The sequence below is a fragment of the Apilactobacillus kunkeei genome, assembly GCF_005930975.1.
Lineage (GTDB): Bacteria > Bacillota > Bacilli > Lactobacillales > Lactobacillaceae > Apilactobacillus > Apilactobacillus kunkeei_E.
The window spans coordinates 1-57,671 of record NZ_VBSE01000035.1; the positions used below are offsets into that span (position 1 = coordinate 1).

The window sequence follows — 57,671 nt, forward strand, 5'->3', positions numbered from 1 at the left end:
GCAGCTAATTTTAATTCTTTAGAAAACATAAAAGAACCCCTTAGGTTAGATTTCTCCAACTCAAGGGGTTCAGTTCAGACCTCTAAGGGTCTCTTTTTTATTTATAAAACGTATTATTTAAAAACTGTGTAGTTCTTAGTGATGTAACTTTCTGCATTTTTAATTGAATTTTTCAAATTCTTAACGCGCTTAACCAACTTATCGTAATTAGAACGATTCTTTCTTGTATTATGCTTCTTAACGGCCTTTTTAGCTTTAGAAACATTTGACTCAGTAGTCTTTAATGACTTTTGATTACGATTAATTGTAGAAATAGCTTTTGAATACTTAACAATCAATCCTTCTTTATACAATAATTTTGAATATGATTTTTTATTCGCTTTTGACTGCTTTAGTAACTTATTGTATTGCGCAAATAGTTTCTTAGCTTCCTTCTTGCTATGATGTTTCTTCATAGCTTTTCTCAACTTAGTCAATTGAGAATTATCAGAGCGAACCTTTTGTTTGGCTTTTTTAGCCTTACTTCTCGTATCTTTAAGAGCAGATGATGAATTCTTGCCTACCATCTTAATAAATAATTCATACTTACTTTGTGAGTTCTTATAATTATTTAAAGCTTTATTGTAAGCATTAACGTTAGCACGTGAATGCTTTTTGTTCATTTTACGTTTTGCTTTATCTAATTCGTTTGTTGCTTTAGAGTATGATAATTTTGCCTGATTTAACCTTGATGCATTACGATTTGCAACTGAATTTGCATCAGTCTTCAATGAACTAGTTTCATTATTCCAGTACGCCGCATTGGATAAGTAGTAATTAGCCATTGCTAAGTAGATATTGGCAGTGGCATCATTATTCATCCCTGCAGCTTTATTAATGTAGTTCAGAGCATTCTTTAGGTTTCTGTTAGCATAGTAAATGGATGAAAGTTGAGATGCTTCAGAGCCAAAACGAGTCTTTAGATTGTTTAATGTGTTTTGAACACTTGAGTATAAGCCACTTACGTAATTACTATCTACAGATCCGGTAAATGAATAAACATTAACACTTCCAGGTTTGTCAGTCATTAATGAATATGCCTGATTAGACTTTTCATTAGCAATATCTTCTAAAGTAAACATTTTTTTGATTTGTGGAAGATAAATTTCTACTGAAGAATTATCAACATATAAAATTACTCGTTTAATCTTAACGTTATTTAATGATGTTGAAAGTGTTACATTCATTCCTTTAACAACATTTTTATCTTCTTTTCTAGTAACAGTCATCTTATTATTAGAAAATGAAATTGTTATTTTATTATGAGAGTTCCTAACTAGATATACATTTTTCTTATTCCCATCTGCATAATCAATTTCAACTTTTTTGGAAGATTGCACCTTAATAACATCTTTTGTAGATTTAACTTTGTTTTTTGAATCTAACTTACTTTGCCCTGGTTCAACGGGAATTGATGTAATTTCCTTGCCATTGTATTGAAGAGCTCTTGACATTGTAAACGATCCTGCATGCAAAACACCTGGGAAAGTACTTTCATTCCAAATGCTTGGGGTATAAATCCAATCTCCTAACCACCCAATATTTGCCACGGTATCGTTATCAACTTTTACGTAGTTACCAGCGTAGAAATCAGAACCATCATCTAGATTTTTAATAGCACCCGTTCGTTTAAAAATACCATTATTATCAATATATCCAGTGACATATTTTGTAAATCCTAACTTATTAGAAATACTTGGTTGGGCACTATAAATCATCACAGTTTGACCACTAATTGTTTGAATATTAGGGGTCTCAACTAATCCATCAAGTTGAACGTCATCTTTTATATTATGTTTCCAATTAACACCATCAGAACTAGTTAAAGTAAACATTTTATGGTTAAGACCACCTGCAACGTACATGATTAATTGTTTTCCATTATTTGTAACATATGGGTCTCTAAAATCAGTACTGGGTTGTTTACCTACAATACTTGAAGAAACTACGTATTCACTACTGTAAGGGTGAAATTGGGAATCTTTATTTTTATATGCTAAGAATATTCCATTTTGGGTACCATTGTTTCCAAAAGTTGAAAAATAAGCTAATTCTGCATCACTGTCAATTAAATTACCCCATTCATCTTTTGTAAATAATGGTTTATTGTTAATTGCATTGTTACTAATAACTGTTCCTGTAGCAACATATTCCCATGGAATACCATTCTTGTTATTATCAGCAACTTCTACAGAGTTACCTTTTTCATCCTTATAGGCTGCATCAGGAATAGCAACATTATCTTTTGAAGTAGGATTATCTGGATTTGAGATTGGAGTGAAGTTAACAAAATCAGTAGTCTTCAAACCATACCAGTGACTTGAGTAATTAAAGTTATTTGGATATTGAGTTCCTAAATAATATACTTCCCAGTACTTCACCTTACCATTCTCATCCAATTTTGGAACGATACTTTGGATATCATTGGAGAAACCTTGTGGATTGTTATAATGGAAGTTTTGATTGAACTTCGGATTAAAAGTAGGGGCATAGTTAAAATCATATTTAGGATCACTAGAATTATTTACAACGCTACTTGCAGAGTTGGAACTATTAGCTGGTTGAGCAACGTTTACGGAATTTGAAGTAACATTTGATTGATTAGATGTATTCACAGAAACGTTAACTTGTTGATTTGAAGTTGAAGTACTATGTGCACTACTACTTTGTTGACTAGCTGGTGAAACAGTATTTGCGGCATTGCTTTGTTGTTCGTGCTTATCATTATTGTCAGCCTTCATAATCGTAACGCTTGGTGAGTCAGTACTGGCTGCTTTAACATTTAAGTTACTACTCCATGCAGCTAAACCTAGTGAAATAGTACTAATTGCAACAGTTACCCAAAGCTTACCTGATTTATACATCTTGTAATGTACCTTTTTATTTTCCATTATTAAAACTACTCCTATTCGATTTTTTAATAAAACATTAATTATAATATTCTTCTAACATAGTTAATTTACATATCTTGTATATAAATATTAATAAAAATTATAAACATCTTTTATCCCTATAAATCCCTCTTATAGAACAAAAAAACATTTGCTAATTACATTTTCATAATAGATACATTATATAATATCATCAAAACGTAATCAACGTGGCTATTATTTTTATAAAGATTTAATATTTTCAAAACGATATCTGTAAAAAAAAGACCTCTAAGGGTCTTTTTTTAATGTTTTTATTATTAAATTATCCGTTGGAATGTCTTAGTTCTGGAACTTTAATTTCAACAAGGATAAATGTAAGTAATACTATGAATGCACTGACATAAAATACTACATTGTAATCCCAAATAGATGAAATAATACTTCCCATTAATGATCCAATACAAATACCAATAGCTTGAGCTCCTTGATTTAAGCTGAAGGCCATTCCAGTTGATTCAGAGGGTGTCCCCTTCGCCAACAAAGTTTGAACAGACGGAAAAATGGCTGCATTGGAAACACCTGTCAAAAATCTAAACACTCCAAAGAATAATACAGTTGGTGCAAATCCTTGTGGGAAAATGAATAAAATAGCAAGAATAAATCCAACAGTTAATACTTTGTTGGTACCATACTTGTCACCTATTCTTCCAAACCAAGGTGAAACTAACACCATTCCAATACCTGGCATTGCCGCAACAATACCAGATACCACAGAAACACCACCAGCATTATGCATCAATTCTTTAACATACAAAGTGATTAAAGGATTGATAGAGTTATTCATAATTTGAAGTGCAATTGAGATAATTAATATCCATACAACGAAATGTGTATTAGGAAAACGTTTGATGATTTTTATAAACGATTCTTTCTTCTCTTTCAATCTGGCTGGATCTGGCTTAAAATGTTCTTCTACAAAAAAATAGGTCAATAAGAAAAACGAGAAAAGCAAAAGACCTGTTACCATAAAAGAAACCCGAATGCTTAGTACTCTAACTAACAATCCCCCAAAAATAGGTCCCACTAGGAACCCGCTTGTATATCCAGTAGATAGCCAACTTAATGCATATCCGGTCTTATTTCTTGGTGTACTAGTAGCAACAAGAGCAATTGAGTTAGGAATAACTCCATCAAAAAATCCTTGTAAACATTTTAGAATTAGTAACTCCCATACGTTTGTACAAAAGGACATTAGGAAAAGTGTTACTGCAGATCCAAAAGATGTTTGTAACACCATTCTCTTTCTACCATGCCTATCAGCAAATCTTCCCCACATTGCTGAAGTGAATATCACAACTACAAAAGATGAAGCATACACAATTCCGCTCCATAATGATAATTCGCTCTTGCTGAAAGTACCTAATTCAGAAATATATAATGGTTGAAATGGAATAACTTCACTGAAAGCAATTCCAGTTAGAAATGTTCCAAATAATAGAATCCAAAGATTCTTTTTCCAATAGGAATTATTCAAATTACTCTCTCCCTCAACTAATTAGTGAAAATAATATTTTATAGATTAATATATATGAATTAAATTAATAAACGATTTCAGCAACTTTAATACTATTTTATGATAAAAAAGCATCGTAATGATTATATAAAGTAAAATATATATATACATTCCAATATAATAATTAAATAAATGGTTTATGAATATGAATAAAAATGACATTAAAGTAACATATATTAGATTATTTATAATTTTTACTTTTATCAATATCTTAGTATATAATTCAAGAGATAAATACCAAGTTAATAACAGAGGTATAGATAGCAAAGCTATAATAAAAATATTTTTAAATAAAAGGTAAAAAATATAATATATAAGATAGTCAAACCCTAAATTAATCAGTGATATTGTACAAAAAGATTTCATTTTTTTTAAAAGTATATAATTATTAAAGAAATAAGATTGTATAATACAAGTAATGCCAACTCCTGGAAATACAATACTTAAATATTTAGCAGATTCAGTATAACTAGCCAAATAATTATTTACGATAAATCTTATAGGGTAATATGAAATTATAATACAAAAAATCAATAAACAAATAACTGATAAATTTACATCATATTTATCAATAATATTTTTTTCCCCAGCTTTTTTCATATATGGTAAGAATATAGAAGTTAAGGCACCAAATACCGTTACTAATATAAATGCTAATGAATATGAAAAAGCATATGTTGAATAATCTGATACACTAAAAAAAGTTGATATAAATTGATTATCAGCATTAATAATAAACATTATAACCTGATATGAAAACATCACGGCAAATCCCGTTTTGAAAAGATCCATTATTTCATATTTTTCATCTTTTATTGATTTTCTATTTCCAAAAACGATGGTTTTATAGGTAAACACATACCAAATTAAAACAATTAATACCGTTAAACACATAAACACTAAATAATATATGACATTTACTTTATATATATCAAACTTATAGGTTACATATGCAAATGCCAAATATGCAAAAGTTATATAGGATTGCAATCTAGTTGTAGCGGCAAGCTCACTAAATTTCATTATGCATTTAGAAAAAAATTGAAAGTAGGTAAGCATATTCAACAATAAAGAGTATATAGAAACTGCGATAAAAATTTTCTTATAAGGTAACCCAACTGGTATTATTAAGGAGATCATTATCATCATTAAAGATAATATAGATTCAAAGAGAAAAAAGAATTTTGTATAGCTCCTAAATTTTTCAACTGAAATATCTTCAAGATTTTTACCGGCATATTTAATTAAAATTCCATCAACAAATCCCATATGTAAGAGTGGAACATAGGTTATATACAAGGTAAATATTTTATAATATCCATATTGATCATGTCCTAATATAACTGGTGTTACAAAGGCAGATAAAAAACTTATTAATAAAGTTAGCATATTGCTTAATATCATGTTAATAGCATTTTTTAAAAAAATATTATTATTCATAATTTACCCTCTTTACCACTTAATCATCTAATTCTTGCAATGATAGTTTTATCAAATTCATTATCATTAATTTCAGATGCCGAGTGACCATCTTTTACCTCATTTACATATCTATCAGGTAAATTAATTCTTTCTTTTGCTCCTAATAAATACCACTCATATTCAACATCAATATGTCCAATATCTATAGCTCTATATCCCGACTTAAATATATCATACGATAAAACCGTTGCAGTAGGTCCTAGTGCAATTAACGATATATAGTCCTCATTTTCACTTAAGAAGGTTAACGCTTTGTTTAAGATAATATCATAATAATTAAAAGCGTTTTTTGGGGGACACTCTATTCTTTTTACATTCTTAGCATTATTAAAAAGATCATTCTTATACCCTAGCCTTGTTTCTTCTCCCTCTATAATAAGTATATTTTTATTTTCCCATATTTTTTTAATTATGTTGAATGTTTTATCAGCTTCTTTACTTGTTAAAAAATCTATATATGGTCTAGTAACACTTGCATTGAAATATATATTTTTTTCGTCAAGTATATTGTCTATTCTAACCATATTTTTAAGGATATACATAGTCCAAAATTTTTTAGGAACAGAAGTCAACCCATCCAAGCTTTTAAATTGATTTGGAACTCCAATCAAGAAATCATCATCATTAGAATTTAAAACCCTTATTAATTCTTGGGATAATCGATCTGATACATCTTGAAAGTCAGATAGATTATTATGTTTTTTATAAATCCACGCTATTTCTCCATCTCCAAATCTACCAATAGACTTTTCGGTGGAAGCTAATGTTTCTGCTGTTTCCTCAATACTTTTAATATCATATTTCCCTAAAAAATTTTTTAATTTATCGATACGAAACTTGATTAGAATGTGACTATAATACATAACCCTAATATATCTTAGTAACTTTATTAATTTTAAAAATCTTTTTTCCATAAATATCTCCTATTTGTATAAATATATCTATAAATAAAAATATTATAAAATATAATTTCACTTGCAATAGTTAATTGTAAAGATTGCAGTTGTCTAAAATACAAATTCTGTAAACCAATTAAAATATTCAAATGCTAAATATACACTCATAATAAACAAAATAATTTATCTATTTTAATTTCCAATAAATCTAAGATTTTCTTCAAGTTTCTAAATATATTTCCTATGTTATTCCGAAACATGCTAAACCAACATGTGATGAATAAAATACAAAAAATTGCCAATAGAAAAATAAAGCATACCAATAAATTCGGAAAGAATTAATGAGATTATTACATAAAAAAACAAAAAAAAAAATTGAGAAACGAATGTAAATAAAATGTTTTTCTTAATTTTTACTGTTCATAGTTAAATTAAGCATTAATATCTATTCAATTTTTTAAAGTTAATTTTATTATCACAGGAAATCAAAAAATCATAGAAAGTTCCGTTCCCCTTTTTAAATTTTTTCTTGTAAGTCAACTTAAAAAAATCTGTATCTTTTATTAACTTGTTATAATTTTCCTTATCGAAAATAGAATTAAGTAAATTACTCAATTCAAATAATTTTGGATTATTATTAATAGCCTCATTATCAACATATGTTGATAATCCACCTATATTCCTTTCATAAGCATACATAAGAGCATAATCTATTAAAAAGTAATTTATTAAATGCAAATTTTCACTCCAATATACCTTAAAGAACTCGTCCATAAACTGGAATGTAGGATCATTTTTACGACCTCCTATAAGGAACCCCGTCCATTTTCCTTTCATAAAATATGGATAAGAATCTTCCTTTCCCTTGGATGTATAAAAAGTAGAAAACATTGAATGTTCAAATTTTTTAGTACATAGAATAGTTGAATCAATCCATAACCCACCATAATTTTTTAAAATATTAAATCTTACTATATCAGAAAAATGAGTTTTAGTAATGTAACCACTTTCTAATTTGTCATAAATATCATCTGATATGTCAGTGTATTTTTTTACGTTATATTTGTTAACTAAAACAACCTTCCCGTCATAGTTATTAATAACAGAATTTACGCAAGCTTTAACTATTTCCGGGGCGTTATCAAATCCCTGCCACCATAAAACCCAAACTATCTTTCCACTAATCTCATCCGCTTCATGTAAATTATGCTCAGCTATTTTAAAATATGAAATAAGTCTTTTTCGAATCTTTTTATACATAAAAGACTCTACTTTTCTTGACAGTAACGTATTTAATTTTGACAAAGCCTTCTCTAAAAAAAATAGAAAATGGTAAAACCTGTATTTATTCAAATCTTTCTCCTCTTTTTTAATTTCCAATTCACATAACAATCTGAAAATGGGATTTTAATACCTATTATTTCGTAAATAAACCCTGAAAACCAAGAGCTTTGAAGGTCATCATTGAATACTCTGGGGTGAATTAAATAATACCAAAAATTTCTATAATGCAAAAATTCATTACGAATGTCATTTTTTTTGTGAATACTTGAAAACATATTAATATCTTTTTTCCTAGGTCGTAACCCAAAATGAATTAACCTAGATGATCCCTCTTCTGAACTAATGTCTATATAATCAAAAAGAGATGATGTCTTATAATCTTTTACAAAAGCTAATGCACCCTCATGAATTTTACTTAAGCATGAAAAAGAAAGCGTTTCTGATTCATATTCTTTATTTTTATATAAAGGTAAAATAACGCCATTACTATCTATAAATTTTATTAATGATCCTTTGTCATATCTACTAAATAACATTTCAAGTATCCCAATAAACGTTCTAATCTCATATTGTCTTTTTAAATTAATATTTTGATCAAAAAGGAACCCTTTCATTTTTTGTGCTCCACTGTATGGTGTCTCATCATTCACACCCAGATAGTAACCGTTTATTTTCTTTTCTACAATGGATTGCAATGCATTCTGCATATTTCCAAACCATCCTATATCAACAATCGCACTGTTTTCATCCACTTTGTTTCTATATAAATAATCTTTCATTAATGCATTTTCTTTTTTAGAATTTTTTTTAGCAAAGTTAAATAAATCAATTATATAATTTCTTTCCAAATCTTTAGATAAAATTTCATCTATGTCTTTGTATTTTTTATTCATATCCAAATCTTCCGGTATTGGAATACTATCATTAATAGATATACCCATTTTATGTGCAACATATGGGATCGTTATATAATTACTAGTAAAAGTATGGTCAAAAAAACTTTTAACATTTTTATATTTAAACAAACTTGGAATTGTATAAGCCCTTCTAGATGCAAGCAAATATTGAATTTTTCTATCCGAATATAATATCTCGTAAGCATCTTTCATTATTTTTCCATCTCTAGCAAGAAAAAATAGTTTACCAACACCATTCTTTTCTATTTCACCATTTAACCATTTTGAAAATGATAAAAGTAATGGTCCTAAACATTCATACCCAAAATCATGATAATAATCCCCATTCAAGCCATTATTTATAAAATTGGAGATAATGTCATTATCTTTCCTACTAGAGAATGATAATTTATAATTATCTTTTTTTATGTAAAATGGATTGATTTTATTTTTTTTTGCATTTAAAATATCCGATTTGAAATTATCACCAATGTGAAGTTTCTTTTCATTAGGGAATTCCTTGTTAATTAACTCAAAAAGTTGTCCACTTGATTTAGTTAATTGCATATCACTAGATAAAAATAATTTGTCATAATTTTTAAATCCGTTACTTTTAAGAATGTTTTCTATAGTTTTTTTGGGAAGATACATATCAGACGTTATTATGACTTTTTTATTTAAATAAATTGATAAATCATAATATTTTTTTAAATCAACATTCCTCTTACAAAATTTTTCTTCAAATTCACATTCTAATTTTATTAATCTTTCTTTTTCTTCACTATTAAAACCTTCAATATTTTCATAAATATCTTCTATTGTAATTTCATTTCTACTAGATTTTTGTCTAGCTACATTTTCAGCATTTACTCTAACTTTTCTGAAGTTACTATTTCTTTCGAAAGGTTTATTTAAAAACTTGCTTATTACAAAATCAAAAGTATCATGTGGATTTGGTACATCTCTTTTTATAAGAGTGTCGAAGATATCAAAAGAAATAACATTGTTCTTATTTATATAGTCATTTAGTTTTGAAATTTTTTTCATTTATTCCCCTCTATTTTGTACTTTATAATCCAAAAACCTAGCTATTAAAAATATTAATAAAAGATTCTCATATAGACCAACAGATAAAAGATTCCATACAATGTTTTCTGAGTAGGGAGAAAAAACAAGGGTATATGTAATATAAAAATAACATATTACAGAAACTTTTATTCCACTAAGTTTAATTGATTTAACTTTTTCAAACATATACCCAAATATGGCTCCAAATATTGAAGACATTATCATAACTCCTTCGTATCCAAAATCATAAAAATATGATAATAAACATGAATATACATTTCCTATTCCTATTCCATTAACGTAACCATATGGATAAGATCTGTTATATGAAAAATCAAGTACTCCTATTTTTTTTAAAAGATTGTATACATTAGCAAAAGTTTGATAGCCTGGTGCATTACTATTCAATATAAATGGATTTCTTATATAATTATCAAATAGGGAAATACCTCCCCCATAATAGTAAACAAACGATAATTGATTATATTGACCACGTCCTATTATAGTTCCCAAATATTGAAACACGTAAAAAACTAATACTAATATAAAAGAAGTTATAAAAAAAGATTTACCTAATTTACCATTATGATAATATTCAAAATGTATATATAACACCAACGAAAATAGTATGATACTTACATCTGTGAATCTTGATGAACTCATTATAGGTAATGGCAAACTGGCAACAGAAGATAAAAAAAGTATAAAGTTTCTTTTTTTATCTTTCTTTTTTGAAAAAATATTATTTATAAATACATAAATAGACACATAAGATATCATTACCGACACATTAGACAGCATACTAACCCATGATGGAAATGGGCTTTTTTCTGACAAACTATATCCTCTATAAACTGATAGATTATCAGATGTAAAGCTACCGATATATTTGTGAAATTCATAAGCAAATATTATTAGTGCTAACAACTGTATACATAAAAGAAAAATGATTTTCCAATATTTTAAATCCAAATGATAAATTTTTTTATTCTTTGAATAACTTTTATTTGGAATGTAATTATTAAAAAGATCACTCTTCACAATAATTGATGAAACCCATGAGAATATTAAAAATAATGAAACGAATATAACAATAATCCACATTGTTTCATTTGTTATATCACTATTTAAAACATTCATAATAATAGTGTTACAAATAGCTGCAACTAAGAAACTCAATATAAGTATATTTGATGGAAAAATTATATTCCTATTAACTATTAGTGAAACTAAGAATATACAAAAGAGTAAAAAGGTTAATTCTAAAGATATCAATATTAGTGCTCCTCACTATTAGTATTAAGATTTTGAATTATTTTTTATATTTTATATAGTTAATTAATGTCCTCATTCTTGTTGGAATTAAAAACTTAATTAATGGATATACAATAAATAGATAATAACCATAAGATAATTTAAAGTCGTGAAAATACTCATTTAATAAATTAAATGCATGTATTCTATCAACCCATCTTATATTTTTTATGGAATTTATATCTTTTGTATAAACTAATAAAGGTTCCTGAATATTTTGTCCAACGCAACCATTTTTATATAGTCTTAACCACAATTCATAATCTTCGACCCTAAGATGTTTTTTAGATTCAGAATACCCTCCGTATTTTTTAATAATAGAGGACTTAATTAATATACTAGGATGACAAAAGACACATGATTTTATTAAATCTATCTTTGTCGGCTTCTCTGGATAAACTTTTTGTCCATATACTCCCAATTCATTTGAAAAAAAGTCAATGTTAGAACCAACAAAATCTGCCCCGGACAATTTCATATATTCTAATTCTTTTTCAAGTCTATTGCTACATGAGTAGTCATCATCGTCCATTCTCGCTATATATTCTCCAGACGATTCTTTTATGCACTTATTAAGTGATTTTTGTAATCCAATATTTTTTTTATTAATTATAATCTTTATTCTACTATCTATCTCAGAGTATCTCTTAATAATATTTAAAGTATCATCATCAGAATGATCATCACAAATGATAAATTCAAAATCTTTTAAAGATTGATTTAAAATAGATTCAATTGCTCTTTTTATTTTTTTTCCCCTATTATGGGTTGACATTATGACTGATATCATCAAACTACCCCTATTTTTTTAGTAAGTTTTCATACAAATTATTATGCAGACTAATATTCTTTTCTATTTTGAAATCTCTTTCATATAATTTCCTTGAAAGTTCACCCATCTGTCTTCTGATTTCAGGATTACTGAAAAGATAATTTAATGCTATATCAATATCAGAAACCGTATTATTAATACAGCATCCATTAGAGAAATCTTCGTAAAAGTTTTCAGGAACACCACAAGTATTAGTTGCTATTAAAGGTTTTGACATCGATAATCCTTCAATAAGGCTTATTGCAATAGCATCATAATTTGTAATCAATGCCACAACATCTGATTTAAAATAATATTCGTCTACGTTATTCACCATTCCAGTGAATTCTATGAATTTCTCCATATTATGATTTTTTACGTACTCTTTGCACTCATTTAACTTTGGCCCATCACCAAGAAGGTATAATTTAAACTGATTTTTTTCACGGTATCTATTTATAAACTTTTCAAATCCCTTTATTAAGAGTAATTGATTTTTTTGTTCCCAAAACCTTGCTGACATTGTGACTGTAAAGGATCCATCTTTGGGGCGGATTTTGTTATGTGATAACCCAAAATCTCTAGATGCATTTTTAATTACAATAGCCTGATTATCTTTTTTAAATATACTATATTTATCCGCTATTTTTTTTTCATAATTTGAAACACAAATTATTGCATCGGTACAATATGATAAAATCTTTTCAATAATTATTGCCGGCCATTTATACTTTTTACTAGTACCAGGCTCAAATGCCCAACCATGTGCGTTATAAACAATTTTACTTTTCAAAAACAAAGATCCAATTCTACCTATTAATCCAGCCATTATACAATTCAAATGAATTATATTAGGTTTAAGATCTTTAACTAATTTTCTAAATTTAAAAATAGATTTTAGGATACTTAATGGTTTGATTTCTCTCTGCATCGTATCTAAAAAAATTATTTTCACTTCAGGTATATTTTTCTGTACATTGTTTGTAAGTTCACCTTGATTGCCTACTACTAAATAAACTTCGTTACCTAAGTTCACCTGTTCTTTAATAATAGGCATTAAATATGTGGCTACTCCACCCCAAACTCCAAGAGTGTTGACATACATTATTCTCATTTTTTCTATCCTAACTTGTAAGTTTTATTCAACTTATCATAATCCACAATATCTTAATGTCTTTAGAAGATATTTCTCAAAAAATCTGAAAATCTTTTTTTATTTTTAATTCTATCTATATCACCAATACTTACATTATCTCCATTCCAAATTAACTCAGAATTTCTTTTATATTCATTAACAACAGAACTACCATATTTATTTTCTAATCTTGAAAAAGCTTCATCCATCATAAAACGTCGTCCCTTTAAGTTATGAGCATCAGAAGAAAAAACAAATCCTAAATTTGCTTCAACAATTTCATCCGTAAATTTTTGAATTCTTTTTCCAAATCCACCTGTAAAGCTTGTAGCTGTTATTTGAGTTAAACACCCCTGCGATACCAAATCATATAGCATAGAAGGTTTTTTTTGAAAACCCATGTTTCTTTCAGGATGCACAATTATTGGTGTTATTCCTCTAAGTTTCAGCTCAAAAATTATATCATTAGAATATTTTGGAATACCGCCATGTGGAAATTCAAACATAATATATCTTTTTGTATTTTTATCTGGATATAGGATGTCATCATTCTCTATTTGATTTATTAATTCACCGTTAATATGAATTTCTTGTCCAGCTCTAAGCTCAATATCAATTCCATTATCAATGAATATTCTCTGCAAATTTTTGACAGCTGGGACAATGTCTTTTTTATGATTAACATATTCCCCATCCATATAATGAGGCGTCAAAAGAATTTTATTAATACCTTCCCTTTTTGCTTCTATGCCCATTTCTAATGCTTCAATAATTGTATTTGCGCCATCATCAACAAATGGAAGCATGTGGCAATGTAAGTCAATCATTTTATTTCCCACCTATTTTGAATAGTAATAATAATAATTATCAGTTAAATCATCCTCAGACATATTCATAACAGCACCAATAATGTTAGCGTTTATTTTCTTAAGCTGCTCAACTGCTAATTTTGTCCTCTTTTTTTCAGCAACTCCTTGTGGAACTACAAAAATTGTTCCATCAACTATTGTAGAAACAATGGAAGCATCAGTCATGGTATTGACTGGAGGAACATCAATAATGACTAAGTCATTTGGTTGATTATACTTATGAACAATATCTTCCAGTCTTCTATTGCCCAATAGTGTAGAAGCATTAGGAGGAATTGGTCCACTTGTTATCACATTTAAGTTATCAATAGTTGTGTACTTTATTGCATCCTCTATTTTAGAATGACCTGAGAGAATTGTAGATAAACCCTCTCTGTTACTCAAATTGAAAGTTTTATGTGCAGTTGGCTTTCTCATATCAGCATCCACTAAAATAACATTACGCCCTTGCTTAGCATATGTGACAGCCAAATTAGAACCAAACGTCGATTTTCCTTCGGAAGGATCACCAGAAGTAATCATTAGACTTTTTATATTATCGTTAACATTCGTAAAGGATATATTAGTCATTACAGTTCTAAATTGTTCAGCAATATCTGAAGTTGGATATAAATCTGACACTAAGTTCACGCCGTACTTAGTACTGTCATTATTTAATTTTTTTGCTTTATTCTTAGAAGTCTTCATAAATAGCTCCCCCTTTTCACTTTCTTTTTATTTGTTTTTTTATATTTTTCATATCAATATCACTTATTACACCAAGATCAACTAACCCCAACTCGTTTTCTATAAAACTTCTATCTTGGATTGTTTTATCATTGTGCTCCTTAAATAAAGATAAGAACATTCCGACAATTATCCCAACAATAAATCCAATTATCACACTCAAGCCTTTTTTTGGCGAGATTGCTTGATTAGATTCATGGGCTTTTGAAATAATAGAAACATTGTTAACATTCATAATATTCTTTATTTTATCTTTAAAAACCTTCGCCGTTTCATTTGCAATTCTAGCTGCATTTTTAGCATTGTGAGATATAACATTAATATTTATAACTTGAGAACTAGTATCAGTTGTAACGCTTAAAGAACTGTCTTTATAGTTACCATTTCCTACTTTTTTCCTTACTGAATCACCAACAGTTTGGCTATTTAGAACACTTTTATATGTATTCACTAACTGCAAATCAGTTGTTTGAACTTGTTGCTGTTCAGTAACCTGAGCATCTTTATCAAGTTTTTGATTAACAATAATCTCTGAACTAGCTTGGTATTTAGGTTTAACAACATAAAGAACGGCCACTGTAAAAATTCCTGTAAATATGATTGTTGTTGTTATAATTAATTTTAAATGTTTTATAAATATACGAATAGTCTTGCTGATTTCTTCTAAAGAACTCATGCTTCCCTTATTCTCCATAGCGTTGAACACCTTTCAATTTTATTATTTTTAATCTTAGTAATTATATCATCTATCCAATTCTAAAAAGGTTAATTATTAAAATATAAGTATAACTTAATTAATAATTCATTGTGTTGTTACTAGTGTAAAATTAGTCAAAACATACATATAAAAGTGAGACGTTATTGTCGTGCTTTTATATTACTTTATACAATTATTTAACATAAAAAACATTTTTTCTATGAACTGCATTTGGAACACCATTGTCAATATCTGCTCTTTTCTTATCATTTACAATAGTTTTCCTTCCTTCATGATGAATAAACATACTATATTGAACATCATAGTTCAACATAGAATGATTTATGTCATACGGCTTAATATAGTTCTTTACGTAACTGATATTAACATCTTTACCTTTTTGTTCAGATAGCATTCTGTCATTCTTATAAATCATTGCAGATATTGGAACAACTCTAACAACTTCATGTACAAAAGAAACTATTGAAAATGCAGGAATCCCAAAAACAAGAACAAAACAAATTATCTTGTTTGCTACCTTGTTGTTAATAATGATATCTTTTTTTGAAATTTTATTAAAACAGTAGGAATATGAAATTAACTCAATGATTATTAATGATGGATAAATATATCTAAATAAAAATATTGGATCTTTAATTAAAGAGTACAATGATGTTGTACCTAGAACAATTAAATTAGTGTATATAATGATTAACAAATCAACCTTCTTTGTATCACTTAATTCCCTATACAATTTAACACAAGGCCAGCAAAATAATATAATTAGACCCGCAGCAAATAAAGCTTCAAGAGCGAATTTATAAAATGGTTGACTATATGGTAGATCTCTAAATTGTTTTGTCATTCCATATAATACCCAAGGAACATATGATAGCATTACAAAGAATCCACATATAAGTATGTATATTGATTTCTTATATTCTTTACTTCTAAAGAAGACAATAAGATAAGATATCAATAATATTCCAACCATAAATGCTGAATAATAATGCGTATATGATGCACAAACAGCTGATATATAAGTCAAAATCAAGTTATTAATCCTATGAAATGTCTTAAATCTTAACAAATAATAAAACGTCATAGCTACAAACATAGACGCCATTGAATACATACGGATATTCATCAAAGTAGATAAATTCATATTATCTATTCCAATGACATTTGGAATAATTAGAAATAAAGCAAGAGAAAAGCCCCATTTTATTTTAATTTCAAAATAATTAATAATTTTCTTTATATATACAAAAGCTATCAATGAAGTTATTAGCGAAAATACTCTGGACAATATCATTTTTTGTATAAAGTCACCATGAAATGGTGATAAAAATACCTTTAAAAAAATATAGTATAGTGGTGGATGCACATCAATTGAATCCCAATATAATAAGTCTTTAAAATTATAATTAACTAAATTCAACGAAAAATTTTCATCTACTGAAAACCATAATTTCATGTAGGCAACAGATATTAAAATCAAAAAGCATATCGACAAACAATTAATATGCTTTTTTACAAATACCTTCACAGAAATCACTCCTAAAAATATAATTTTTAAAATATAATACACAAAATATTAGTCAAAGATGTAACAGGAAAACTAGAACAATATATGTATATATAAAGTCTTAAATAATTTCAATTTAATGATTGATCATCAATCAACAAATAAATGATGCATCATTTGTAATTACATATAGAAAAACTATTATAACTTTCTTGTTAACATTAACCTAAAAATTAAATTGTCTATTTCAATATGCGTTATTAGGGCATATCATAATCCATACAGTTTTTAGACATATTTTAATATCCAAAAACAATCCTGCATGTTGAATGTAATCTAAATCTAAATCCACCATTTCAGAAAAACTCAATGCATTTCTACCACTAACTTGCCATAATCCAGTGCAACCGGGCTTAATAATTAGTCTTTGTAAATCATGTTCACTATATCTTGCAACTTCTTCCGGTAAGGGAGGACGCGGTCCTACTAAAGACATGTCACCTAATAATACATTTAAAAGTTGTGGTAACTCATCTATACTGTGTTTCCTTATAAACTTTCCAACTTTAGTAACTCTTGGATCCTCTTTTATTTTAAACATGGCACCAGAAATTTCATTCAGTTCGTTCAATTCTTTACTTTTTTCGTCTGCATTAATAATCATGGATCTAAATTTAAAAATGTAAAAACATTTCCCATTAAGTCCAACACGCGTTTGTGTATAAAAGATAGGTCCCCTATCATCTATCTTTATAGCTAATATAGTCGGTATAGTTATAGGTAGTGTGATTATTAAACCAATTAGACTGATTAATATATCAAATAATCTTTTAACAAAGAAATAAAGTTTTCTATTACGAACAAAAACATAATTTATTTTTTGCAAGTCTACCTTCCTCTCACTTTCCAATAAAAAAATAATGAAAATATTTTTCAAGACAACATTAACGAATTATATCATCATATTTATGACTCCAAAAGAAGCGTATCCAAATATAATCTATATATAATCAAACGTTAAAAAAATTCTCAAAATTGTATTTAACCCAAAATAAAACGGGTGTGATAAATGTTCACACTCATTTATTTTAGACTGTCATTAATCATTGAGGAAATTCTACTTTGTTCCTTTCCAGAAACATCTTGGAAGGATACACCATATTCCATATCACCAGTACCATGAGCATAATCGCTATGAATATTTTGATTAGCTTTTCTATAGTTCAATGCTAATTGAATCATGTCATTCATTGTAAGATTGGTTTTTAAGTTTTGAGAAATCGAATCTAAGAACTTTGAATTAATAACTGTCTTATAAGAAATTGATTTTTTCATTAATGCTTGTAATACAAGTCTTTGACGATATTGACGACCATAATCGTTATTTGGATCATCATATCTCATTTGAGTGAACCACATTGCTGTAGTTCCATCCATGTGTTCTTTTTTACCCTTAGTATATTTATATCCACGACTAGAAAATGTTAGTGGCGATACGACATCAACTCCACCTACTTGATCGATTGCCTTCCTCAATCCACCTAAACTTAATGTTACATAGTAATCTATAGGAATGTTAAAATGACTTTCTATTGAGTTAATAGCTTCTTTTGGTCCACCATATGTGTATGCCGCATTAATCTTAGATGGGGAATATTGAGGGAAATCTGGGAGGTTAACTTTCATATCTCTAGGAATACTTATGATAGTAGTAGTTTCCTTTTTGGGATTTAAAGTCATAATCATCATACTATCACTTCTACCCCTATAGTTTCTGCCATCGAAATCAGTATCTGTCCCCATAAATAAAATGGACACTGGTTTCTTATTTTTTAAAATGCTATCTGCATTTCGAACAGTTTTAGCCCCTGAGGGCTTGTATACTTCATTAGCTACTTTTGACACTCTATGGTAAGCAGCAAAAGCTCCTACTCCAAGTAATACAATTATTATCCCAATTGTCCATAAAGTTACTTTTTTCCAAGTTTTCATGTGTTTTTTGGGTGTTTTATTATTGTTTTTTCTACTCACTTGTTCATCATTATTCAAAACACTCACTCTTTTCTAAATTATTTATATACATAACTATCAAGTATTATACATCAAATTCACGTTAATAATATCCATTAGTCATTTTACTACCTTATATTACAAATTCAATACCGGAATAACCATATATATACCAAAGACCATAACGATTAATGACAAAATGATTACAATTTTTTTGTACATACCCTTCATTCTGTAACTATTTGGTAAAGCTTTTCTTTCTAATTCAAGCAAAAACCCTAATACAATCGGCACCATTAAGGCATTAATCACCTCAACCATTATTGCAATTGATACCAACTTTTCATTAAATAACACTAATCCCCCACTAACAACCAACACTAAAAAATACATACCATAAAATCCTAAATTTGAAGAATTAATTCTTTCATTTAAACTATGCTTCCAATCTAATACTTCAGTCATTCCCCACGTACCAGCAAGGACAACAACAATCGCAGCAACCAACGCCCCACCTAAAATGCTGGAGCCCATAATAGCTTTAGCAGCATCCATTCCGATATATCTACCAGTAGAGTTTACTAAATCTCCTACAGTATTCTCATTAACTTGAATATGTTGATTAAATACAGTGGCTGCAAATAAAACGATGAAACCAATCATAATTCCTTGCGTAATGAAAGTTCCTACCATTGTGTCTGTCTGTTCTTTTCTAATCATGTGTTTCTTTAATCCTTTATCGACTACAGCACTTTGTTGGTAAAAAATCATCCAAGGCATGATTACTGCACCCACATTAGCCGCTATTAAATATACGTAAGAACTATCATAAATTGGTATATTTTTCATTCCATCGATAATAGAATCAACGTCAGGATGAACCATCGCAATTCCAATGATGAAAGTTAATTCAAACAACCCCAATATAATGCCAACTTTTTCAACACGTCGGTAGCTTCCTAAAGAAGCAATCAAAGTTAAGATCAGAATACTAAAGGGAACGGTTATCCATTTAGAGATTCCAAACAATTCGCCAACTCCAGCAATCCCAATAAACTCAGTCAAAAGAGCTCCAATCGTTGAAATCATCAAAGTAATCGCTGAGACATAAGCCCAAAATTTACCAAAATATTCGCGGATTAATTCACCATGCCCTTTTTCGTGACGATACCTAAGCGAACCGTCATTTCTTGTACCATAAATAGAATTGGAATTAACAATAACTGAGGTAAAATCATGGAATAACCATAACTAGCACCGGACTGTGCCGCCGTGATTAAGCAACCTGCATCTGTATCAGCGAGCATAACAATCAACCCCGGGCCAATCACAATTAACCATTTTTTCAACTCCAACCATAACCGTCTCAAACGGTTGATTGAAAAGTTATTAATTTCTGAATCTATTCTTTTTTTCATCAATAAGTATCCTTTCTATTTCTCATCTCTCAACAGTCAGGGCATTCAATTGTACAAAAAAATTTTTCAATAAAAAAGGGTTGTTATTTTCATAACAACCCCTTTATCTATTGACCTGATCTTTGATCAACGTTATCAAACAACCCGTAGAAAAGCTTTTGGTTATCTTTTCCTAAGATTCTTGCAACATTGAAATTTTTAATATAAACTCGTTTATTAATTGACTTAATATAGACCGTTTTTTCAACAATCAAATTTGGACTTTGGTTTGGATTTAGATGAATAACATTATTTGGATTTTCCTTATATTGTTCAACAGAATCCGATAAATTATAGCTTGGCATGATGTAATTATTAAATTGATTACTACCTAAAAATCCAACATTTACACCAATAATAATCGTTAATCCAACTGCCAATATAGATGTTACAAAGTAATTAGACAAACGACTTAGTGGTTTTTTCATCATTTGAGACACAATGGTCATCATGAAGAAAATTACTAAAGCATATGCTGGATAAGCATATCTAGCAATGTAAATAGGTCTTACCGCAACAGAAATCACAATTCCTGTCAAAGTGGTTAAAATGAATACTAACAATACAATCATTAGTGTCGATTTGAACTTCTTTGACATATTTAGATATGCCCAAAGTGTGGGATAGATTAATAATATCATCAAAGCAATCGCATAGTACTGCCCCCCATTATCGGTAAAGACATCCGCAAATAAATTAACAAAATTATTAATAATATTTTCGACATTAACTGGTGGAATCCAATAAGAAGATGACACCTGTTGGGCTTGTGCAAATGCGACAACTCCCCATGGAACAAACATTATTAAAAATACGACAATCCCACGTAGAATGGCGTTTCCGTCGTATCTATTAAATTGGAATTTAACGAAGTATAAGAACAGCATCCATCCCGCTGCGACGGCCGCAAAATAATGGGTATACGACGCAAGAGAAGCAAAGATAACTGCTAAGAAAATGTGGCCTATTTTTTGTGAGTTATCGTAGTGCTGCAATTGGTTCAATACCAATGCCAATAGTAATGCTGCCAAAGCGTACATTCTAATTTGCGTAGAATACCTCATAATGCTTGGCGCTAGAAAAAATCCCGCCCATTGGATGGCGTTGGCACCCGAAACACCCAAATTTTTCACCGTCTTTGACAGTGTTAAAAACGTTAAGATAGCTAACATGTATGAAAATAACCGCGCAATAATGACCTTAGTGAATAGCGAATTCGTCCAAAAAGCAGTGATACTCAAGAAGAATCTTAATGCTATATAGTAAAACGGTGGATGAACATCCATCGAATCCAGTCTGATTATATCCCCGTAATTATGTCCTACCATTGCCATCGTAAAACTTTCATCACGCCAAATTGTTGGGTGCATGAAAAACAACATGTATGCAATGGATATTAAAAATAGACCCAATGTAAGTTTGGCCTTCTTGTTCATCAGACGATCACACCTCTTTATTTATTAATACTAATTATATCAGAGCTTAGAAGGTGTGTCTTTTTTTGCTATAGAATTATTGAACAATCAAAATCTGTTGAATGGATAATACTATTTCACCATCTTCAACCATAATTGTTACCTGGCTAGTCTGTAAGTTCATTACAATCCCATTTATTACACTCTTATTTCCATCATCATTAACATAGGTAATCTCGGTCTTTGCGTGATTTTCACCCTTATGTTTTAATTCCTCATGAACACTTTGAAAATCCATGTACATAAAACTATCATCAAAAGCTTCCTTATGCTCTTTTCGCAACGCGCTAACGTGATCAGAAAGCATAAAACCTTGCCACTTTAACATTCCTCTGTCGTGATAATAATAATCAAAGAAATTTTGCACTGTCTTGTCGTCAATGTTGTGATCCAACAACTCTATCCAACCTTTCTTTTAGGACGCTGAATGTAGGAATTACGACTATCCCATTTAATTCCTTCAAATCCAGCGAAAACAATGGTTAACTTTAGTTCCTTTTCAATTGAGTTTAAGATTTCTTCTAAATCAGCAATCCAGGTACTTTCGACGTGATGAAGTGGTGTTACTCTAGTAATGTGGCCTGGTTTATATCTAATCATGTAAAAATTAAATTGATGATCGTAGTGGTCAAACACCACTTTAATTCGGTATTGAACATTATATTCTCGTTTAAATAATGGTTTTGCTCTATCTAGTATTAATTTTGCTGTTTGTTGGTTAGTCATATGCATTTCCTCCATTATGACCGCCTACTAATCCGGAACGTTTTAACATTGTAGCTCCTTTTTCTAGGCTATGCCCCTTAAAAATCGCTGTGGAACCAAATTTGTCCCTAATTTCATCTGTTACTTTATCGACTTTTGATTTTTTAATTTGCACTTCTGGGTCTGCGAAGATATCTAATTGTTGTGCATTACTATTGCTTAGTCTGGTATATGAGACACCGACATTTCTAACACGTTCTCCGTGCCAATACTTATGAAATAAATCCATGACCGCTCCGACTAATTCACGATTGTCCGAAGTTGTGGTAATTTTTTGCTCATGTGAGATACTGGTCCGGTCACTACCTTCACTTTCCACATATGAGAAACCAAGATAGAGATGAACACAGCTAGTTTGTTTCTTTCTGTGACGCAAACGTGACGCCACCTGTTCAGCTATTTCTGTAATGACTACTTCTAGTTCATGCTTGTCCTTATAATCCCTTGGTAGCACCTGAGAATTAGATAATCCCTTATCCTTGATTGGCACCTTTTGATTCAATTGCGAACGGTCGATCCCCCATGAAATCGCAAAGAGTTGGTAGCCCATGACTCCTAGATGTGCCTTCAATTGATATGGATTCGTTCTCGCTAACTCACCCAGATTATGAATGCCCAGTTTGGCTAGATTTTCAGCTGTATGTTTACCAATACTCCAAATCTTATCAATAGGTTCAATTGGCCAAACGTTTTTTGCAAAGGTGTCATAACTTAATTGACCGACTAGGTCTTTGTTACGTTTAGCAAACAAATCCAAAGCCAGTTTTGCCTGCACCGGATTGTCACCAATTCCTACGGTTGTATACAGACCAAGGCGTTGTCTAACCGTCTTTTGGATTTTTCTAGCTACTTGAGCAGGACTATCTCCAAACAAGTGCCATGTGTGAGTCAAATCCAAAATAGTCTCATCTATTGAGTATGGAAAGCAGTGTTTCTCATCTGCAAACTCATGAAAAATTTTATTAATTGCCAAATTCTTTTGAATGTACAAATTCATTCTCGGAGGGACCACAATCAATGAATCATCCCAAGGCAAATCACGTTTTCTAGTCACGTTCGTAATGTGAAATCTCTTTTTTGCAGTCGGAGACGATGCTAAAATCAATCCGCCGTTCGTATTGTCTTGATCAGACATCACAACTAGACTGGCCGTCAGTGGATTCAACCCTAATTGAACACACTCAACACTGGCATAAAACGACTTATTATCAATAACCATAAAGACCCCTTTGGGTTCATTTGAATAATCCATTTTGAGTTCCTCCTTTCAGTAAAATATATTATACGAACAAATGTTCTTTTTTGCAAACAAAAAAACAGACCGTTTTTTCGATCTGTCATCATAAGCCTTTTTTAATGAATAAACACCGTTACAAGTGTTATTAAACCAAAAATAACTCCCGGAACATTTGAAATAATTGTACAACCATAACCTTATAACTCTTTAATTTATGCAGATGAACCTTTAAAATATAGTATAATAATTCATATTTTATTATTTAAAGGAGAAATATTTATGAAAATAAAAAATAGCAAGAATTTTATTTTGGTAATTGCTATTATATTAATCACTATTCCATATCTCAGCATATCTTTGGGAAATGATGAACCTTTTACAATGGGTATCATAAGGCATAATTATCATCAGCTTCTATATCTAACATCGTTAGATATACATCCGCCTTTATACTTTATTTTTTTAAAAGCATTCTTATCAATCACTACTTTTTGGACAACTAACATATTTATAAAAATCTTGTTTTCAAGATTATTATCTTTAATATTCACAATCATATCATTCGTATTCATCAAAAAAATATTAATGTATCTAAAGATAAACATACATTTGATATCTTCATTATTAATTTTCCTGATTGTACCTTTAGAACTTGGATTATCACAAGAAGCAACTAACATAAGAATGTATTCGCTAACAATCATGCTCTTTTCAATTCAAATGTATTATACGATTAAGTATATTGATAGTTTAAAAAAGAAACATTTGTTATTAGTCTTTATAGTTGTTTCCGCATCATTATATACACAGTATGTATCCGGATTTATAAGTGGTATATATCTTCTACTATGTTCAGCTAATTTGTTTAGAGAAAGAAAAATAAAATCTGCGTTATCTATTATAATCTTGGGAACTACGTCATTAATATCATTCATACCTTGGCTTCCATACTTTTTAAAGCAAATGTCATATCAACAAAATCCTGGATCCATATCATTAATGTTTAAATTTATAATAGAAGTTATGACAATTACACTGATTTTTATTTTCCCTTACATTAGTTGCAAAAATATATTAGGAAATAAATATAAATATGTCTTTTCAATTCCTTTATCCATAATATTATTAACTATATTTATCTCTATAGCACGTTTCGTAATATCAGGCGGCATGATTTCAATAAGATACTTATCCCCCATATTAGTCCCTTATACGTTCATAAGTATCATTTTATTTATATATTCAGATAAAAAAAGAAATAATATCTTATCATTCATAATAATATTATTTATATCAATTTGCATGGGCATATCATTATTCAGACAATTAGATAGATATTTCATTCCACAATTCAGTTTCATTTCCAAATTTGACAAAATAAAAAGAATAAATAAGAGCGAGATTAATGTAAAAAAAGAGCATTTAAATACTTATTATTGGGATCAAGGTGCTGGTGGAGGGGGCAACGCTATATACTTATTATCAATAAATAAAAAAATCTCTGATAATAACTATATGAATACTTACACAACTCTAGGTAATGGAAATCCTAAACTGTTTAAAGCCATTTTCCCCAACATAAAACATTTCACTGATATAAATACAAATAAACAAAAACATTAAAACTTTTTGCAAACAAAAAAACAGACCGTTTTTTCGATCTGTCATCATAAGCCTTTTTAATGAATAAACACCGTTACAAGTGTTATTAAACCAAAAATAACTCCCGGAACATTTGAAATAATTAAAGGCCAATCTTTGTAGGTCTTAAACCAACCGTATAGTGTCCACAAGGTAGCATTAATAGTGGCAACAAATGGTTGGATTGGGCTAACTGGGTTACCAGAAAAGTTTTGTATAATCTCTGGAATGTAAGCAATGTACATTAATGATGAAGTAAAGATAGCCACTTTACTCATAATCTTTAGATTACGAATGCGGTTATCAGAAACTTCTCTTCGTTGATTCTTTGGAACATAATTATCAATCTTCATTGTATATATCTCCTCTACGTCTATGCATACTGAAAAATTGACAGCTATCTTTTGGTTTATAGTATATTAATATTATATCACTCACGTTTCAAGTGGTTTATTAAGAAAAGTATAAAATTAGTTAAACTTCTTTACCAAATTTAATTTGACTTTTTTCTAATCCAGTTTTAATATAATGACAAATAAACGATTGCGATGAGAAAGTTGAGTAATAACTGATATCAAACAAAGCGAGCTTCGTCTGGTGAAAGGAAGTGCTGATTAGGTTATGAAAATCCCTTTCGAGCGATGTACTGAACAAAAAGTAAAGTGCATGGGGAGCGCCCCTTACAGCGTCAGCGTATGTTAGTACGTCAAGGTAGCTTTTTTAAGCTACGAATGTAAGGTGGTACCGTGTCGAATGACGCCCTTAGTCTAATTGTAAATTAGATTAAGGGCGTTTTTTTGTACTCGCAATTAGTTAATTAATACATAAAAAAGGAGATGATGGCATGGATAGTCCGATTGATATTTTACACATAGAGATTCAATTCAAACACATACAATTTTTAAAGGAGATTTATTATGGAAGACTTAAACAAAAAGCCATTATCATTCAAACAATATCTAGTTGTTAGTTCACTTTTATTCGCACTATTCTTTGGTGCCGGTAACTTAATTTTCCCACTTCACTTAGGACAACTAGCAGGGTCGCATTGGTTCACCGCAATGCTTGGTTTCTTATGTACAGGAGTGGCATTACCTTTACTATCAGTTCTAGCCATCAGTGTTACTCGTTCAAAGGGTGTCTATGATATTGGAACACCACTGGGATCGACTTTTGCATTGGTATTCATGGTATTAATCCACGCTACCATCGGGCCACTATTTGGTACACCACGTACAGCTACAGTTCCCTTTGCAGTCGGAATTCAACCATTACTACCAAGTAACTTCGTCCACTATGGTTTGCTTGTATTCTCATTTCTATTCTTCCTAGCTGCATTCCTTCTTTCATATAAGGAATCATCAATCATGGCCAGCGTTGGTAAACTATTGAACCCAGTCTTTTTAGTTCTACTATTCGTTGTATTCTTCTTAGCATTCTTACATCCAATGAGTTCAGCAGGTAGCCAACCTGTCACCTCAGCATACCAAAACGGATCATTCTTCAATGGTTTCTTAGAAGGTTATAACACTATGGATGCCCTAGCCGGACTTGCCTTTGGTGTTACTGTCGTAACTGCCGTTAATCAACTTGGTAAGACTAATCCTCTTAGCAACGCCAAGGTAACTGCAAAAGCCGGTTTCCTAGCTGAGGCACTAGTTGGATTAATCTACGTTGTGCTAATCTGGTTAGGTGCCACAACCCTAGGTCAATTCAAGGCATCTTCCGATGGAGGTGTCGCATTTAACCAACTAATGACCTACTACTTAGGTGCGACTGGACACGCACTATTAGCGACATTATTAACTCTTACATGTCTAACTACTGCAATGGGGTTAGTTGCCGCATTCGCTCAAGATTTCCACAAACATTTCCCTGCATTAAGTTACGTTCAATGGTTAGGACTAATGTGTGTTGCATCATTTTTAACCGCTAATTTGGGTTTGGATACCATCATCCAATGGTCAACTCCAATGCTAATGTTCTTATATCCATTTGCAATGGTATTAATCCTATTATCAGTATTCTCACCACTATTCAAGCGTGATTCAGTAGTATACTTCTGGGTCGTATTATTAACCACTGTTCCAGCGTTGATGGACATGTTAGCTTTCTTCCCACCCGTCGTATCACAAAGTGCGTTCGCCAAGATGGTTGGAAACTTCCAACAAAGTTATCTACCATTGGCATCAATTGGAATGGATTGGGTGCCATTTGCAATCGTTGGTTTACTATTCGGCCTAATGTGTCACTGGTACAAAAATAAAAAATATTTACAAACCGTTACAGAATAACGTTTGTACAAACAATCAGAGTTGAGCAAAATGTTCAACTCTTTTTTTATTATTCAAGAGTGATAACATACTTAGATAAGAGAGGAAGTGCTATTTTGAAAAATAAAAAAGTAATCATTTCTGTTATATCAATTGTTGCTGTAATAATCCTTGGAACAGTGGCGTTTGCATCAGTTAAACATACCGACCAAACCCATAAAACTGCTGAATCAAGCAGCTCGAAGGCAACAAGTTCTACCATTTCAACTAGCAGTAGTTCAGCTTCTATGTCATCTAGTTCAAGCAGCAAAAAAGAAACTGCTAAGAAAAAAGAACAACCAAAGAGTTACACCATTCCAATTCCTGCTAATCCAATCTATAAACCAATCACCCATGATTTTTATGGTAACTGGTACTATGGTAACCAAGCTAAAATTCAAGTCGGTGACTACATCTTTAGAGGTGATCATCCCACCGATCCAGTATCTGGTCCTGGTCCGCTGGTAATGGAAAGATATCGTTCAACTAACGCCGTCTACATCAGATCATTATATGAAATCAACACTTACTGGCCTGCTACACTTAAGGTCAACGGTGACGAAAGTTATAACGTAATGGTCACAAGTAACGCCGACAAATTCACCGATTTCAAGATTTACACATCAGTTCCCACCAAGAAACCAATTAAGGAATATATCTTTAAACAAAGCCATCCTGAATTAGTAGACAAGAAATTCATTTCTACCGATGAATTGGATTCTTTAAAATAAAATTTGACTTTCATAAATTTTGCTGATATATTTTTTATATTCAATATATCAGTTAAAAAAGCGATGAAAAAGCAGAGTAACAATTCGGCTAGTTCAAGAGAGTCCCTACTTTCTGGAAACGGGATAACTACTAAATTGTGAAAGTATCTTTGGAGCTATATACCGAAATCCGTTGGAGAGTAACGTATATTGGGTACACCCATTACAGTGTTAGCGTATGTTAGTACGTGAAGTGGCTAGACTATTTGTCTAGCAATTAAGGTGGTACCGTGCACAAGCACCCTTGGTTCAATACGAACTAAGGGTGCTTTTTTATTGCTTTTAAAAAAGGAGATGATGGTTATGAAAAACGTCGTGAGTAGTTAGCACATATAACAAAATCAAAAAACGATTATTAAAGGAGCGCTTATTATGCAAGACGAAATCAAAGATATTAATACAAAACCATTGTCGATCAAACAATATCTAATCATCGGTTCAATGCTATTCGCACTATTCTTTGGTGCGGGTAACCTAATCTTCCCAATTCATTTGGGTCAATTATCAGGTGCCAACTGGGTACCGGCCATGCTAGGTTTTCTAGCGTCTGGAGTATTGTTACCTCTACTTTCGGTTCTATCAATTAGTATTTCTCGTGCAAAGGGAGTATACGACATTGCTAAACCACTGGGACCGGTATTTGCAATTATTTTCTTGGTATTAGTTCATTCAACATTGGGACCATTGTTTGCCACCCCTAGAACTGCCAGCGTTAATTTTACAGTTGGAATTCAACCATTCATCCCAGATCACTACATTAAACTAGCAATGTTTATCTTTACTGCACTATTTTTCATTGCTACATTCTACTTATCATATCGAACTTCTAGTATTATCGATAGCCTTGGTAAACTATTAAACCCATTATTCTTAGCACTATTGTTCCTAGCTTTCCTATTGGCATTCTTACATCCCATGGGAGCTGCATCAGCACAACCTGTTACTGCTGCCTACCAACACCAATCATTCTTCAATGGATTTTTACAAGGTTATAACACCATGGATGCGTTGGCTGGTCTAGCTTTTGGGGTAACTGTAGTTTCTGCTGTTAATCAACTAGGAAAGACATCCCCTAAGTCAAACGCCAAGGTAACCGCCAGAGCAGGTCTAATCTCTGAAGCTTTAGTTGGAATCATCTATATCATCCTAATCTGGATTGGTGCAACTTCATTAAATCTATTTAAAATAAGTACTGATGATGGTGGTACTACTTTTAATCAATTCATGGGTCACTACTTAGGAATTACAGGACATGCTTTGCTAGCAACATTGATGACTCTTACCTGTGTTACTACAGCGGTAGGATTAGTTGCAGCGTTTGCACAAGACTTCCACGAACATTTCCCACGTTTCTCTTATCATCAATGGTTAGCTTTTAACTGTTTTATATCATTTATCATAGCAAACGTTGGCCTATCACTTATTATCACTTGGTCAACACCAGTGCTTATGTTCCTATACCCATTTGCTATTGTTTTAATTATGTTAGCGCTATGCTCTCCACTCTTTAATAAAGATAAAAATGTTTATCTATTCACCATTATCTTTACTTTAATCCCTGCCTTCTTTGATATGTTAGCTGCCTTTCCTCCAGTTATTTCAAACATTGCTTTCGTCCGATCATTAATCAATGCGGAACAAAAGATTTTACCTTTTGCTTCAATTGGCATGGACTGGGTAATTCCAGCTATCGTAGGTGCCATCATCGGTTTAATCATCTACAAGATTAAGAAAAATAAAGAAACAAAAATTTAATAAAAACTTAACGGCTATCCCCTAGGGATAGCCGTTTTATTTGTGGTGAAAAGTGCTAAAATGAAATTGTATAAATTACGTGGAGGCGCAATATGAAAAAATTATCAATTATTGGATTTGCTTTATTAGCAGTAGCAACACTTAGCGCATGTTCAAATTCCAAAACTAAGCAAAAAGCTGATCAATCAGTTAATCCCACTAAGTACGTTAAGCTAGTAAACGAAGACAACCAAACTAAACTGGTCACTAAAAAAGGTAACATTACTTTCTATAAGACTTACCGTGGTACTAGCTATGATAACAATGGTAAGAAACGTTTCGACATGGTCCTATACAGTTTTAAAGCCACTAACAATTCAGACAAAATGTTAACAGCTGGCCAAATTGTCAACAACACTAAACTACTTGCTTCAGCCAAAGTCGATGGTAAGGACGAAAAACTAGATCAGCCTCTTGCCTACTCCTCTGCTTACACTAACAAGAACGCAAAAGAACAAGCTAAATTGAATCACTATGAACAAAGTTGGGAAAACGAACCAATTCGTCCTCATCAAACTATTATCGTAACAAGTCCAGATGCATTTAGATTAATCGATAACGGTAATAACGAATATATACATGTAGTTACCCAAGGCAATGACAATAATAAATCAGTTATCAGTCAAAAACACAATAAGCTATCACTATCACAAATTCATGCTAAAAAAGTGAATAAAGCTATCGACATTGTGAAGTAATAATAACACTAGCAAAGATGCATTAACCCGTAAATAAAAAGATAGGAGTATAATCTCCTATCTTTTTATTTACACCTATTTGACTTTATATTTTTAAACATATCATTAAAAATTGTAGCTAATAAAATTACTAAACCGATAAGAAAGAAAAAAATATTTTCATTTATTGATATTATTAATAATATTATTACTTTGATCGTCTAATGTTTTGTTTAAAACTATATTCTTTGATCAAAGAATATAGTAGAATAACGATTCCTAAAGAGCTTAATACATATGATAGATAATCATACCAAGACTTATGGACAATTACTCGTACAGTATTTTTTCCTTTATTCACGTTATTTATAGTTAACTGTGAATGATCATCAGAATAGAACTTAGCCTTATGACCATTAACTTTAATTTGATAATCAATACCCTTATACATGATAAACGGCATCTTAATTGACTTAGCCTTTTTAGATAGCTTAAATTTAAATTTACCATTATCAAGTAACTTAACAGAAATCTTTTTCCTTTTAGATATTCCAACTTTATGTTGAGAAATATCATCAGCAATTTTCAGAGAATTCTTAGGAAAATAGTCAGTGTATAGCCCCTGATCATCTCTAATAATATGTATAATGTTGTACCTATTTTGATAAAAATGATCCACAACTTCTCTCTGCCCAGACACCTGCATACACATTACTGTTAGGGTAACTAGACAGGTTACACCAAATATTTGTCTTTTATTCTTGCATAATTTAATAACGCTTACTGCAAATATATAGCATAGTAATACTTGGGTAACAATAAATATTCGCCAAGAAAATTGGAATGTACTTCTAACAAATGTGTTATTCAATTCATTCCACGGAAATAACGAACTAGTCAAAAATAATGATGCAATAGCGATCCAAAAGATTTGTTTATCTGGTCTCTCCATATGATTGTAGAATATGATTCCGACTATAATTCCAACAAAAGCGATAGTAGTAATGTATCTAACAGACATAATATTTAATGTCAATACAACTGAATTATTAAATACAAAGCTCATAAACGTATTGATATCTGTACCGCTCAGTTTCCACCAAACGTTTGGCATGCTAATTTGATTATGAAGATATAAAAATATAAATGGAATCCAAAAAAATCCAGTTAAAATAATTGTCATTGAGAAACACTTTAATAAAGAAATTAGTGTTTTCCTCTTAACTAAAGAGCGCCAATTGATTACTAAAATAACAATTACCAACATAGATATCATTACGGATGTTATAACATGACAAAAAATCACTGCACTAATTCCAATGGTCAATTCCAACCATTTATTAGCATTTATCAGACGATACGTTCCAAATAACACCATAGGAATAAAAATCAATGAAGAAGATACTCCTATGTCCATCAAAATAAAACTATAGAACAATGTCATAGTTGATAGAACATAACTAATCGAAAAAATAAAACTAATCCATTTATTCTTATTAAAACTGTAACAAGCAAAATATGCAACAATCAATGACAAAAAGTTTCTTAAAATAAACGTAATATATACCAAATGAACAAACGACTTAACAAATAAGGAGAGAATGATAACTGGAAGTAAGTTTATGTATGGATACATTGTCATTACTGCAGATCCGCTCTCATTAAATTTATTCAAAGCAACTCTTGAAAACAATCCATTACCATTAAGTATAGAATCTCTAATTTCATAAATCCTTGACCAATGAAATACTATATCAATTGAGCTTCCTACAAAATGCGATTTTAATAATATGTATGAACTCATTAATGACAAAACAGCAAATACTGCTAATACAAAAGCGGTATTTTTCACCATCTGTTTTATTTTATTTTTCATAAAAACATCCTTTATAAAATATATTTCTTAAAAATTATAGCACTAAAATAACAAAAAAGCTTTTAGATTAGTTGTCTAAAAGCTTTTTGTTTTATTCTTATATATTAAAAATTAACAGAAGGTGCATTTTGTGCATTTGAATCAGCTGTGAAGTAGTTAACCTTCTTGTGTCCAGTCATACCAGCAACGATTGATTCTGGGAATTTAACAATCTTATCGTTGTAAGATCTAGCTGCTTGGTTATATCTATTTCTTTCAACACTGATACGATTTTCACTACCTTCTAGTTGAGCCATCAATGTTTGCATGTTTGAGTTAGATGCAAGATTTGGGTATGCTTCTTTAATTGAACCCACCAAGATGTTTAACGAACGTTCTTGAGTGTTTAAGGCATTTACCTTATCGGAAGTTGAATTAGCATTATTATACTGATCTTTAGCGTTGTAGTATTGAGTACGAGCTTTAGTAATGTCGCTATATACTGATTTTTCTTGTTTTTGTTGACCTTTAACGGCATTAACCAAGTTAGGAATTAAATCAGCACGACGTTGTAGTACTGTTTGTACTTGTCCTAATTGTTCTTCAACACCTTGTTCGCTAGTAGCCAAGCTATTTGCTGATTTGATGAATCCACCGATTAAAGCGAACAAAACAACAACAATAACAGCTAGTGATATGAACCAGCCTTTTTTATAAAATGGTTTATTTTCAATCATAATTTATCTCCTTAATTTAAATTGAGGAACCTCCGCCCCCAAAGTTTCCACCGCCTCCGGATGAGCTAAATCCACCTGATGAGCCGCCACCAAATGAACCGCCTCTAGAGTTACCTAATCCACCGAGCAATGCTCCTAATAAGAAGGCATCTCCGGAATCATAGCGACCACCGCCACCACCATTTCGGTGGTTATCGTCGTCATCACCATTACTTTTTACAATCCAAATAGCTGTCCCAACGATAACGATAATAACGATTATCAATAAAATGCCAGCCAATGAATTATTATTATTTTTCTCAGCCTCTGCCTTGGCATCGCTTAGAGACTTATTGGCGTAACGTTTATCCAAAATTGATGCAACTTGGTTAAAAGTATTTTGTAGACCTTGATTAATCTCATCATTATTATTGGACTTCAATAATGATTTATTGGCCTGTAAAATCTGATTGGTGGTGGCATCTGGTAAGATATCTTCAACGCCGTATCCGGTGGAGATACGAACGTTATTTTTACCACCGTTTTGGGCAAATAAAATTAATACCCCATTATCCAACCCCTTCTTCCCGAATTTCCATCTGGAGTTGTCTAATAAACTATCTGAATAACCATCAATATCTTGATTACCGGTATTTTTAACAGTCATCAGAACTATTTGAGGTTGAGTTTTAGTTTTTTGATATTCTTTTTCTTTATTAATTACCAATTGTTTTGTCTTATCAGTCAATATACTGGCATAGTCATCAACAACATACTCTTTAGTAGGTGTTGGATTGGTGCTTTCTGCGTGGGTCGTAATTGGCACAAACCACATTAAAGCAACCAATGGCAAGACAATCGAAGCCAGCCATTTTAGTCTTTTCAATCTATCTCCTCACTTCCCCGTTTGATTAGCTTCAATATTACATAAATCCATATTAATAGTAAAGTTTTTTATTTTAGCAAAAATGATTATAATGGATATATAAATTTAAGTCAGGAGTTTTCAAATGGACGCTATCGAATTGGGTAAAGACAAAGCCCAACAATTAAATAAATTCATCGAACTAGCTACACAGTGCGTCGATGATAATAAACGCGACGACGCCATTTCTTTGCTAAGTTCTGCTATATCTCAATATCCAGCAGGCGTTATGACTACTGAAGAAATCGAGGGGAAAATCCCAAGTCGTTCTGAAATTTTAACAAAACTAGGAATTATTTTCACAGAATCCGGAGCAACATTAGACCCTACCGGAGTCCATCTATTTCAACAAGCAATCTTATACGACTGTAAATACGTTGCTGCCAATTATTACTTAGGTAAAATCCTAATGAATAACGAAAACATCGCCGAAGCCAACGAACTAATGGAACGTGCTCTTCGCAATAGTATTGAAGGTGATCGTTTTTATGGGCCAGCTCAAAAGGCAATTGAAGAAATGACAGATTTAACCGATAGTAAAGACCCCATCTTTGCTACTGACTACCTAATCGGTCAATCGATGTCACACGCTATAATTGATAGTCCAATCGGAACATTTAAAAAGATGAGTTTTGATAAGATTGAAAACAAATATGATGCAAATGTACAAATGTTTCCAACTGATGCTACTACCGAAAAGTTAAATAATATTCGAGAATTTAATTCTAATCATGGCTTTGAACAATCTAGTTTTGAAGAATTCTTACCGGCCCACCTACCATTGTTTGAAGAGCATAATCAACTTTCCTTAATGCTAGGTCAAGGATATACATTAGTCGATATGGGGGCTGAAATCTATGATGTTTGTGGTCTAAATATTGAACCCCAATTAACGTTTACATTCTACAAACTGATTAATAATGAAACCAATTGTTACTCATATCTTTTATTAGCAGGTAAGAGCCCATTAGAATTAAAAGACCGTCAATTAAGCAAAGATGAAAACTTTGAATATGACACCCACATTTTTGACGTTTACAAGAACAAAATTTTCTTTGATTCTGATAACATGATTAAATTCACCCTTACATTGGCAAAGGATTACTTCAATGATGATATTACATTAGATAATATCGCCAACAAGTTCATCAACGGTGTAAAAGATGAAACCTTTAACCAACTGCTAGAAATCCATGATGACTTCAGCATCAATGATTCACGTGTAAGAATCATCATCGATACTAATATAAAAGCATAATAAAAAAGCTGCCAAATTAATGGCAGCTTTTTTAGTGATTATTAAGCATTAGATTCCACTTTTTCAGCGTATGCTTGTTCTTCCTTCATTAAACGTTTCTTTTCACGTTCGTTGAACCATGGTGAAACAGTGAAAGCTAAGATATCGTTAGCAACATAAATTGCAGAGTTAACAAACATTGCAAGAGTTGCTGATCCTTCTCTGAAAGTGATAAACCATAGAACTACTTGGGCTAGTCCTGAAGCTAACCACCAGAAGTATTGGTTGTTGTAGCGTAGGAAACAGATAATTCCAGCTGTTAAGCAAACTGCAAAACTAAAGGCGTCATAAAATGGACGTGGTTCATTAGTAAGTGCTTTAATTGCAAAACCAGAAATTAAGTAAACAGCGAGAGTGAAGATAATTGAAATTGCCCAACTCTTAGCAGTGAACTTTCTGATTTTTGAAACCATGTTAACATTCCAGTCAGTACTTAATAGCACTGGAATATCAAGGGTAATAACGTATGCCAATTGTTCCCCGATACTTAAGTAGTTCTTTGCTGAGAAACCAACAATAATAAAACAAATTGCTGATAAAATTCCCAGCACCCCGTTAACTGACTTAGCAGCATTAATTGCGAGAACACATAGTACCCCTAAAGTAGTACCAATGAAAGTTAAAATTGAAAGCCATGTAATTGGTGCGTTCACCAATGTCATAACTTGAGCACCTAAACTAAAGAAGAATAAGTAGTAATTTTGTTGTGGCCAACCCTTTAGTTGGTGGGCCAAAAATTTAAAATAAGCTGACACAATGAAAAACCCCTATCTCTATATTTGGAACCTAAAATATGTATGCATACAATATATAGTGTTCTTTCTTAAAAACAACACTATATATACTACCATGCTCAATATTTTTTGCAAGGGTCTAACAATTAGAGACAGGGGTAAAATCGCCGAAGTTACGGTAATAATTAAATATTAAATTTTTTGTTTTTAACTATTTGCAATTATTTTTCGTCGATTACGACAGAACCAGCTAAAATGCTAACAAACATAAACACAATAATTCCAATCGTAGAATCGTCAAAAAACTTTATTGACAGAAACGCTGAAATTAAAAGTACTAACAGAAATAGAATTGATTCTAACAATTGATTACATGATTTCTTTTCAACGTGGAAAAGAAAATAAATAAGTTTGTTGGACCTGTTAAACAAGACTACCAAGAAATATCCTAATAGTAATAACAATCCAGTTAGCACCCAGTTAAATTTAAGCATTTCCGATACTAGAACTACAATGGATAGTGGCACCCATAAAACCAATAGTTCAGCAATAAGAAATCTAAAGTCAATATGCATAATATATTGCCACTCCTACATAATATGTATATTATATTGTATCATTTGGATAGAGTTTTCGGTAGTAAGAGACGGATAAAATGGCTATAATTATCGTATATTCTAATAAAAGGACTTGATATGATGGATTTTCGCATTGAACACGATTCATTAGGTGAGGTCAAAGTTCCAAAAGACGCTTTATTTGGCCCACAAACACAACGTAGTCTACATAATTTTAATATAGGTCGCACCATGCCAATGGAAGTCATCTATGCACTATTAAAGATTAAAAAGGCCGTCGCTTTTGTTAATCACAAAAACAAAACACTAGATGATGAAAAATATATCGCCATTGATGAAGCAATCAACAAACTAATCGATGGTGACTATAAAGATGCCTTTCCCCTTCACGTTTATCAAACAGGTAGTGGAACTCAAACCAACATGAACGTCAACGAAGTAATTGCCAATCTTGCCAATAAGTTGTATCCAACTGCCAATGTTCATCCAAATGATCACGTTAATCAATCACAAAGTTCCAATGATACTTTCCCTACTGCCATGATGATGGCAGCATATCAAGCAACTAATAATGTCATTAAAACCGTTAAAAATTTAATCGTATCTTTCGATAATAAACAAAACGAATTTGCATCAATTATTAAAATTGGACGTACCCATTTACAAGACGCTACCCCTATCACTGTGGGACAAGAAATCAGTGGATGGAAATCAACACTAGAACATGACGTCATCACGCTAAATACCATTAAGCAGTCACTTCTAGAGTTACCAATTGGTGGAACTGCAGTTGGAACCGGTCTAAACACTAAAATCGGATTCGATCAAGATGTTGTCGATACCATTAATCATAACGAAAACACTGATTATAAGGTAGCAGCAAACAAATTCCATGGATTGGCTAATCATTCAGAAATCACTTCAGTTCATGGTATTTTTAAAACATTAGCATCTGATTTAATCAAAATTGGAAACGATATCCGTTTTCTTTCATCCGGACCACGAGCTGGATACAACGAACTAGCAATTCCTAGCAACGAACCTGGATCATCAATCATGCCTGGTAAGGTTAACCCCACTCAAATCGAAGCACTTACCATGGTGTCAGCAAAGGTCTTTGGCAACGACGCCACTATCACATTCGCTAACAGCCAAGGAAACTTCGAAATGAATGTTTACAAACCAATTATCATCGACAGCTTTCTAGAAAGCACCGAATTACTTAATGAATCAATTCAATCATTCAAAGAAAAGCTAGTTGATGGTTTAACCGTTAACGTCGATCGCATCAATGAACTACTGAACAATTCATTAATGCTGGTAACTGCTCTAAGCCCTCATATTGGATATGAAAAAAGTGCTAAAATTGCTCAGTGGGCCGAACAAAATAACACAACACTAAAACAAGCAGCTAATCATTTTGAAATTAAAGAAGCAGATTTTGAAAAGTGGGTCAACGTTGATGAGATGACTCATCCTCATAAATAGTTTTATATACACAAAAAGCAATGTCTCGTTAAGACATTGCTTTTTTTAGTGATAATAATAATAACCAACAATCGATATCGTCACTGAATTTAAGACCATATGCATGATAATAGTTGACTTAACATTTCTGGTCTGATTATATAACCAAGCCATCCAAAAACCATACTGGGCAAAAAAAACGAACGAATATAGGTTATGGTATCTCATATGAAACAGTCCATAAAAAACTGCTGAAAAAATCTCACCTAGCCATCTCCATTTGTCGGGAAATGCTACGTCTAAAAAATACGCTCTAAAAACAAGTTCTTCTACAATTGGTGATAGAAAAACGAAACCAATAATCAATAATGTAAGCGACCAATTGTTATCATACAAATCTTTAGAAAAATGAATTGCTTCAATACTAAATCGATTTTGGAAAAAAATAGAAAACATGAATATATATGCTTGAGCAGTTAAAAATGCCATTACCGTTGCAAAAGCTGTTAATTGATAGTCTTTTAAAGACAATATCTTAAATAAATTCCCGTTACTATACCTTCTATATGCATAAACCGCAAAGTTAAACATTACGATATAGGCACCAAAAAATTCAACTGTTAACGACCAATTACGGAAGTTTGAAATATTGGAATTAATATATTGGACAGGAATAAACTGAATTGAACTAGCAACCATGCAGATAAGGCACAATCCAATGAATCCACGTTTTAAAAGATGGTCTGATCTCCAAGTATCACTATCACGCACCGTCCATCCTTCTTTCTAGATGTTATCAATAAAAACATTTTTTGTACTTTTATATAACACTCAAGCTGTATTTTATCATTGAACGGTGCTATTAATTCTTAAGTTTTGGTAAAATTTTATTCTCGGATGGCTTATGATTAATGATTGTCAACGCCACAACCGTATATATAAGCACCTGTACAGACAGGCCAATCCATTGAAAGGATTGTACACTTGTATAATTGGTTGTAGGCATCCCATTAAATAGAGTAACTAGAAAATCATAGATAAAATGAAGTGCCATTGGCACAATAATAGTTCCACTCTTGATATACACAGCACCTAGTAACATTCCCAGTGCAGCTGCATTAATCACCTGAAGCGATGTAAATCCAAATGATTGACTAGTAAGGTTAATGTAATGGAATGCACCGAAGATTAACGCAGAAATAATTAATCCAGACGATACTCTTAATGTACTAGTTGATTTTTTAGTCATAAGTCTTAATACAAATGCTAAAATAATTCCTCTAAACATTAGTTCTTCAGGCAATGCAGCAATCGCTCCAATATCTAACGCTAGCCAAAAGTTTTTCTTTGTAATAGATACCATCACAATGGTAAAACAGATGACTAAAAATACTAGCCATCCCACTTTATTTTCACTTGGCTTAAAGAATATCTTCTGCTTAATAATCCAATAATTCAAAAGACAAATAACCAAAATAGATACAATTTTGTAGATATTTAAATATACATAGAAATGATCTACTATATTGAACGACATTAAACTAAAAATAATTTTATAAATATGAGGCATTATAAAATCATCAATTAACAATTCTGAAACAAGGATGACTGGAATTAATATCCATTTCCAATTATCTTTAATCTTTTGGTTTAACATTTCATCACATCCATTAAATTAATTATAGATCAATTTTATCATACAAAGTTATATCAAAATAAAAAGCAGCCGATAATGGCTACTTTTTTATTTATTTTTTTGTTTCTTACGGTTCATGATTTCGTTATTAATTTCTTTTGTTGAACGGTGGAAAATGACCATACTAATGGTACAAGTAATTGCATAGATTAATATAAATTCAATAGTAAACACAGAAAAAACATATGGATTCCAAAAATCCAAATCTGGGGTAATTAAACGATTTAAGGCAATAATAATTATATAAGTTAAAATGCCATGAATAGCTAATTGAAAAACAAAGCCAATCTTTTCACTCTTAAACACAATACTTACCAATCCGATTAATCCACTAGCTAATAGAAATACCATTCTATCATATATTCCATACGATCTACTATATAATCCAGTGACAACATATATTAATGATCCAAACATCATTCCAAAAAAGAAACGCTTAAGCAGATTCCAAAACAAGTTCATAGCTGTTCACATCCTTAGACTCTTCTTCAACCCAGGTAAATACTTCCGACTAGCATGTAACTTTAGGTCGTTAGATAAAAACAAGGTCATATTCCCCGAAAACGCAGTTTCCATATAATTTAAATGATCAATATTTATAATCGCTGACTTACTAATTTGAACAAAGTGATGTTTTTTAAGTTTTTCATACATCTCTTTTAATGTTCCTGTCGTTACAAAGCGTTCCGAAGTGGTGTAGATATTCAGTTCATTTTCAAAAATTTCAATTCCCACGATATCATCAACAGAAATAATTTGAACACGATCGTTAGTATTAATTGGAATATAATTATCATTCTGAATTGATACATTCTGCAACATTGATAGTAGTTCAATAACTTCAGGGGTTAATTCTTTTGCACTAACTAACACATTTATTTCGTCATCATCTAATTGACCATCCTGCTTAAAATCAACTTTCATCTACCTCCCCACCTCCTTTTTACATCATATCATAACTGTTTTGTCTTTTTTGATAATCCAGTAAGTAGTACAAAAACAACAAGGAACATTCCAATAAATAGTCCACATACTAGTATACTTCCCATCGGATTTGCTAATCCATTAATTTTAAGTCCCATTGTGGCTTTAAAATTTTCTAAAACTTGACCATTCACATCATGAAAGCTTTCTTTTAACTGCGATTTCATCAGAATATTTCTTAACATGGATGCATCGTATAAAGCAGGAGTGAACTTTAAAAGTTTGCTAGCACCACTTGAAAGCAATCCAAGCGGCATATAAACACCCGCAAAGAACCCAGCAGAACTTGAAATAATCGCATTTAAAGATGGCAATACAGATTCTTTTTTAACAAACATCAATATAATCATGTTAAAAAGTGTCCATACTACACTTCCAATTATCATGGCTCCAATTAACTGCCCAAATATCGATAAGTCAAAATGAATTTGATCAAGTAACATAAACAAACCAGTTAAAATGATGTAAACGATAATTTGCATCATTAATCCAATTATCGCTGCACTGATGATATAGCTCATGTCAATAATTGATTTACTAGCATTGGACATCATCAAATCATTCATACGTTTACTTTCAATATCATAAATTCTTTGATGAAGTGCATCACCTGTAGTTGTAATTGCAGTAATTGCAATTGTACCACCCATCAACCAATAATCTAATAGTTGTATACCACTATCGATATTGTTCCATTCCCTTTGAATATTTGTCTTTAAGAAAAGGAGATATAAAGCAACCGCGATTAGTGATCCCATAAGCGAAAATAAAATTCTTTTTCTATCGCCAAAATATAATTTGAAATTACGCTTAATTAGACTTAATAGTATCATCACTTAATCTCCCTTCCAGTTAAAGTGATAAAAATATCATCCATTGATCCGTGAATATATTCAAAATCATCAATGTTATTTTGAAATTCTTGAATAATCTTGGTTACTTCTTGATATGAATTAATATTTAAAATAACCTTATTATCATTTAATATTGTTCCGTCATACTTAGATAAGCTATCTATAGTAGCTAAATCATTTGTGTATATCGTTAATTTATTTTGCGCATACATTCCTTTTAAATTATCAACAGTATCAGATGCAACAATTTTGCCCTTTTCCAATACATATACCCAATCAGATTGATTAGCTTCCTCCAAATAATGAGTAGTCAATATGATTGTTAGTCCCATTTTATGCCTAAATTCGTTTAGAACTTCCCAAATCTTATTCCTTGTTTGGATATCCAAACCTGTTGATGGTTCATCTAAAAATAATAGTTTCGGTTTACTTAGCAATGCACGGGCAATGTCAACCCGTCGTCTTTGCCCGCCAGATAAGTCGCCATATTTCTGTTTTTGGATGCTCTTGATTTCTAACTTATCCAATAAATCTTTTTGAAAATTTTCATCATATTTTTTGTAAAGTCTACCAGCTATTTTTAAGTTATCCTCCACAGTTAAAAACTTATCCAAAACACTATTTTGGAATACCACACCAAGTGAATCATTATAACCTTTATCACCTGGTGTAATGCCATTCAAAATAATACTTCCTGCATCTGGTTTTAATAAACCAATCATCATGTTAATAGTTGTCGACTTTCCTGCCCCATTGTGACCTAAAAAGGAAACTAATTGGCCTTCATTAATTTTTAAATCAATGTGATCCACTGCTATTTTATTTTTAAATCGTTTTGTTAATCCATTTACTTCTAACATTTTATAACCTCCTAATCGATATGATAATCTTAAGTCAATTCGACAAATTAATAACAAAATTTCATATAAGTGGTATTTTTTGCTAGCTAAACGGTAATAATCACAATATAAAAACCACAAGCCCATTGGACCTGTGGTTTTTATCGTTTATTATTTATTATTTTTAAATCCATATTTTCTGATCAATGCTGTTATCAAAATAATAATTCCGACAACTGCAAATAAATATGAAAGTAGTTCCTTCTTAGTTCGGTGAACGATAATCTGGACATGATGACGACCAGCTGAAAGATGGGAAACCGTTAATAAAGCATTATGATTAGCTGTTGTTTTAACAACTTTACCATCAACAAGCACTTCATAAGAAATCCCTTTGTAATGTAAGAAAGGCAATGCTAGTTTCTTAATTTTAACCGGTGCTTTAAATGAATACTTACCATCACCTAATAACTTTACTTTTAATCGTTGATTACCGTTATAGGTAGCAATATGTTTGTTGGTATTACCATAATACTTCATCGCAGCACTTGGATAGTAATCACTGACTCCTACACTACTAAAAATTAAATTTTTAAAGTCCTGATTGTTATTCAATCGATATTGTTTACCATTTTTTACAAATTTATGAGTTAATTCGAAACTATTCTGTGTCTCATTAACTACTGACTGCTGAGCATTCAATTGCAATAATACGATTCCAATCGTTGCAACAACAATTGCAGTCCATGTAAATGTTTCTTTTTTGAACATTTTCACAACAATTTCTGCAAATAAATAACAGAAAATCAATTGTGGAATGATATTTAAACGCCATGTGAATTGAAGAGAACTGTTTATCCCAGTCTTAGCCACTAAATCCCATGGGAATAAATTACTACATAAAATTAAAAATCCAATTCCAACAAATAATAATTGTTTCGAATATGTTCCCAGACATCTAAAAAAGATAATCCCAAAAACTAATCCTAATAAATTAATTATATTGAAAAATGGACCTACACTATTTTGAATAATTGATAGGTACCAGACATATGTGTCTGTTCCAGCAACTTTCCAATAAGATGGTGGAAAATTAATGGAATTATTACCAACAATAATTATAAACGGAATCCAGTATAGTGCAGTTAGTAAAACGGTCATCACAACCGCTTTTCCCAAAGCGATTAACTTATCTTTGTTTAGCAATTTCATAATGTTAATGAGTGTCATAACAATTAAGAAAAAGATGGCAATTGCAGTATTTACCACGTGACACATTATGATGGCACTCATTCCGAGACTTAATTCAATCCAGTCGTTTTTTTCTAATAGATTTAAGAAGCCAAAAAGAATTAATGGTAAATAAATGATAGAAGATGAACGCCCGATATCATAACTGATAACGGCATGGAATAAAACTGTGGCTGCCAAAGTGTAACCAGATGCGAAAATAAAACTAATCTTTCTGTTATGGTTGTAGCTATAACTAGCAAAGTAAGCCACAATCAATGCAAAGAAGTTTCTTAACATCAATACGATATAAACCAATGGAATAAATGATTTAATTACCAAAGAAAGTAATGCAATAGGTAAAATCCCTAGTTGTGGATATAATGCCATAACAGCAGATCCAGTTTGGTTATATTGATTTAATGCTACCAGTGGAAACGGACTCTTATTAACTATGGATTCACGTAATTCCCATATGCGTTGCCAATGAAAATGTATATCAGAACCCAATGTAATAAATTTATAGTGCCACATAATCGAGACACTTAATAATGACATAATCATAAAAATCAAGATTATAATCCCATGATTACGACAAAAGTCATGCAGTCTATTTTTTAGATTCATTATAATTAAATACCCCTAACCGTTCTTTAATATCATCTAATTATACCATTATTATAAAAAACTAGAATTTAAAAAATAAAAATGTCACCCATTATCGGATGACATTTTTATTTTTTATTTAACGTAAGTTTCAGAGAAATCCCAGATCGGACCATTTCCGTAAAAACGCACATTATGAATATCGCTCTTAATCAATTCAGCTTGAGCTGGTTGGAATAGCGGAATCAGACCTTGGTCATTTAATAATACCTTTTGTGCATCTACTAAATCATTCCAACGTTTTGTTGGGTTCAAAGCATCATCATTATTGGATTTATCAATCAACTTGTCATATTCAGCGTTACTCCACTTAGCAGTATTCATTGAATTAGTTGAGTATCTAATATTTAGTGGTGAAATTGGATCACTAATTGATGGACTCCAACCTGTAACAGCAACTTGATACTGTCCACTTAAGAATCTTGCGGTTGCTACTGTGTTTGGAAGCAATGTTAGATTAACTTTCAAACCAGGTAGCTTAGAAAATTGGTTTTGAATGAATTCAACAATAGGCTTAGCATCATCGCCATTATTACTATTAATGGAAATGGTTAAGTTCTTTTTACCAATTTCACTTAAACCTTTCTTCCATAGCTTTTTAGCTTGATCCACGTTTCCATCAACTGCATCAGAAACACTTGCATAATCATTAAAGTCCTTACCATTACGTGATGCTAAAGTATCAGGAACAATTCCACGTGCTTTAGTGGACCCATTACCTAAGACATTGTTTAATAGTTCATTTCTATTAATAATCAATGATAGAGCTTTTCTAATGTTAACATTTCTAAACGCAGATTCATTTTTGTCACTTAGTGATAAGTATCTTACACTGTATATTTTTCTCAAATGGAAATCCTTAGAATTCTTGTAGCTGTTATATTGTTGCTTACCAACTAAAGATGTTTGATCTAATTTACCGTTTTGATATTCGTTCAAAGCAGTTTGTGGGTCCTTAATAACCGTGTATTTAATGCTGTCTAATTTTGTCTTATCAGCATTGTAGTATTCCTTATTCTTGGTTAAAGTCCATGAATCGTTGGTACCATTCCAATTAGTAATTTTAAATGCACCATTGTATAGCATTTTGCTACTGGTTGTTCCGTAGCTCTTACCATATTTCTTAACAGTACTTTGTGATTGTGGGTAGAAGATTGGTAATACTAATAAATTCAAGAAGTATGGTTGTGGCTTAGTTAGATTAATTTGTAATTTATACTTACCAATTGCCTTTACTCCTAACTTATCAGGCGATAATTGTGATTTAGAAATCGCTGCGTAGTTTTCAATGTCAGCCATGTAGTAGGCTTCTTGAGATGCAGTTTTTGGATCTGCACTACGTTTGATACCGTATTCGAAATCCTTTGCTGTTAATTCTTTTCCATTACTCCATTTAGTGTGTTTCAAATCAAATGTGTATGTCTTACCATCCTTTGAAACGTGGTAGCTCTTAGCGGTTGCTAGACGAACCTTATTACTACCATCTGGAGATACTAAACCAGAAAAAGCATTATAAACAGCTTGTTGAGTGTTAGTGTCAACAGCTTTTGATGGATCAAGTGACGCAATGGATGCGTTTGTCATCCAGTTCAGGTGTTTTTTATTACTTGATTGACTTTTACCACAAGCGGTTAATACCAAACCAAGTAATGCCGTGGTAACGATGATTGATAATATCCGTGACTTTTTCATATCCATACTCCTTTGTTGAATAAATACTCTTTACATAGATGGCCATCTAAAAAAAGAAAAAGGGTGTCATGATTCTACGCTAAAAAGCCGAACCATGACACCTCGTTATAATCTAATTAAAAAGCGTCTTCTTGATTAGAATATAAGAATAGAGTTCATGCTTCGATATCGACAACAACACATTTGTTCTTCGTTAAACATCTTCATTATGAACCCCTCCTTATGATTTATAAGTATAATACATCCGAACGAAATTTTTGACAACCATAAATGTTCGCCATAATTGGCCAAAAAGTACGAACTATTCTTCTTATTTTATAATAATCATAAAAATTATATATGCAAAAAAACTATTAAACGTTGATAAATCAACGTTTAATATAAACCTAAAGCAAAAATAAAAGTCACCAAAAATTTTGGCGACTTTTATGATTTATTTAATGTAAGCGTGAGAGAAATCCCAAACCGGACCATTTCCTAAGTAATTAACACCATGAATATTAGTTTTCATTAGTTCTGGTTGGGCCTTTTGAATCAATGGAATAATTCCTTGATCGTTTAAGATTACCTTTTGAGCATTTACTAAATCAAAGAAACGTTTATTTTGATTATTAGCATCTTCATTATTTGAACGATCAATGTACATATCATACATTGCGTTGCCCCATTTAGAAGTATTAATTGGACTGGTTGAAACCTTAGTTTGTAGAGGTGAGATTGGATCACTAATTGATGGATCCCATCCTGAAACTGAAAGTTCGTAATCAGATTTTAGTGAACGACCGGAAGCAACGTTATTAGGCAAGATTTCTGCATTTACCTTTAGTCCAGGTAATTTTTCTAATTCGGTTTGCAAGAATTCAGTAACAGAACGACTGGTTTGATCGTTGTTGTTCATAATTGAAATTGATACAGACTTCTTACCAATTTCTTTTAATCCCTTAGCCCATAATTGTTTTGCTTTGGTTAAATCACCAGTAGTAGCATCTTTAACAGTAGCATAATCATTGAAGTCCTTACCGTTCATGTAAGCCAAAGTATCTGGAACCAATCCTCTGGCAGCAAATGAACCATCTCCTAAAACATTTTGAGTTAATTCTTCACGATTAATTGCTAATGATAAAGCTTTTCTTAAGTTCTTGTTTTTTAGAGCAGGAACTTTGTTTTGATTAATAGATAGATATTGAACCATAAACTGCTTGTGGTTCACAAAATCTTTATTATTCTTGTAGGTGCTAACTTGTTGTTTACCTGCTAATAGTGTTTGATCCAACTTACCTGATTGGTATTCATCCAATGCAGTTTGTGGATCCTTAATCACTGAATAGTTGATGGCCTTTAATTTAACGTTAGCATTATCATAGTAGCCTTTATTCTTGGATAATGTCCAAGCATCGTTGCTACATTTCCAGTTTTTAACAGCAAATGGACCATCATATACCATCTTATCCGATGTCGTTCCGTAAGCGGTACCGTATTTTTCAACTAACGTCTTTTGTTGAGGATAAAAGACAGGTAATGCTAAGACATTTATAAAATCAGCTTGTGGTTTGGTTAAAGTAATTTGCAACTTATTGTCGCCCATTGCTTTAACGCCCAATTTATCAGCTGACATTGAACCTGTCTTCACTTTATCGTAATTCATAATGTTAGCCATGTAGTAGGCCATTTGTGAAGCTGTCTTAGGATCTGCGCTACGTTTGATTCCGTATTCAAAATCACCGGCAGTAACCTTCTTACCATTGCTCCACTTTGTGTTTCTTAAGGTGAAAGTGTAAGTCTTTCCACCATTAGTAATCTTGTAATCCTTTGCAATTGCTAGGTCAATTTTATTTCCTTTATCGGGAGTAACTAAACCACGCATTGCGTTGTATAAAACTTGATCACTGGTAACATCAACGGCCTTAGAAGGATCTAAAGTGGTCAATGTTGTATTACTCATCCAATTCAATGAATCTGTTCTAGATGTTGTATCTGATGATTTACCGCAAGCAGCAAGCACCATTGTTGCTGCAATGGCCACTACACCTAGTTTTGCAATTGACTTGAATTTCATAAAAGTTCATCCCCCTGTCTGAAAACTATTTCATCATAATTTCCCACAATATGTTATCAAAAATAGCACATCTAAAAAGTCAATGCAATCAAAAATATCGTGCCCTAATTATTGTAAGTGGCAATTATTACATAAAATGATAGAATAGCTATATTATCACAATATTTTAACAAGGGAATGATTCATATGCGTATTGGAGTTACATCAGATATCATCTTTAGTCAGGATGAACCTTTCCGTCAAAGAGAAGGACATTTTGCTCAAAGGACTTTGATGAACTGTTTGCTAGAAAATAACATCACTCCAGTTATCTTTCCAGTTGGAAAGCCAAGCATGGCTGCTGAATTATTAGAAACTGTCGATGGTGTAATTTTTACCGGTGGTCCAGATGTATTGCCCAAATATTACGGCGAAGAACCAATTGCTCAAATTGGTCGTACATTTGAAACCAGAGATGAGTTCGAATTAGCATTAGTTAAGCATGCAATTAGAATGCATAAGCCCATTCTAGCTATTTGCCGTGGACTACAAATCGTAAATGTTGCAATGGGTGGAACTTTGTACCAAGACATTGGTGCTCAATTCACACCTCAAAACGGATTACCTCAATTACAACATGAACAAAAGGCAATCGGATACTCTCCAGTGCATCACATCAGTATTGATGACGATTCACTATTAGCCAAGACATTTGGCACTCGTGCATTTGTCAATTCATTCCATCATGAAGCTGCTAAGGACGTTGCTGAAGGACTTCACGTAGTAGCTCGTGCCGATGATGGTATGATTGAAGGCTTAGAAAATGATGATAAGTCAATCCAATGTGTGCAATGGCATCCAGAAAATATGTGGGATCAATATGATGAAGAAAATCAACTATTTATTGATTTCTTTAATCGTGTTCACCACTTCTAAACAAATAAAAAAGTCGACCTTAATTAAGGCCGGCTTTTTTATTTGTTAGTCACTTTAATTGCACGTAGGAAGAAGAATCGTTCGAATCTTCTGTGCACGTATTCAACTTTTAATCCCCTGTTTTCATATTCCATAGCATATTTCTTTGTCATACGAGGAGTGTTTACCATAAAGATGATTCCCTTATCAGCAATTACACGAGCAATTTCAAAAGCAATATCTTTATAAACAGACTTCTTAGGTGTGCTTAATTGATTACCATTTGCTGAAATAGCTGTAATAACATCAAATTCGTTATCGTCAAAAGGTAGGTTTTCAATATCTGCAGTGGTGATTTCAATGCGATCTTTAACGTTTTCTAAGTATGCATTTTTTTCAAGGCGTTTGATTGTGTATTGATACTTGTCTTCAACACCATAGACTTTATTTAATTTAGTATCACGAGCTAGCTTAATCAAAGCATAGCCTGTTCCTGTACCTAAATCTAAACCTTTATCCTTACCTTCAAACTTATTTTCTTCGACGAATTGACGCACAAAGTTCTTTTTGAATGTAACACTTCTAAATAGTGCCCAAATTGCGATTAAAATTAAGATTAAAACGTACATGTAAAATCTTTTTTTATGGTCTAAAGCAATTGATCCTAAAAGACTAAGTGCTCCAATAATTGCAGCAGCAATTATATATGGCTCATCAGTCTTATATCTGTACCAATGTTTTACCCAACCGGTAATTTTTTTCATTATTATGTATCCTTTCTAAAAAACACTCTGAATATATAATAACAAATATAATCCAAATTACTTAAAAAATAAATTGATTTTTATAATTAAATCGTAGAATTAAGAATTATTTAAAGCGTTTAAACTAAGATTTAACATCTCAATAAAGCTTGATTCTGCCCTCACCTCAGGACTTTTAAACCAACCAGTTCCGACATTTAAAATATCACCCACCACCATGCTTCTAATTAATCGACTTGCTTTTAAAAGCTTATCTGTTGATACATAACTTTCAAGCATACAATCTAACAGTTCCTTTAGTTCATTAAAGGCATCAGTGACTATTTTATATTGACTAGTTCGATGATGTGAGATAACAAATTGTGCTAAATTAATGTGCTTTACCCCCATTTTTCTAAAAGTTAATGAAAGATAAATCACTCCATCATGACCACTTCTACCAAAAGTCCTCTTCTGAGCAATTTTACAAGCCGATGAGATGACAGTACCGACAATGGCATATTCCAATTCTTTTTGGTTTTTAAAGTAGTTATATAACGATTGAGATGTAATCTTCATTTTTCTAGAAATTTTTGAAAAAGTGAGACTATCACCTTTTTCAATCATAATAATTGCATTTTTAATAATATCTTCTTTTGAAATCGTCGCTGTTCTCACATCAATGCCTCCAAGCATAAAATTTGATAATTACACACTGAATGCTATAATTACATATTGTAATTAATAAATAACGAAAAAGCAAATAACATAAAATTAGAAAGGGTTATTATCATGTCTAGTATTATCTTTTTAATCATCTTTGGGATTGTTGTCGGAATGCTAACCATCCTATTAGGTGGTGGCGGAGGTGCCATTTACCTTGGCATTTTAACCGGAGTTATCGGTTTAAACGCTGCAAATGCTGCTTCAACTTCATTGATAACTAGTTTACCACCCCTAATCATCGGAGCGCTTAGCTACTACCGCCAAGGAAAAATTGATGTTAAAATCGGAAACCAAATGCTCATTGCCGCCTTACCATCTGTTGTCGTTGGTTCAATCCTATCCCACTTCATCCCGGATTCATTTTATAAATGGATTATCGGATTAATCATGATTATTTTAGGTGTTAACATGTTAAGAAAAACCAAATCCGTTTCAGAAATAACCATCGATAATAATAGCAATGATCGTCTAAAGGCTTCTTTATACGGTTGTTTAGCTGGATTAATGGTCGGAATCGCTGGAATGAGTGGGGGCGCGGTCATTACTGCTGGATTATTCATATTAGGACTTGAAACATTTAATGCTACCGCAACCTCAACATATGTTTTGGCATTCATGTCGACAGTTGGGATGTTGTTTCACTTAGCAGGTGGATCCATCGACTGGCATGCTGGATTACCTTTAACCGTCGGAGCAATCGTCGGTGCTATCATAGCTCCAATGCTATCAAACGGACTTGCCAAGAGTTCCATTAGCAAATATTTAAAACCTTTTATTGGAGTTATGTTGGTATTACTAGGAATTAAATCATTACTATAAAATAAAAAAGACCTGGCATTCGTCAGGTCTTTTTTATTACTTAATTGCTTTTAATTCTTGTTGAGTTAACCACTTGTGGTTTTTAATAATCATGTGTGTCTTAGTATCCTTAAAAGTCACAACGTAAGCAGGCCCTTTGTGAACCTTAACGATTTTACCTTTAGCTCCCTTCATATCATACATATGATCAGCTAAAACAGTAACTTTCTTACCAGCCTTTAGTGCACCCTTGGCTTTTAATTCACTAGCTACTACCCACTTATGGTTCTTAACCATCTTGCCACCATTTGTTGGCATGAAGTCAATTTCGTATAAATCAGTCTTGTAAACTCCGGCAACAGTTGCCTTTGCGTTATACATACCTGACATGTGTTTAGCTTTTAGTGTTACCTTTTGACCAACATGAAATTTAGCATGATTGTCTTTTTTCAAACCTTTTGGCAACTTAGAATTCATCTTCATTTTTAAGCCGTCCATCATCATGCCATTCATCATCGAGTGTTTCATGTTCATCTTCTTTGATGATTTTTTGGTCATCTTCATATTTGATTTCTTAGTCATCTTCTTTGATGATTTCTTGGTAGACTTCTTGTCCATCTTCATTGATGACATGTTATGCATGTTACTCATGGAATCAGCTCTTGCTACCACCCCGGATAATAATGAAAGTGATAATGCAGCGACTGAAAGTGAAGTAATAATGTTTCTTTTCTTCATTGTTGGCACCCCTTATAAAATATATTTTGTATTAATAAGTCTTACTTGATTTAAAATATATCAAATCAAATTTGTTTTGTCTACAAATGTAGCCTAAAACAACTAAAAAGATTATATTTTTATGAAAATATAGAAAAATATCTAATTATAAGTTAAGATGGTCATAATATTTATATGAAAGAGGGATTCATAAATGAAGTTTAAAAAAAGCATCATCACCGCTTTAGCTGGTGCTGTATTAATTTCAGCACCTACTGTTGCTGCCAATGCCAACTCACTACCAAGTAAATCTTCCAGTTACTGGAAAAACACCCGTGTCGTTACCACTACTAAAAAGATTGTGGCAACTGAACACAAAATTGTAAAAAAGAACATTGCTAAGAAAGTTCTAAAAAAAGTTAACATCAAAAAAGGTACTAAGATTTCTGTTAAACACATTAAGGGTAATGTATGGAAGATTTCTGGAATAAAGACACCTAAGAACACTATTTTAACAACTAACCAAGCCAAAACTACTTGGATGAAAAAAGTTGCTAAAAGAAATACTACTAAGAAAACAAACAAAGTAACTGTTAACACTAACAAAAACGTTTCTTTATACGCAGTTACCAAAAAGACCACCATTTACGGATACAAAGTTAAAAATAATACCATCCAGACTAAGAAAATCACCAAAAAAGGTACCATTGCTAAGAATAAAATTATTTTAGTTAGAAAATTAAATGACGGTCAATGGATGTTAATTGGCGGAAGCGTTCCTGAAATCAAGAATGGTATTTGGATTACTAAGACCACTAAATCGAACTGGATTAAACGCGTTCCCGTTTACACTACTAGTAAGAAGACTGTTCCTACCAACGACTTAAGCACTAAGGCCGCTACCGATGCTTACTATGCATTGAACGCACCAATCAGCGCAGGTAAGACTGTTCTTAAATTCGGCGACCCAGTAAAAGCAATGAAGATTGACGATTCAAACGAATTGCTAGTAATTGATGGTAAGAGCTACAAGGTTACAATCAACAACAACCAACCTTATGCCATCTCATCCAACACTTTAGTATTAAAACTAGCTAACGGATCCACTGGATTACAATCACTATACAACCCTGGTGATAGTCGTGTAATTCTTCCAAAAACTTACACCCCTTCTAATGGTGATCAATGGTTCAAATACAACCCAAATCAAGGTAACTACAAGGTTTACGTATACAATAGTTCATTAGGCGGATGGTTATTCCGCGAAGTGTTCTCTCCAAAACAAACTAATTCAACTAATACTTCAACCACAAATAATACAAGCAAAACAAACAATACTAGTACCACTAAGTAAATAAAAAGGACTGACAAATACGTCAGTCCTTTTTATTTTTATTCAGCTTCTCCGATGGCACCTGCGATGTCATCATTTGAGAAATCATGTTTCATGAAGTCGTCATTTGATGAAGGGAGTTTTTGAACTAATTCATCAAGTTTTTGGACCTTAATATCACCGGAAACCATTTCAAAATCTAATAAATGTCCACCTACTGACTTATCATCAGCTAAGAAGTGAAGATGGAATCCACCAACAGCTGGTCCATTGAATAGCTGTGGTGAGTAGTATCCAATCACTGTACCTTCAACATCTTCTTTTTCAAATTCATTTTGTTCATGAGCACATTCAACAAGTGTTGGATATGGTTTTGATTGTTTATGAACTGATCTTGTCTTTACAGACTTAAATGTCCCGTGGGCACGAACTGAGTAGAAAACATTATTCCAATCTAGTTCAGAGGAAACTTTTTCTTCTAAGTCTTCCATTTTTACTAATGCATGAACATTGGCTAAATGTTCAAAACTAGCAAAATGAACATCAGCAAACGGAACAGTGAAATCACCATCTAGTTCATTGACGTTTCCTTGACCATCGATTTGATATGCCACACCGTCTAAGATAACAAGTTCACCATCTAGACCGTCACCAGTTCCAATACCAGTGTCACCGTGTTTTAATAATTCTTTTAATGGTAATGTTCCTTCAAATAATCCAGGAACTAACATTGCTAACGTACCATATTGGTATAAAGTATTAGCGTTATTCATTACTTTTCATCTCCTAATTAATTTATTCAAGTCTATCACAATGAAATAATTATGGGTAAAAAAATAACCGATACCTATGAAAGTATCGGTTATTGATGTAAAAATTAAAATTACCCAGTGCCTTGAATAATTTTAATTTACGATCAGTTTATTTACAGAATATCGAATCACGTAAGAACTGGTTTGCTCTTTGTTTACTAATTATATTCAGGGAAGAATTCATAATCGTTTTTTGGAGTGAGCATACCATGAAAGTGCATAATAATATTTATATGAACACATGCAAACGTAATAAATGTTTTAACTTTATTTATCTACTTATGGACGAGAGAATTAATTTACAAACTCGGGGAAATTCATAAATTAACGGATTTCATCTTTTAATTACCAGCGCGACTTGATAATTAATAGACTTAGAGATAGTTTTATAAGAAAGTGTATGAATAAAGTTCTCAAAGAAAGTTAGACTAAGGTTACACGATTTCATGGTATTAATTTGTTGTGGCTCTTAGTGAATCGATGCACCACCAAAATTTATTATTATTGGTGTTATGTTATGCTACAATTCCACGATTTTTAAGCAATTCTGAAGGTGCATAAATCACTTGATAGACAAATCAGGGGCATGCAAATCAAGCAATCATATTCTAATAAATAAACATCTAGAGTTTAATCACAAGGATTAGACAAAGAGAAAGTTAACAAATCAAACGTTGATAGTAACGATTGACCTATCAACCAACTCTTCGATGACAATCATATAATTTTGACAAAACACTGTCAAAACAACGATTAATAGACTTTTATTAAATTAATTTTTGCAAAACCCGCTGTAAATTAGGGCTTTATTTTTTTAATTTGACATATAGTTCATTTGGCGTGTTTAAAACTTAAGCAAAAATAAAAAAGAGAAGAAAATCTTAACATTTTCTTCTCTTTTATTTTACTAATTAAAATACGGACTTATATAAGACTGCCGCTAGAGTAGCACCAATAATTGGAGCTACGATTGGCACCCAACTGTACTTCCAATGTGACCCGCCCTTGTTCTTAAACGGACAAAATGCATGTACAATTCTTGGCATAATATCTCTGGCAGGATTCAAAGCTGGTCCCGTTGGTCCACCAAATGAGATAACCAAACACATAACTAAAAATCCAAGTGCGATAAAGTCAGCACGTGGATCTAGTTTATCAGCAGTCATGGCTAACGCTCCTAATACCAATAAGAAGGTTCCAATTAATTCGTTGATAAATCCATTAAAATAACTATGTGCTGCGTCAATAGTTGCGAATGTTCCAAGAACGCATTCGCAATTAGTTGTCTTATCATAGTAAGGTTTGTACGTAAGTACTACCGCAATTTGACCAACTGTTGCTCCCAATAATTGAGCGACTATGTATGGTAATACTTCATGCCATGGAAACTGGTTTGTAAAAGCTAAGGCAAGAGTCATAGCAGGATTAATTTGTGCACCTGATATCGTTGCGAACATCATCGCAGGAATCATAACTCCAATTCCATATCCAAATCCAATTAATACCCATCCACCATGGAACCCTTTAGTTCCCTTCAATTCTACGTTAGCAACAGAACCGTTACCTAACGCCACCATGATGGCTGTTCCAATAAACTCAGCGATGCATCTAGTTAATAACGTGTAATGATCCAAAATTTTATTCTCCTTTATATAAACTACACAGTATTTACTCCATCATCTTTATCTTGCTCAAGTTTTTCCATCCGTCTAATAAACGACAACGCTTCTACAAACCAATTTAAAAGAAAAAAGCTATAAAATCTGAATCGACTTTATAACTCTCGCCATAATTCCTTTTTCAAATTTATATGTAGTAATTTGTTGATAATATGTTAAACCATAACAGTATATCGATAATCTTGTTAGAATGAATTATTAGACAAGTTGTATAACTTTTTTATTATTGTTATTTTATTAAGAATCTAAATAAATAAGGCAACTTCTTATCAATAATTCAACTAAAATTATTATAGGACCCTTATTATAGTTTTTCAATAACTAATAAAGAATATTTAACGGTTTTTTATAAACATTTAACCACTGCCCATTTTTCAAAACTTTCAAGTTAAATTCATCTTATAAAATACACCATTTTTATAAATAAAATTTATATCAGTTATAATTAAAATGTATTTTAAACTTTTTTGTATAAACTTAATTAAATTTGCAAAAACTTAAGTATTTATCTCTCTAGATAAGATTATAATTATAAATATGGCAAAGTTTTAATGTGATTCGCATTACTCAGCCCTGAATAGTAAAAATTTATAAGGGGGATTTAATCAGAATGTTTATCAAAAGCAAATCCAAAAAAAGAATCGTAATGTCTTTTCTAAATTTATCAGCTCACCAAGACATTAACACAATTAGTACAAACGACATCATCGAGAATGCAAATATTTCTCGTGGTACTTTTTACAATCACTTCAAGAATAAAATCGACATCGTTAATTTCATCGAAACTAGCATTAGTCATTCGTTAGATGAACAATTTCTTAACGTTGATAAAAATTATGATAACTTTTTCTACATTTTAAGCGAAAAGGTATTCCCCATTGTCTATGACGACCGTGAATACATCAAGGTTCTATACGAATTCTATGAACCTCAATTATTTTCGTTTTTAAGTAGCCACTATTCTAAATTCTTAGTTCCTTATTTCGAGAACTATGATGAAAAGAAATACGGCATTCCTAAGTACTATGTGTTAACTTTCTTCTTCAGAGTC

General features: G+C 31.6%; 50 protein-coding genes, 1 pseudogene and 2 other annotated features (1 of these 53 running past the window's edge). Of the genes and pseudogenes, 11 read left to right on the plus strand and 40 right to left on the minus strand.

The features are described 5' to 3' along the window. Window positions 1-113: 113 nt before the first annotated feature. The 20 genes and pseudogenes from FD688_RS01635 to FD688_RS01730 form a co-directional block, all read right to left on the minus strand. On the minus strand, window positions 114-2,930 hold the full coding sequence (locus tag FD688_RS01635) for a KxYKxGKxW signal peptide domain-containing protein (protein ID WP_138741547.1): 2,817 nt from the start codon (window positions 2,928-2,930) through the stop codon (window positions 114-116). Window positions 2,931-3,234: 304 nt separating this feature from the next. Continuing rightward, window positions 3,235-4,446 carry an MFS transporter gene (locus FD688_RS01640; RefSeq protein ID WP_138741548.1) on the minus strand — a complete coding sequence of 404 codons (1,212 nt, stop codon included), beginning with the start codon at window positions 4,444-4,446 and terminating at the stop codon, window positions 3,235-3,237. 45 nt (window positions 4,447-4,491) lie between these two features. Then, window positions 4,492-5,925 (minus strand): oligosaccharide flippase family protein, encoded by a 1,434-nt coding sequence (locus tag FD688_RS01645; RefSeq protein ID WP_138741549.1) that lies wholly within the window; start codon window positions 5,923-5,925, stop codon window positions 4,492-4,494. A 23-nt stretch (window positions 5,926-5,948) separates the two neighbouring features. Beyond that, the gene (locus tag FD688_RS01650) at window positions 5,949-6,881 is read right to left on the minus strand and encodes a GT-D fold domain-containing glycosyltransferase (RefSeq protein ID WP_138741550.1); all 933 of its coding nucleotides are present in this window, start codon (window positions 6,879-6,881) and stop codon (window positions 5,949-5,951) included. Between the two features lie 420 nt (window positions 6,882-7,301). Continuing rightward, window positions 7,302-8,216 (minus strand): capsular polysaccharide synthesis protein, encoded by a 915-nt coding sequence (locus FD688_RS01655; RefSeq protein ID WP_138741551.1) that lies wholly within the window; start codon window positions 8,214-8,216, stop codon window positions 7,302-7,304. Continuing rightward, window positions 8,213-10,090: an HAD-IA family hydrolase gene (locus FD688_RS01660; RefSeq protein ID WP_138741552.1), complete on the minus strand. Its 1,878-nt coding sequence runs from the start codon at window positions 10,088-10,090 to the stop codon at window positions 8,213-8,215. Before FD688_RS01660 ends, FD688_RS01655 begins: the two co-directional genes overlap by 4 nt. Beyond that, the gene (locus FD688_RS01665) at window positions 10,091-11,386 is read right to left on the minus strand and encodes an O-antigen polymerase (RefSeq protein WP_190242867.1); all 1,296 of its coding nucleotides are present in this window, start codon (window positions 11,384-11,386) and stop codon (window positions 10,091-10,093) included. Window positions 11,387-11,423: 37 nt separating this feature from the next. Continuing rightward, a complete protein-coding gene (locus tag FD688_RS01670) occupies window positions 11,424-12,200 on the minus strand; it encodes a glycosyltransferase (RefSeq protein WP_190242868.1) in 777 nt (258 codons plus the stop codon). Between the two features lie 25 nt (window positions 12,201-12,225). Further along, entirely contained in the window at window positions 12,226-13,341 is a 1,116-nt protein-coding gene (locus FD688_RS01675) for a glycosyltransferase (RefSeq protein ID WP_190242869.1), read from the minus strand. Window positions 13,342-13,412: 71 nt separating this feature from the next. Then, window positions 13,413-14,198, minus strand: coding sequence for a tyrosine-protein phosphatase (locus FD688_RS01680; protein WP_138741556.1), 786 nt, complete (start codon window positions 14,196-14,198; stop codon window positions 13,413-13,415). Window positions 14,199-14,210: 12 nt separating this feature from the next. Beyond that, entirely contained in the window at window positions 14,211-14,927 is a 717-nt protein-coding gene (locus FD688_RS01685) for a CpsD/CapB family tyrosine-protein kinase (protein ID WP_138741557.1), read from the minus strand. A 16-nt stretch (window positions 14,928-14,943) separates the two neighbouring features. Then, window positions 14,944-15,660 (minus strand): YveK family protein, encoded by a 717-nt coding sequence (locus tag FD688_RS01690; protein ID WP_138741558.1) that lies wholly within the window; start codon window positions 15,658-15,660, stop codon window positions 14,944-14,946. A 196-nt stretch (window positions 15,661-15,856) separates the two neighbouring features. Beyond that, complete coding sequence (locus FD688_RS01695; protein ID WP_138741559.1) at window positions 15,857-17,212, minus strand: glycosyltransferase family 39 protein; 1,356 nt, start codon at window positions 17,210-17,212, stop codon at window positions 15,857-15,859. Between the two features lie 226 nt (window positions 17,213-17,438). Continuing rightward, a complete protein-coding gene (locus FD688_RS01700; protein WP_138741560.1) occupies window positions 17,439-18,077 on the minus strand; it encodes a sugar transferase in 639 nt (212 codons plus the stop codon). Window positions 18,078-18,274: 197 nt separating this feature from the next. After that, window positions 18,275-19,183 (minus strand): LCP family protein, encoded by a 909-nt coding sequence (locus FD688_RS01705; protein ID WP_225426087.1) that lies wholly within the window; start codon window positions 19,181-19,183, stop codon window positions 18,275-18,277. Window positions 19,184-19,339: 156 nt separating this feature from the next. After that, window positions 19,340-20,619 (minus strand): annotated as a pseudogene (locus FD688_RS01710) (NRAMP family divalent metal transporter). Window positions 20,620-20,726: 107 nt separating this feature from the next. Then, the gene (locus FD688_RS01715) at window positions 20,727-22,094 is read right to left on the minus strand and encodes a hypothetical protein (RefSeq protein WP_138741562.1); all 1,368 of its coding nucleotides are present in this window, start codon (window positions 22,092-22,094) and stop codon (window positions 20,727-20,729) included. Between the two features lie 76 nt (window positions 22,095-22,170). After that, window positions 22,171-22,527 carry a hypothetical protein gene (locus FD688_RS01720; RefSeq protein ID WP_190242870.1) on the minus strand — a complete coding sequence of 119 codons (357 nt, stop codon included), beginning with the start codon at window positions 22,525-22,527 and terminating at the stop codon, window positions 22,171-22,173. Window positions 22,528-22,532: 5 nt separating this feature from the next. Next, entirely contained in the window at window positions 22,533-22,859 is a 327-nt protein-coding gene (locus FD688_RS01725; RefSeq protein ID WP_138741564.1) for a hypothetical protein, read from the minus strand. Then, a complete protein-coding gene (locus FD688_RS01730; RefSeq protein WP_138741565.1) occupies window positions 22,852-24,150 on the minus strand; it encodes a Y-family DNA polymerase in 1,299 nt (432 codons plus the stop codon). Before FD688_RS01730 ends, FD688_RS01725 begins: the two co-directional genes overlap by 8 nt. A 264-nt stretch (window positions 24,151-24,414) precedes the next feature. Between FD688_RS01730 and FD688_RS01740 the strand changes: the two genes are divergently transcribed. Then, a complete protein-coding gene (locus FD688_RS01740) occupies window positions 24,415-25,758 on the plus strand; it encodes a glycosyltransferase family 39 protein (protein WP_190242871.1) in 1,344 nt (447 codons plus the stop codon). A gap of 56 nt (window positions 25,759-25,814) precedes the next feature. Here the strand turns inward: FD688_RS01740 and FD688_RS01745 are convergent, their stop codons facing one another. Then, on the minus strand, window positions 25,815-26,054 hold the full coding sequence (locus FD688_RS01745; protein WP_396020632.1) for a SemiSWEET family transporter: 240 nt from the start codon (window positions 26,052-26,054) through the stop codon (window positions 25,815-25,817). Between the two features lie 261 nt (window positions 26,055-26,315). Beyond that, window positions 26,316-26,543: a binding site (T-box leader), on the plus strand. A gap of 150 nt (window positions 26,544-26,693) precedes the next feature. Between FD688_RS01745 and brnQ (FD688_RS01750) the strand changes: the two genes are divergently transcribed. The 4 genes from brnQ (FD688_RS01750) to FD688_RS01765 all read left to right on the plus strand — a co-directional run bounded on the left by brnQ (FD688_RS01750) (window position 26,694) and on the right by FD688_RS01765 (window position 31,350). Further along, a complete protein-coding gene (gene brnQ / locus FD688_RS01750) occupies window positions 26,694-28,070 on the plus strand; it encodes a branched-chain amino acid transport system II carrier protein (RefSeq protein ID WP_138741567.1) in 1,377 nt (458 codons plus the stop codon). Window positions 28,071-28,165: 95 nt separating this feature from the next. Further along, window positions 28,166-28,819 (plus strand): hypothetical protein, encoded by a 654-nt coding sequence (locus FD688_RS01755; RefSeq protein ID WP_138741568.1) that lies wholly within the window; start codon window positions 28,166-28,168, stop codon window positions 28,817-28,819. A 54-nt stretch (window positions 28,820-28,873) separates the two neighbouring features. Further along, window positions 28,874-29,107, plus strand: a binding site (T-box leader). Between the two features lie 123 nt (window positions 29,108-29,230). Next, a complete protein-coding gene (brnQ, locus tag FD688_RS01760) occupies window positions 29,231-30,613 on the plus strand; it encodes a branched-chain amino acid transport system II carrier protein (RefSeq protein ID WP_138741569.1) in 1,383 nt (460 codons plus the stop codon). Between the two features lie 92 nt (window positions 30,614-30,705). Next, complete coding sequence (locus FD688_RS01765) at window positions 30,706-31,350, plus strand: hypothetical protein (RefSeq protein ID WP_138741570.1); 645 nt, start codon at window positions 30,706-30,708, stop codon at window positions 31,348-31,350. 187 nt (window positions 31,351-31,537) lie between these two features. On the opposite strand, the gene FD688_RS01770 is transcribed toward FD688_RS01765, so the two are convergent. The 3 genes from FD688_RS01770 to FD688_RS01780 all read right to left on the minus strand — a co-directional run bounded on the left by FD688_RS01770 (window position 31,538) and on the right by FD688_RS01780 (window position 34,786). Further along, a complete protein-coding gene (locus tag FD688_RS01770; RefSeq protein WP_138741571.1) occupies window positions 31,538-32,512 on the minus strand; it encodes a hypothetical protein in 975 nt (324 codons plus the stop codon). 797 nt (window positions 32,513-33,309) lie between these two features. Continuing rightward, a complete protein-coding gene (locus FD688_RS01775) occupies window positions 33,310-33,921 on the minus strand; it encodes a LemA family protein (protein ID WP_138741572.1) in 612 nt (203 codons plus the stop codon). 16 nt (window positions 33,922-33,937) lie between these two features. Next, on the minus strand, window positions 33,938-34,786 hold the full coding sequence (locus FD688_RS01780) for a TPM domain-containing protein (RefSeq protein ID WP_138741573.1): 849 nt from the start codon (window positions 34,784-34,786) through the stop codon (window positions 33,938-33,940). Window positions 34,787-34,910: 124 nt separating this feature from the next. Here FD688_RS01780 and FD688_RS01785 point away from each other — a divergent pair, with 124 nt between their 5' ends. Then, entirely contained in the window at window positions 34,911-36,083 is a 1,173-nt protein-coding gene (locus tag FD688_RS01785; RefSeq protein WP_138741574.1) for a hypothetical protein, read from the plus strand. A gap of 41 nt (window positions 36,084-36,124) precedes the next feature. Here the strand turns inward: FD688_RS01785 and pnuC are convergent, their stop codons facing one another. Together pnuC and FD688_RS01795 are read right to left on the minus strand one after the other, a co-directional pair. Next, window positions 36,125-36,877 carry a nicotinamide riboside transporter PnuC gene (gene pnuC, locus FD688_RS01790; RefSeq protein WP_138741575.1) on the minus strand — a complete coding sequence of 251 codons (753 nt, stop codon included), beginning with the start codon at window positions 36,875-36,877 and terminating at the stop codon, window positions 36,125-36,127. Between the two features lie 200 nt (window positions 36,878-37,077). Next, a complete protein-coding gene (locus FD688_RS01795; protein ID WP_138741576.1) occupies window positions 37,078-37,431 on the minus strand; it encodes a hypothetical protein in 354 nt (117 codons plus the stop codon). A 120-nt stretch (window positions 37,432-37,551) separates the two neighbouring features. On the opposite strand from FD688_RS01795, the gene FD688_RS01800 reads away from it, so the two are divergent. Next, window positions 37,552-38,922 (plus strand): class II fumarate hydratase, encoded by a 1,371-nt coding sequence (locus FD688_RS01800; RefSeq protein ID WP_138741577.1) that lies wholly within the window; start codon window positions 37,552-37,554, stop codon window positions 38,920-38,922. Between the two features lie 45 nt (window positions 38,923-38,967). Here the strand turns inward: FD688_RS01800 and FD688_RS01805 are convergent, their stop codons facing one another. The 9 genes from FD688_RS01805 to FD688_RS01845 all read right to left on the minus strand — a co-directional run bounded on the left by FD688_RS01805 (window position 38,968) and on the right by FD688_RS01845 (window position 48,918). After that, window positions 38,968-39,672 carry a CPBP family intramembrane glutamic endopeptidase gene (locus FD688_RS01805; RefSeq protein WP_138741578.1) on the minus strand — a complete coding sequence of 235 codons (705 nt, stop codon included), beginning with the start codon at window positions 39,670-39,672 and terminating at the stop codon, window positions 38,968-38,970. 91 nt (window positions 39,673-39,763) lie between these two features. After that, entirely contained in the window at window positions 39,764-40,264 is a 501-nt protein-coding gene (locus FD688_RS07350; protein ID WP_190242872.1) for a CPBP family intramembrane glutamic endopeptidase, read from the minus strand. Between the two features lie 381 nt (window positions 40,265-40,645). Continuing rightward, window positions 40,646-41,059, minus strand: coding sequence for a DUF3021 family protein (locus FD688_RS01815; RefSeq protein WP_138741580.1), 414 nt, complete (start codon window positions 41,057-41,059; stop codon window positions 40,646-40,648). 6 nt (window positions 41,060-41,065) lie between these two features. Beyond that, window positions 41,066-41,521 (minus strand): LytTR family DNA-binding domain-containing protein, encoded by a 456-nt coding sequence (locus FD688_RS01820; protein ID WP_138741581.1) that lies wholly within the window; start codon window positions 41,519-41,521, stop codon window positions 41,066-41,068. A 29-nt stretch (window positions 41,522-41,550) separates the two neighbouring features. Then, on the minus strand, window positions 41,551-42,339 hold the full coding sequence (locus tag FD688_RS01825) for an ABC transporter permease (protein ID WP_412174669.1): 789 nt from the start codon (window positions 42,337-42,339) through the stop codon (window positions 41,551-41,553). Between the two features lie 74 nt (window positions 42,340-42,413). Beyond that, window positions 42,414-43,295: an ATP-binding cassette domain-containing protein gene (locus tag FD688_RS01830; protein ID WP_138741583.1), complete on the minus strand. Its 882-nt coding sequence runs from the start codon at window positions 43,293-43,295 to the stop codon at window positions 42,414-42,416. A 150-nt stretch (window positions 43,296-43,445) separates the two neighbouring features. Further along, complete coding sequence (locus FD688_RS01835; protein WP_138741584.1) at window positions 43,446-45,038, minus strand: hypothetical protein; 1,593 nt, start codon at window positions 45,036-45,038, stop codon at window positions 43,446-43,448. 207 nt (window positions 45,039-45,245) lie between these two features. Further along, on the minus strand, window positions 45,246-46,862 hold the full coding sequence (locus FD688_RS01840; RefSeq protein WP_190242873.1) for a peptide ABC transporter substrate-binding protein: 1,617 nt from the start codon (window positions 46,860-46,862) through the stop codon (window positions 45,246-45,248). Window positions 46,863-47,295: 433 nt separating this feature from the next. Next, a complete protein-coding gene (locus tag FD688_RS01845) occupies window positions 47,296-48,918 on the minus strand; it encodes a peptide ABC transporter substrate-binding protein (protein ID WP_138741586.1) in 1,623 nt (540 codons plus the stop codon). Window positions 48,919-49,104: 186 nt separating this feature from the next. Between FD688_RS01845 and FD688_RS01850 the strand changes: the two genes are divergently transcribed. Beyond that, window positions 49,105-49,833 (plus strand): gamma-glutamyl-gamma-aminobutyrate hydrolase family protein, encoded by a 729-nt coding sequence (locus FD688_RS01850; protein WP_190242874.1) that lies wholly within the window; start codon window positions 49,105-49,107, stop codon window positions 49,831-49,833. Between the two features lie 38 nt (window positions 49,834-49,871). Here the strand turns inward: FD688_RS01850 and FD688_RS01855 are convergent, their stop codons facing one another. Both FD688_RS01855 and FD688_RS01860 read right to left on the minus strand, forming a co-directional pair. Beyond that, the gene (locus FD688_RS01855; protein WP_138741588.1) at window positions 49,872-50,576 is read right to left on the minus strand and encodes a class I SAM-dependent methyltransferase; all 705 of its coding nucleotides are present in this window, start codon (window positions 50,574-50,576) and stop codon (window positions 49,872-49,874) included. A 99-nt stretch (window positions 50,577-50,675) separates the two neighbouring features. Then, window positions 50,676-51,251 carry a TetR/AcrR family transcriptional regulator gene (locus FD688_RS01860; protein WP_190242875.1) on the minus strand — a complete coding sequence of 192 codons (576 nt, stop codon included), beginning with the start codon at window positions 51,249-51,251 and terminating at the stop codon, window positions 50,676-50,678. Between the two features lie 96 nt (window positions 51,252-51,347). Between FD688_RS01860 and FD688_RS01865 the strand changes: the two genes are divergently transcribed. Beyond that, on the plus strand, window positions 51,348-52,100 hold the full coding sequence (locus FD688_RS01865) for a sulfite exporter TauE/SafE family protein (protein ID WP_138741590.1): 753 nt from the start codon (window positions 51,348-51,350) through the stop codon (window positions 52,098-52,100). 36 nt (window positions 52,101-52,136) lie between these two features. On the opposite strand, the gene FD688_RS01870 is transcribed toward FD688_RS01865, so the two are convergent. Next, a complete protein-coding gene (locus FD688_RS01870) occupies window positions 52,137-52,817 on the minus strand; it encodes a YdhK family protein (RefSeq protein ID WP_225426088.1) in 681 nt (226 codons plus the stop codon). Between the two features lie 193 nt (window positions 52,818-53,010). On the opposite strand from FD688_RS01870, the gene FD688_RS01875 reads away from it, so the two are divergent. Further along, window positions 53,011-54,150, plus strand: a complete 1,140-nt coding sequence (locus tag FD688_RS01875; RefSeq protein WP_138741591.1) for a hypothetical protein — start codon at window positions 53,011-53,013, stop codon at window positions 54,148-54,150. Window positions 54,151-54,188: 38 nt separating this feature from the next. Here the strand turns inward: FD688_RS01875 and budA are convergent, their stop codons facing one another. Together budA and FD688_RS01885 are read right to left on the minus strand one after the other, a co-directional pair. Continuing rightward, entirely contained in the window at window positions 54,189-54,902 is a 714-nt protein-coding gene (budA, locus tag FD688_RS01880) for an acetolactate decarboxylase (RefSeq protein WP_041153126.1), read from the minus strand. Between the two features lie 950 nt (window positions 54,903-55,852). Beyond that, the gene (locus FD688_RS01885) at window positions 55,853-56,575 is read right to left on the minus strand and encodes an MIP/aquaporin family protein (protein WP_138741592.1); all 723 of its coding nucleotides are present in this window, start codon (window positions 56,573-56,575) and stop codon (window positions 55,853-55,855) included. 691 nt (window positions 56,576-57,266) lie between these two features. On the opposite strand from FD688_RS01885, the gene FD688_RS01890 reads away from it, so the two are divergent. Then, a protein-coding gene (locus FD688_RS01890; RefSeq protein WP_190242876.1) for a TetR/AcrR family transcriptional regulator crosses the window boundary here: on the plus strand, window positions 57,267-57,671 show its 5' portion. The gene runs 129 nt beyond the window's last position; 405 of the gene's 534 nt are visible here — the first part of the coding sequence; it begins with the start codon at window positions 57,267-57,269; the stop codon falls past the right edge of the window.

Coding starts and splice junctions, on each gene's coding strand:
- FD688_RS01635 (WP_138741547.1), bottom strand. CDS start 2,930: ATGGAAAATAAAAAGGTACATTACAAGATGTATAAATCAGGTAAGCTT.
- FD688_RS01645 (WP_138741549.1), bottom strand. CDS start 5,925: ATGAATAATAATATTTTTTTAAAAAATGCTATTAACATGATATTAAGC.
- FD688_RS01650 (WP_138741550.1), bottom strand. CDS start 6,881: ATGGAAAAAAGATTTTTAAAATTAATAAAGTTACTAAGATATATTAGG.
- FD688_RS01660 (WP_138741552.1), bottom strand. CDS start 10,090: ATGAAAAAAATTTCAAAACTAAATGACTATATAAATAAGAACAATGTT.
- FD688_RS01670 (WP_190242868.1), bottom strand. CDS start 12,200: ATGTCAACCCATAATAGGGGAAAAAAAATAAAAAGAGCAATTGAATCT.
- FD688_RS01675 (WP_190242869.1), bottom strand. CDS start 13,341: ATGTATGTCAACACTCTTGGAGTTTGGGGTGGAGTAGCCACATATTTA.
- FD688_RS01680 (WP_138741556.1), bottom strand. CDS start 14,198: ATGATTGACTTACATTGCCACATGCTTCCATTTGTTGATGATGGCGCA.
- FD688_RS01685 (WP_138741557.1), bottom strand. CDS start 14,927: ATGAAGACTTCTAAGAATAAAGCAAAAAAATTAAATAATGACAGTACT.
- FD688_RS01690 (WP_138741558.1), bottom strand. CDS start 15,660: ATGGAGAATAAGGGAAGCATGAGTTCTTTAGAAGAAATCAGCAAGACT.
- FD688_RS01705 (WP_225426087.1), bottom strand. CDS start 19,183: ATGAAAACTTGGAAAAAAGTAACTTTATGGACAATTGGGATAATAATT.
- FD688_RS01715 (WP_138741562.1), bottom strand. CDS start 22,094: ATGAACAAGAAGGCCAAACTTACATTGGGTCTATTTTTAATATCCATT.
- FD688_RS01725 (WP_138741564.1), bottom strand. CDS start 22,859: ATGACTAACCAACAAACAGCAAAATTAATACTAGATAGAGCAAAACCA.
- FD688_RS01730 (WP_138741565.1), bottom strand. CDS start 24,150: ATGGATTATTCAAATGAACCCAAAGGGGTCTTTATGGTTATTGATAAT.
- FD688_RS01740 (WP_190242871.1), top strand. CDS start 24,415: ATGAAAATAAAAAATAGCAAGAATTTTATTTTGGTAATTGCTATTATA.
- FD688_RS01745 (WP_396020632.1), bottom strand. CDS start 26,054: ATGAGTAAAGTGGCTATCTTTACTTCATCATTAATGTACATTGCTTAC.
- brnQ (WP_138741567.1), top strand. CDS start 26,694: ATGGAAGACTTAAACAAAAAGCCATTATCATTCAAACAATATCTAGTT.
- brnQ (WP_138741569.1), top strand. CDS start 29,231: ATGCAAGACGAAATCAAAGATATTAATACAAAACCATTGTCGATCAAA.
- FD688_RS01765 (WP_138741570.1), top strand. CDS start 30,706: ATGAAAAAATTATCAATTATTGGATTTGCTTTATTAGCAGTAGCAACA.
- FD688_RS01770 (WP_138741571.1), bottom strand. CDS start 32,512: ATGACAATTATTTTAACTGGATTTTTTTGGATTCCATTTATATTTTTA.
- FD688_RS01775 (WP_138741572.1), bottom strand. CDS start 33,921: ATGATTGAAAATAAACCATTTTATAAAAAAGGCTGGTTCATATCACTA.
- FD688_RS01785 (WP_138741574.1), top strand. CDS start 34,911: ATGGACGCTATCGAATTGGGTAAAGACAAAGCCCAACAATTAAATAAA.
- FD688_RS01795 (WP_138741576.1), bottom strand. CDS start 37,431: ATGCATATTGACTTTAGATTTCTTATTGCTGAACTATTGGTTTTATGG.
- FD688_RS01800 (WP_138741577.1), top strand. CDS start 37,552: ATGATGGATTTTCGCATTGAACACGATTCATTAGGTGAGGTCAAAGTT.
- FD688_RS07350 (WP_190242872.1), bottom strand. CDS start 40,264: ATGGTATCTATTACAAAGAAAAACTTTTGGCTAGCGTTAGATATTGGA.
- FD688_RS01815 (WP_138741580.1), bottom strand. CDS start 41,059: ATGAACTTGTTTTGGAATCTGCTTAAGCGTTTCTTTTTTGGAATGATG.
- FD688_RS01820 (WP_138741581.1), bottom strand. CDS start 41,521: ATGAAAGTTGATTTTAAGCAGGATGGTCAATTAGATGATGACGAAATA.
- FD688_RS01825 (WP_412174669.1), bottom strand. CDS start 42,339: ATGGGATCACTAATCGCGGTTGCTTTATATCTCCTTTTCTTAAAGACA.
- FD688_RS01830 (WP_138741583.1), bottom strand. CDS start 43,295: ATGTTAGAAGTAAATGGATTAACAAAACGATTTAAAAATAAAATAGCA.
- FD688_RS01835 (WP_138741584.1), bottom strand. CDS start 45,038: ATGTGGCACTATAAATTTATTACATTGGGTTCTGATATACATTTTCAT.
- FD688_RS01840 (WP_190242873.1), bottom strand. CDS start 46,862: ATGAAAAAGTCACGGATATTATCAATCATCGTTACCACGGCATTACTT.
- FD688_RS01845 (WP_138741586.1), bottom strand. CDS start 48,918: ATGAAATTCAAGTCAATTGCAAAACTAGGTGTAGTGGCCATTGCAGCA.
- FD688_RS01850 (WP_190242874.1), top strand. CDS start 49,105: ATGCGTATTGGAGTTACATCAGATATCATCTTTAGTCAGGATGAACCT.
- FD688_RS01855 (WP_138741588.1), bottom strand. CDS start 50,576: ATGAAAAAAATTACCGGTTGGGTAAAACATTGGTACAGATATAAGACT.
- FD688_RS01860 (WP_190242875.1), bottom strand. CDS start 51,251: ATGCTTGGAGGCATTGATGTGAGAACAGCGACGATTTCAAAAGAAGAT.
- FD688_RS01865 (WP_138741590.1), top strand. CDS start 51,348: ATGTCTAGTATTATCTTTTTAATCATCTTTGGGATTGTTGTCGGAATG.
- FD688_RS01870 (WP_225426088.1), bottom strand. CDS start 52,817: ATGAAGAAAAGAAACATTATTACTTCACTTTCAGTCGCTGCATTATCA.
- FD688_RS01875 (WP_138741591.1), top strand. CDS start 53,011: ATGAAGTTTAAAAAAAGCATCATCACCGCTTTAGCTGGTGCTGTATTA.
- budA (WP_041153126.1), bottom strand. CDS start 54,902: ATGAATAACGCTAATACTTTATACCAATATGGTACGTTAGCAATGTTA.